General features: G+C 65.9%; 45 protein-coding genes and 1 pseudogene. 27 read left to right on the top strand and 19 right to left on the bottom strand.

Features of this window, described 5'->3' with window-relative positions:
• The first annotated feature begins 212 nt into the window (after positions 1-212).
• The 4 genes from LG661_RS15255 to LG661_RS15240 all read left to right on the top strand — a co-directional run bounded on the left by LG661_RS15255 (position 213) and on the right by LG661_RS15240 (position 2,851).
• Entirely contained in the window at positions 213-1,010 is a 798-nt protein-coding gene (locus LG661_RS15255; protein WP_230532753.1) for a calcium-binding protein, read from the top strand.
• Positions 971-1,189, top strand: a complete 219-nt coding sequence (locus LG661_RS15250) for a hypothetical protein (RefSeq protein WP_230532752.1) — start codon at positions 971-973, stop codon at positions 1,187-1,189. The genes LG661_RS15255 and LG661_RS15250 overlap by 40 nt, the downstream gene beginning before the upstream one ends.
• 211 nt (positions 1,190-1,400) lie before the next feature.
• Positions 1,401-1,838 (top strand): YsnF/AvaK domain-containing protein, encoded by a 438-nt coding sequence (locus LG661_RS15245; protein WP_230532751.1) that lies wholly within the window; start codon positions 1,401-1,403, stop codon positions 1,836-1,838.
• Between the two features lie 131 nt (positions 1,839-1,969).
• A complete protein-coding gene (locus LG661_RS15240; RefSeq protein ID WP_230532750.1) occupies positions 1,970-2,851 on the top strand; it encodes a YsnF/AvaK domain-containing protein in 882 nt (293 codons plus the stop codon).
• Between the two features lie 68 nt (positions 2,852-2,919).
• Here the strand turns inward: LG661_RS15240 and LG661_RS15235 are convergent, their stop codons facing one another.
• Positions 2,920-3,396 (bottom strand): nucleoside deaminase, encoded by a 477-nt coding sequence (locus LG661_RS15235; protein ID WP_230532749.1) that lies wholly within the window; start codon positions 3,394-3,396, stop codon positions 2,920-2,922.
• A gap of 40 nt (positions 3,397-3,436) precedes the next feature.
• Between LG661_RS15235 and LG661_RS15230 the strand changes: the two genes are divergently transcribed.
• From LG661_RS15230 to mgrA, 6 genes are all read left to right on the top strand, one after another.
• A complete protein-coding gene (locus LG661_RS15230; RefSeq protein WP_230532748.1) occupies positions 3,437-5,416 on the top strand; it encodes a pseudouridine synthase in 1,980 nt (659 codons plus the stop codon).
• 13 nt (positions 5,417-5,429) lie between these two features.
• Positions 5,430-5,987, top strand: coding sequence for a 16S rRNA (guanine(966)-N(2))-methyltransferase RsmD (gene rsmD, locus LG661_RS15225; protein ID WP_230532747.1), 558 nt, complete (start codon positions 5,430-5,432; stop codon positions 5,985-5,987).
• A 118-nt stretch (positions 5,988-6,105) separates the two neighbouring features.
• Positions 6,106-8,301: a calcium-binding protein gene (locus LG661_RS15220; protein WP_230532746.1), complete on the top strand. Its 2,196-nt coding sequence runs from the start codon at positions 6,106-6,108 to the stop codon at positions 8,299-8,301.
• 105 nt (positions 8,302-8,406) lie between these two features.
• The gene (locus tag LG661_RS15215; RefSeq protein ID WP_230532745.1) at positions 8,407-9,450 is read left to right on the top strand and encodes a zinc-dependent alcohol dehydrogenase family protein; all 1,044 of its coding nucleotides are present in this window, start codon (positions 8,407-8,409) and stop codon (positions 9,448-9,450) included.
• A 168-nt stretch (positions 9,451-9,618) separates the two neighbouring features.
• Entirely contained in the window at positions 9,619-9,891 is a 273-nt protein-coding gene (locus LG661_RS15210; protein ID WP_230532744.1) for a DUF6894 family protein, read from the top strand.
• Between the two features lie 173 nt (positions 9,892-10,064).
• Complete coding sequence (gene mgrA / locus LG661_RS15205; RefSeq protein WP_230532743.1) at positions 10,065-11,114, top strand: L-glyceraldehyde 3-phosphate reductase; 1,050 nt, start codon at positions 10,065-10,067, stop codon at positions 11,112-11,114.
• Between the two features lie 5 nt (positions 11,115-11,119).
• On the opposite strand, the gene LG661_RS15200 is transcribed toward mgrA, so the two are convergent.
• Together LG661_RS15200 and mutL are read right to left on the bottom strand one after the other, a co-directional pair.
• Complete coding sequence (locus tag LG661_RS15200) at positions 11,120-11,482, bottom strand: YidH family protein (RefSeq protein WP_230532742.1); 363 nt, start codon at positions 11,480-11,482, stop codon at positions 11,120-11,122.
• Positions 11,479-13,332, bottom strand: a complete 1,854-nt coding sequence (mutL, locus tag LG661_RS15195) for a DNA mismatch repair endonuclease MutL (RefSeq protein WP_230532741.1) — start codon at positions 13,330-13,332, stop codon at positions 11,479-11,481. The genes LG661_RS15200 and mutL overlap by 4 nt, the downstream gene beginning before the upstream one ends.
• A 477-nt stretch (positions 13,333-13,809) precedes the next feature.
• Here mutL and LG661_RS15190 point away from each other — a divergent pair, with 477 nt between their 5' ends.
• Positions 13,810-15,402 carry an isocitrate lyase gene (locus tag LG661_RS15190; protein ID WP_230532740.1) on the top strand — a complete coding sequence of 531 codons (1,593 nt, stop codon included), beginning with the start codon at positions 13,810-13,812 and terminating at the stop codon, positions 15,400-15,402.
• Between the two features lie 109 nt (positions 15,403-15,511).
• On the opposite strand, the gene LG661_RS15185 is transcribed toward LG661_RS15190, so the two are convergent.
• The 6 genes from LG661_RS15185 to ileS form a co-directional block, all read right to left on the bottom strand.
• Entirely contained in the window at positions 15,512-16,828 is a 1,317-nt protein-coding gene (locus LG661_RS15185; protein ID WP_230532739.1) for a glucose-6-phosphate isomerase, read from the bottom strand.
• 132 nt (positions 16,829-16,960) lie between these two features.
• On the bottom strand, positions 16,961-18,238 hold the full coding sequence (locus LG661_RS15180; protein WP_230532738.1) for a M16 family metallopeptidase: 1,278 nt from the start codon (positions 18,236-18,238) through the stop codon (positions 16,961-16,963).
• Positions 18,239-18,307: 69 nt separating this feature from the next.
• Entirely contained in the window at positions 18,308-19,639 is a 1,332-nt protein-coding gene (locus tag LG661_RS15175; protein WP_230532737.1) for a M16 family metallopeptidase, read from the bottom strand.
• A gap of 214 nt (positions 19,640-19,853) precedes the next feature.
• Positions 19,854-20,486 carry a hypothetical protein gene (locus LG661_RS15170; RefSeq protein WP_230532736.1) on the bottom strand — a complete coding sequence of 211 codons (633 nt, stop codon included), beginning with the start codon at positions 20,484-20,486 and terminating at the stop codon, positions 19,854-19,856.
• A 77-nt stretch (positions 20,487-20,563) separates the two neighbouring features.
• Positions 20,564-21,022, bottom strand: coding sequence for a signal peptidase II (lspA, locus tag LG661_RS15165; RefSeq protein WP_230532755.1), 459 nt, complete (start codon positions 21,020-21,022; stop codon positions 20,564-20,566).
• An 83-nt stretch (positions 21,023-21,105) separates the two neighbouring features.
• Positions 21,106-24,051 carry an isoleucine--tRNA ligase gene (gene ileS, locus LG661_RS15160; protein ID WP_230532735.1) on the bottom strand — a complete coding sequence of 982 codons (2,946 nt, stop codon included), beginning with the start codon at positions 24,049-24,051 and terminating at the stop codon, positions 21,106-21,108.
• A gap of 287 nt (positions 24,052-24,338) precedes the next feature.
• Here ileS and msrB point away from each other — a divergent pair, with 287 nt between their 5' ends.
• Positions 24,339-24,839 (top strand): peptide-methionine (R)-S-oxide reductase MsrB, encoded by a 501-nt coding sequence (gene msrB / locus LG661_RS15155; RefSeq protein ID WP_230532734.1) that lies wholly within the window; start codon positions 24,339-24,341, stop codon positions 24,837-24,839.
• Between the two features lie 14 nt (positions 24,840-24,853).
• A complete protein-coding gene (locus LG661_RS15150; RefSeq protein WP_230532733.1) occupies positions 24,854-26,029 on the top strand; it encodes a DUF3095 domain-containing protein in 1,176 nt (391 codons plus the stop codon).
• A gap of 6 nt (positions 26,030-26,035) precedes the next feature.
• Here the strand turns inward: LG661_RS15150 and LG661_RS15145 are convergent, their stop codons facing one another.
• Complete coding sequence (locus tag LG661_RS15145) at positions 26,036-27,007, bottom strand: bifunctional riboflavin kinase/FAD synthetase (RefSeq protein WP_407666722.1); 972 nt, start codon at positions 27,005-27,007, stop codon at positions 26,036-26,038.
• A 109-nt stretch (positions 27,008-27,116) separates the two neighbouring features.
• Between LG661_RS15145 and LG661_RS15140 the strand changes: the two genes are divergently transcribed.
• A complete protein-coding gene (locus tag LG661_RS15140; RefSeq protein ID WP_230532732.1) occupies positions 27,117-27,290 on the top strand; it encodes a hypothetical protein in 174 nt (57 codons plus the stop codon).
• Positions 27,291-27,294: 4 nt separating this feature from the next.
• Here LG661_RS15140 and LG661_RS15135 read toward each other — a convergent pair whose 3' ends face one another.
• Complete coding sequence (locus LG661_RS15135; protein WP_230532731.1) at positions 27,295-28,173, bottom strand: TIGR01459 family HAD-type hydrolase; 879 nt, start codon at positions 28,171-28,173, stop codon at positions 27,295-27,297.
• Between the two features lie 51 nt (positions 28,174-28,224).
• Positions 28,225-29,622, bottom strand: a complete 1,398-nt coding sequence (locus LG661_RS15130; protein WP_230532730.1) for an EAL domain-containing protein — start codon at positions 29,620-29,622, stop codon at positions 28,225-28,227.
• Between the two features lie 150 nt (positions 29,623-29,772).
• Between LG661_RS15130 and LG661_RS15125 the strand changes: the two genes are divergently transcribed.
• The 7 genes from LG661_RS15125 to LG661_RS15095 all read left to right on the top strand — a co-directional run bounded on the left by LG661_RS15125 (position 29,773) and on the right by LG661_RS15095 (position 37,724).
• Positions 29,773-29,994 (top strand): heavy-metal-associated domain-containing protein, encoded by a 222-nt coding sequence (locus LG661_RS15125; RefSeq protein ID WP_230532729.1) that lies wholly within the window; start codon positions 29,773-29,775, stop codon positions 29,992-29,994.
• 102 nt (positions 29,995-30,096) lie between these two features.
• On the top strand, positions 30,097-31,446 hold the full coding sequence (locus LG661_RS15120; RefSeq protein WP_230532728.1) for an aspartate aminotransferase family protein: 1,350 nt from the start codon (positions 30,097-30,099) through the stop codon (positions 31,444-31,446).
• A 294-nt stretch (positions 31,447-31,740) separates the two neighbouring features.
• Positions 31,741-33,225 (top strand): histidine--tRNA ligase, encoded by a 1,485-nt coding sequence (gene hisS, locus LG661_RS15115; RefSeq protein ID WP_230532727.1) that lies wholly within the window; start codon positions 31,741-31,743, stop codon positions 33,223-33,225.
• Positions 33,226-33,301: 76 nt separating this feature from the next.
• Positions 33,302-33,763, top strand: coding sequence for a hypothetical protein (locus LG661_RS15110; RefSeq protein ID WP_230532726.1), 462 nt, complete (start codon positions 33,302-33,304; stop codon positions 33,761-33,763).
• 1,272 nt (positions 33,764-35,035) lie between these two features.
• Complete coding sequence (locus LG661_RS15105; protein ID WP_230532725.1) at positions 35,036-36,130, top strand: ATP phosphoribosyltransferase regulatory subunit; 1,095 nt, start codon at positions 35,036-35,038, stop codon at positions 36,128-36,130.
• A complete protein-coding gene (gene hisG, locus LG661_RS15100) occupies positions 36,130-37,104 on the top strand; it encodes an ATP phosphoribosyltransferase (protein WP_230532724.1) in 975 nt (324 codons plus the stop codon). Before LG661_RS15105 ends, hisG begins: the two co-directional genes overlap by 1 nt.
• A 143-nt stretch (positions 37,105-37,247) precedes the next feature.
• Complete coding sequence (locus LG661_RS15095; protein ID WP_230532723.1) at positions 37,248-37,724, top strand: META domain-containing protein; 477 nt, start codon at positions 37,248-37,250, stop codon at positions 37,722-37,724.
• A 61-nt stretch (positions 37,725-37,785) separates the two neighbouring features.
• Here the strand turns inward: LG661_RS15095 and LG661_RS15090 are convergent, their stop codons facing one another.
• On the bottom strand, positions 37,786-39,882 hold the full coding sequence (locus LG661_RS15090) for an ABC transporter ATP-binding protein/permease (RefSeq protein WP_230532722.1): 2,097 nt from the start codon (positions 39,880-39,882) through the stop codon (positions 37,786-37,788).
• Between the two features lie 260 nt (positions 39,883-40,142).
• On the opposite strand from LG661_RS15090, the gene LG661_RS15085 reads away from it, so the two are divergent.
• From LG661_RS15085 to LG661_RS15075, 3 genes are read left to right on the top strand one after another with little or no spacing between them, the layout of a single operon-like run.
• Positions 40,143-41,237 carry a methionine ABC transporter ATP-binding protein gene (locus tag LG661_RS15085; protein ID WP_230532721.1) on the top strand — a complete coding sequence of 365 codons (1,095 nt, stop codon included), beginning with the start codon at positions 40,143-40,145 and terminating at the stop codon, positions 41,235-41,237.
• The gene (locus LG661_RS15080; RefSeq protein ID WP_230532720.1) at positions 41,227-41,892 is read left to right on the top strand and encodes a methionine ABC transporter permease; all 666 of its coding nucleotides are present in this window, start codon (positions 41,227-41,229) and stop codon (positions 41,890-41,892) included. The genes LG661_RS15085 and LG661_RS15080 overlap by 11 nt, the downstream gene beginning before the upstream one ends.
• 37 nt (positions 41,893-41,929) lie before the next feature.
• Positions 41,930-42,715, top strand: a complete 786-nt coding sequence (locus LG661_RS15075) for a MetQ/NlpA family ABC transporter substrate-binding protein (protein WP_230532719.1) — start codon at positions 41,930-41,932, stop codon at positions 42,713-42,715.
• 96 nt (positions 42,716-42,811) lie between these two features.
• On the opposite strand, the gene LG661_RS15070 is transcribed toward LG661_RS15075, so the two are convergent.
• Positions 42,812-43,864, bottom strand: coding sequence for a sensor histidine kinase (locus LG661_RS15070; protein WP_230532718.1), 1,053 nt, complete (start codon positions 43,862-43,864; stop codon positions 42,812-42,814).
• A 326-nt stretch (positions 43,865-44,190) separates the two neighbouring features.
• Between LG661_RS15070 and LG661_RS15065 the strand changes: the two genes are divergently transcribed.
• The gene (locus tag LG661_RS15065) at positions 44,191-45,018 is read left to right on the top strand and encodes an aldo/keto reductase (protein ID WP_230532717.1); all 828 of its coding nucleotides are present in this window, start codon (positions 44,191-44,193) and stop codon (positions 45,016-45,018) included.
• Between the two features lie 11 nt (positions 45,019-45,029).
• Here the strand turns inward: LG661_RS15065 and LG661_RS15060 are convergent, their stop codons facing one another.
• From LG661_RS15060 to LG661_RS15045, 4 genes and pseudogenes are all read right to left on the bottom strand, one after another.
• A complete protein-coding gene (locus LG661_RS15060) occupies positions 45,030-45,842 on the bottom strand; it encodes an anti-sigma factor family protein (RefSeq protein ID WP_230532716.1) in 813 nt (270 codons plus the stop codon).
• Positions 45,839-46,348 (bottom strand): annotated as a pseudogene (locus LG661_RS15055) (RNA polymerase sigma factor). The gene LG661_RS15060 and the pseudogene LG661_RS15055 overlap by 4 nt, the downstream one beginning before the upstream one ends.
• Before the next feature lie 60 nt (positions 46,349-46,408).
• Positions 46,409-46,795 (bottom strand): COG4315 family predicted lipoprotein, encoded by a 387-nt coding sequence (locus LG661_RS15050; protein WP_230532715.1) that lies wholly within the window; start codon positions 46,793-46,795, stop codon positions 46,409-46,411.
• A gap of 58 nt (positions 46,796-46,853) precedes the next feature.
• Entirely contained in the window at positions 46,854-47,354 is a 501-nt protein-coding gene (locus tag LG661_RS15045) for a MarR family winged helix-turn-helix transcriptional regulator (RefSeq protein ID WP_230532714.1), read from the bottom strand.
• A gap of 98 nt (positions 47,355-47,452) precedes the next feature.
• On the opposite strand from LG661_RS15045, the gene LG661_RS15040 reads away from it, so the two are divergent.
• Entirely contained in the window at positions 47,453-47,902 is a 450-nt protein-coding gene (locus LG661_RS15040; RefSeq protein ID WP_230532713.1) for a DoxX family protein, read from the top strand.
• 23 nt (positions 47,903-47,925) lie between these two features.
• The gene (gstA, locus tag LG661_RS15035; RefSeq protein WP_230532712.1) at positions 47,926-48,540 is read left to right on the top strand and encodes a glutathione transferase GstA; all 615 of its coding nucleotides are present in this window, start codon (positions 47,926-47,928) and stop codon (positions 48,538-48,540) included.
• 83 nt (positions 48,541-48,623) lie between these two features.
• On the opposite strand, the gene LG661_RS15030 is transcribed toward gstA, so the two are convergent.
• Positions 48,624-49,128: TCP-1/cpn60 chaperonin family protein (locus tag LG661_RS15030; protein WP_322098877.1), on the bottom strand; the 505-nt coding region annotated here is incomplete at its 5' end.

The raw sequence follows: 49,128 nt of genomic DNA, 5'->3' as shown, positions 1-49,128 counted from the left end.
AATCACACCTCAGCCCAAATTAATAGGTCCTGAGCCTAGCGAATGGCAGGGCACTTGTCGCAAGCGCTGTATCTGAAAGTGGCAATACGGTCCTGGGAGCTCACGTCCTTCAGGATGACGGGAATTGGCATTCCTTCGCAGTCGACACAATCCCCGGCGTCACCAGCGGCATCAATCCTGCCGTGAGTCCTCTTGGAGCCGATAGGTTCGTCATGGCTTGGGAGGATATCGAAGGGGCCGGACGCGTCATCCGCGCCCAAGTGTTCGACAGCAGTGGGCAAGCCGTCGGCAACGCTTTGAACTTCACCAAGCCGGACGGCACGCTCGAGGACACACCGGTTGTCAAGCAGCTTGCAGGCGGCGGGTTCGCCATTGCTTTCAAGGTTAGTGTCGGGGGCGACGACAACATCTATACTGCCGCCGTCGCGGCAGACGGTTCAGCCATAACGAACACCACCTATGTCGGCACCGGCACGGTCGGAGATCAATGGGACCCCTCGCTGATCACTCTTGCTGGGAACAACTATGCAGTGAGTTGGATGAGCGATACGAGCACTGACCCTCAGTTCATGGTTGAGGTTGTCGGCGTGTCCGGGACAGGAGGGTCGGGCGGTACTGGTGGTACCGGAGGAACCGGAGGCACGGGCGGCACCGGAGGCACGGGCGATCCAACCGTTGATACCGTCTGGATCGGGGCGGACAGCGGCGACACACGCACAGGAACCTCCGCCTCCGAAGTTTTCAAGGGCCTGGGCGGCAATGACCAGCTCGATGGCGGCTCAGGCGATGACAAGCTCTGGGGTGGCAAGGGCAAGGACACGCTGAAGGGCGGAGCGGGCAAGGACGTGTTCGTGTTCGACACGAAGGCGGCTCGCTCCAACAACGACAAGATCCTCGACTTCAAGGTGAAGGACGACACGATCTGGCTCGACAACAAGATCTTCACCAAGTTGGGCAAGAAAGGTTCAAGTTGGGCAAGAAAGGTTCGGAAGCGAAACCGTCCAAGCTGAACAAGAAGTTCTTCATCTCCGGCGAGAAGGCCAAGGACAAAAACGACTACTTGATCTACAACAAAAAGAAGGGTGCGCTCTATTGCGACGCCGACGGATCGGGTTCGAAGAAGGCCGTAGAGATCGCCTCCCTTTCCAAGAAGCTCGGCCTCAAGTACAACGATTTCAACGTGATTTAGCACGATCAATCGCCGCAAGCCGAGAGAGCACGCGCAACACGAAGTGCGCGCGCTCTCCTTTTTGGTCTTCCTACTCTCGCCGTAAGCTCCGACATCAAAAAATGGTTTCGGCTCACGGCCTGCTTCGTACGGCGGCAGAGGTCGATGCGTCGGGAACCGCGGAACATGTCCGGCAAACGGCACGTTCACAGATGCACGCGGGATCATGGTCATGGCGAAGCATCTTCAAGACTCTCGTTTCACTGGAAGTAATACATCTGCCGACGAGGAAGCGATCCCGCTGGCGGAAGAGGAGCTGCGGGTCGGCAAGCGGGAGGTCACCGACAAGGTTCGCGTCCGCACGGTCACCGACGTGGAGACCGAACTCGCTCACGCTTCGCTCATGTCGGAGAGCGTCGACGTATCCCGCGTTCCGATCAACCGCGTGGTGGAGCAAGCCCCCGAGGTCCGGACCGAGAACGACGTCACCATCGTTCCAGTGCTCGAAGAAGTCCTCGTGGTCGAGAAGCGGCTCGTCCTGAAGGAAGAATTGCACATCCGCCGGGGCGTCGAGACGGAAGACGTCGATGTTCCCGTGGAGCTTCGCAAGCAGCGCGCCGTCGTCGAAAGGATTCCTATCGACGGGGACGAGAGCGACAACACCGCGTGAACTCCGGCTATCAGCTTCGAATTCAGGGAACGAAGTGATCAGGCAGCCATTGGTTGTCAGTGCGCTCGTGACCGCGAGAGCGTTTGGAGCGCGGCATAAACCTTTCCGATTTGAGCATGGAGATTTCGACAATGGCCAAGACGGTAACCTGTCTCTATGGAAGCGAAGCCGAAGCTGCATCCATCGTTCGCCGGCTCGAGGATGCGGGCGTGTCGCAGGGCAAGATCAGCCTCTTCACCAATGCCGAGTCTCACCGCCTCTGGGAAGGCACGAGCGACATGTATGACGGCAGCTCGGCAATGCATGAGGGCGTTGCAAACTACCTTCGCGCGAACGGTGTCCCGGACAGCGACGCCCGGGCTTATGCCGAAGGCGTGCGCCGCGGCAACGCTCTCGTCGCCGTGCGCTGCGAGGACGCGGAAGTGGATCAGGTTGTCCGCATTCTCGACTCCGAAGGCGTCCTCGACATCGACGAGCAGCAGGAAGCCTGGCGCTCGGACGGCTGGATGGGATACGGCGCGGGCATGGCGGGCGTGGCCGATTCCGCGACGACGACCTCCGGCGTGCCGCAGATGCGGACCGAGACGGGCGACACGGATCGCGACGAGGTGATCCCCGTGGCCGAGGAAGAGCTGCATGTGGGCAAGCGCGAAATGGGCCACGGCCGCGTCCGCATCACCTCCCACGTGGTCGAGCGCCCCGTCGAGGAGCAGGTCACCTTGAGGCAGGAGCACGTGGATATCGAGCGCCGTCCGGTCGAAGGCTCGGCCCGCACCGGCGCCATGGGCAGCAATGACGATCTCTTCCGCGAGCGCAGCATCGAGATGGAGGAGCACTCCGAAGAGCCGGTCATCTCCAAGGATGCCCGCGTGACCGAGGAGGTCGTCGCCCGCAAGGACGTCGACCGGCGCACGGAGACCGTGTCCGACACCGTCCGCAAGACCGAGGTCGAGGTGGAGGACGAGCGCGGCAACCGCATCTCCCGGACCGGCACCCGGGACGACAACCGGTAACCAGCTCGGCGGAGCAGGAGACGACGCCCGGAGCATCCGCTCCGGGCGTTTCTCTTTTCAGACCCGGCTTACCGCCGCTCCCCGAAGAATTCCCGCAGCAGCGCAGCCGCCTCGCTCTCCCGGATGCCGCCATAGACCTCGGGCGCATGGTGGCAGGTCGGCTGCTGGAAGAAGCGGACGCCGTTGTCGACGGCTCCCCCTTTCGGGTCCTGAGCCGCGTAGTAGACCCGCCGGATGCGGGCGAAGGAGATGGCCGCCGCGCACATGGTGCAGGGCTCCAGCGTCACATAGAGATCGCAGCCGGAGAGCCGCTCGTCCTCCAGCGCCTCGCAGGCCCGGCGGATGGCAAGAAGCTCCGCATGGGCGGAGGGGTCGCGCAGGGCGCGGGGGGCATTCCCGGCCGAGGCGACGATGCGCCCGTCCTTCACGATGACGGCGCCCACCGGCACCTCGCCTCTCGCTGCGGCGGACTGCGCCTCGTCGAAGGCCACGCTCATGGGGTCGGCCTTTGCGGGATCGAACGACTTGGAACGGGCGTTATCCATTGTTCTCGCTTCTCTTCCTGTCCTCTGCTATCAGGCTCGCATGACCGACAGCAACGACGATAATCGAAGGGGCCGTCCACCCGGGCGCTCCGACCGCGGCCGTACCTCCGGTGACAGGCCCTTCCGCAAGCCCCGCGAGGATGGGGACCGCCCCTTCCGCGCCCGGGGTGGAGACGACCGCCCGCGCAAGCCCCGCGAAGGCGGCGATCGGCCTTTCCGCAGCCGCGACAATGACGAGCGGCCCCGCCGCCCGCGTCCCGAGGGCGGCGACCGGCCCTTCCGCAGCCGCGACAACGATGACCGCCCCCGCCGTCCCCGCCCTGAGGGCGGCGACAAGCCCTTCCGCGCCCGCCGCGACGACGGGGATCGCCCCTTCCGCGGCCGCAGCGGCGACGAGCGTCCCCGGCGTTTCGACCGCTCTGCCGAGGAGCGCCCGCGCCGCCGGCGCGAGGAGACCGTGGAGATCGCGGCAGGGCCTCAGGAGCCGGTCGAAGACCGGATCGCCAAGGTCATCGCCCGTGCCGGCATTGCCTCCCGCCGCGATGCGGAGGCGATGATCGCGGAGGGCCGCGTCACCCTGAACGGCAAGGTGCTGGACTCCCCTGCCGTCAACGTGACCGCCGCCGACAGGATTACCGTGGACGGGGAGCCCCTGCCCGCCAAGGAGCGCACGCGCCTGTGGCTTTACCACAAGCCCCGCGGCCTCGTGACCACGGCCCGCGACCCGGAAGGCCGCCCCACCGTGTTCGAGAGCCTGCCGGAGGATCTGCCCCGCGTGGTGGCGGTGGGCCGGCTCGACATCAATACCGAAGGGCTGCTGCTCCTCACCAATGACGGTGGCCTGGCCCGCGTGATCGCCCATCCGGATACCGGCTGGCTGCGCCGCTACAAGGTGCGCGCCCACGGCGAGGTCAATCAGGCCGATCTCGACCGGCTCCGCGACGGCATCACCATCGACGGCATCGATTACGGTCCCATCGAGGCGCGCCTCGACCGGGTGCAGGGCGACAACGCCTGGATCACGATGGGCCTGCGCGAGGGCAAGAACCGCGAGATCAAGCGCATTCTCGAGCATATGGGCCTGCAGGTGAACCGCCTGATCCGCATGTCCTTCGGCCCGTTCCAGCTCGGCGACCTCGAAGTCGGCCTCGTCGAAGAGGTACGGACCAAGGTTCTCAAGGATCAGCTTGGCGCGGCTCTGGCCGCGGAAGCCGGCGTCGATTTCGAGAGCCCCGTGCGCGAGCCCATCGCGCCCTTCGGCTCGACCGAGGAGGAGCGCGGCGATCGGGGCGAGCGCCCTGCCCGCGCCCGTCGCGACCGGGACGACGAGCGCCCGCGCCGCAGGCGCGGCGACGAGGCCAGGCCTTTCCGCTCTCGCGATGACGACCGTCGCGGACGCGAGGAGGAGGAGTCCAAGAAGCGCCCCTCCCGCCTCGAGGTGAAGAAGAGCGTCTGGCGCGCCGGGGAAACCGACGAGGACGCGCCGCGCAAGAAGATGCCGCGTCGCGGCGCGGATCCCAAGGCCGCCCGCGCGGTCACCGGAGAGCGCCAGCGCGAGCGCGTGGGCGCGATCACGTCCGGCGAAGGCCGCAAGGTCCGGGTGGAGCGCCTCGTGAGCGCGCCGAAGGATGAGGAGGCTCCCGCGCCGCGCAGGGGCCGTGGAGCCGCCGCATCCCGCAACGAGGAGCGCCCCCGCGGCGCGGGTCGCGGCGGGGCCGCGGCAGGACATGCGCGTGAGGGCGGCGAGCGCCCGCGCCGCCCGGGGGGCGACCGCCCGTTCGGGGCCCGCGAGGGCGGCGAGAAGCGCGCGCTCCAGCCGCGAGGCGATCGCCCGTTCCGCGCCCGTGGCGAGGACGATCGTCCCCGCCGCGGTCCTCCGCGAGGCGAAGGTCCCTCGCGCGGCGGGCCGAGAGGCGGCGCCGGCGGCGGGTTCAAGGGCGGCCCCCGTGGAGCCTCCAAGGGGGGCTTCAAGGGCGGCTCGAAGGGCGGATCCAAGGGTGGGCCGCGCGGCCGCCGCTGACAGGGGTTGAACCATGAGAATCGTGGGCGGGCGCTGGCGCGGCCGCTCGCTCAAGGGGCCGAGTTCGGACGCCATCCGCCCGACCTCGGACCGCCTGCGCGAGACGATCTTCAACATTCTCCAGCACGGCTACGACGATCCCCTCGAGGGCGCGCGCGTGCTCGACCTGTTTGCCGGCACCGGCGCGATGGGGCTGGAGGCGCTCTCGCGCGGAGCCGCCTTCGCGCTCCTCGTCGATGACGGCGCGCAGGCGCGCGGCATCATCCGCGAGAACGTGGAGACTTTGGGCGCGGGCGGCGCAACCCGCCTCTTCCGCCGCGACGCCACGCGCATGGGCGATGCTGCCCCCAATGCTCCCTTCTCCGTCGTCTTCTGCGATCCGCCCTACGGCAAGGACCTCGCGCCGAAAGCCCTGCGCGCCTGCGCCAATGGCGGCTGGCTCGTGCCGGATGCACTGGTGATCGTGGAAGAGGCGCAAGACGTCGAGGTCACGCTGCCGGGGCGCTTCGAGGAGATCGAGCGGCGGGATTACGGAGAGACCAAGGTGGTGTTCGGGCGGTTCAGGGAATGAACGCTTCGTCCGACCGCGTCATCATTTCATAAGAAGCTTGTCCTATTGGCGATTCTGCATAACATTGCGTCACCACGCCGAAGGGCGCCATTCTTTTCGACTGCAGTGAAAGATCGCCATGGCCGAACCGTCTCTCTGGGGATCCGCCTTCTCACTTCCGTCCGTGATCGGCCTCCCGCGCATGACGCCGCTCAGCAACGGCACCTTTCTGGTTCTGGGCAAGACCGGGACATATCCCGCTTTCACACTCACAGCCTGGATCTACAATGCGGATGGATCCCTGGAGGCCAGACAGGACCTCGACGTTCCGGATCACGAGGTGCCGGGCGTCTATGGAGACTTGGAGATCCCTGCCATCGATCCGATGGCGGTGGAGCTGCCTGACGGTCGGATTGCGATCACCTGGACCGTGAATACGCCCAGCTCCGGGAACACCTACGTGGCCCCTTGGATGTGCATCTACAGTGCCGATCTGACGCCGATCGGCCTCACGAAACCGGTTTTCGATCCGGTCTCTGGCGCTAGGGATTATGCGGAATCCATCGTCGCGCTTGACGACGGAACATTGGTCATCAGCGCCCGCAACGAAAAGGACAGCCACGCCTATTTGCGCGTCTTCAGCCCGGACGGTATGCGCTCGGCTGCATTGGACTTGGGCTCGGCCGGTGGCTCTATGCCGGGAATCGCTCTGACTGACGTTGCCGCGCTGGCCAATGGCAATGTCGCCGTGGTGGTGCGCGAAGACACGTCGTCTCTCAAGGGCTACGTGCTCACACCATCTGGTGTCGGCGGTCCAGCTCTGTCAACGCCCTTTTCCATTTCGACAAGCCCGTCCCCCATCAAGGAAGAGATCAAGGTCACCGGCCTCGAAGGCGGTGGCTTCGTCGTGACGTGGATGGAGCAAGGCCCGGACGGAAGCCCCGACTTCAATGCCTTCTTCAGAATCTACAAGCCGGACGGTACACCTTTATCCGATGGGAAGCCCGTTTCGACTCTCGGATTTCCAGACCTTCTCTCCGCCGGTCATTCCAATGTGCTGTCACTGCCGGGCGGCGGCTTTGCCGTGGCTTACGAGAAGGCAACAGGACATGTCGGCGGCGTGCCGGGATTTGAGGTCCATCTTGCGACCTTTGACGAGCACGGCGCACGTGTGAGCGACGACCTCCGTGTCAGCCAAGAGGCAACGACTGCATCCATCGATCTGCACGAACTCCACCTCCTGGCGGATGGACGAATCGTCGTCCGTCACTCGCAGGGGGTGCAGATCGTCGATCCGCGCGACAAAGCTGTTTCGCTGGCGGGTACACCAAGAGACGACCAGTATATCGGCACGTCGTTCAATGACGGGATGAATGGCGGCGATGGAGCCGACTCTCTCGTCGGCGCCGCAGGCAACGACATGCTGAACGGTGGAGGAGACAACGACACGCTCTTCGGCGATTCAGGTGCAGATCATCTGAACGGCGGCAGCGGCATCGACTTCATTTCCTTCGCCAACGCCAAAACCGGCGTGACGGCGGGCCTTTCGAGCGGTTCGGGGGGCGATGCGGCGGGTGACGTATATACCGGTATCGAGGGCCTGCTTGGATCGTCATTCCGTGACGCTCTCACCGGCAACGGCTCTGCCATCCTCATGGGGCGCCGCGGCAACGACAGCTACTATGTCAGGAGCAGGGACAGTGTACGGGAGAGCGCCGGCGAGGGCCAGGATACGGTAATTGCCCGCGGCAGCTACACGCTGCGTTCGGATGCCGACATCGAGGTGCTGAAGCTGTCCGGCGTATCCGCCAAGAAGTCGGCCAGTCTGACCGGATCGGATACTGCCAATGAGATCATCGGGCATGCCGGCACGAACAGGCTGAAGGGCCAGGGCGGCGACGACGCGCTCAAGGCTTCCTCGGGCAATGATCGGCTCTACGGTGGCTCGGGCGACGACACGATCTGGGGCGGGTCGGGCAACGACAAGCTCTACGGCCAGTCCGGCCGGGACGTGTTCGTCTTCGACAAGAAGCCGGCCAGCACCAAGAACGTGGGCCGGATCGTCGACTTCAGCTCAAAATACGACAGTATCTACTTGGCCGATAAGGTCTTCAGGAAGATCGGCTCCGGTTCGGAGAAGAAGCCCAAGAAGCTGAAGAAGGCGTTTTTCGAGGTGGGCTCCGAGGCCGACGACCGGAACGACCACATCATCTACGACAAGAAGAAGGGCGTGCTCTACTACGATGCGGACGGCACCGGATCGAAGGAGCAGGTGAAGATCGCCACCCTCTCCAACAAGGCCACCCTCAAGTACCACGACGTCTTCATCATCTGACGGGATGGCACGCACGAAAGTACGCCGGCGGCGCGCGCAATTTGCCCCTGCGTCACGCGAAGGCTATACCGCCCCTTCCCTCCGTTGGCGTAGGAAAGGCCCGTCATGAAAGCCGTCGTTTTCGAACAGTTCGGTCAGCCGCCCCGTCTGCAGAACGTACCGGATCCGACGCCTTCACCCGAGGGCGTCGTCATCAAGGTGGAAGCGACGGGACTGTGCCGGAGCGACTGGCATGGCTGGATGGGGCACGATCCCGACGTGGTGCTGCCGCATGTGCCGGGGCATGAGCTGGCGGGCACGGTTCTGGCGACCGGCAAGCAGGTCACGCGCTGGAAGAAGGGCGACCGGGTGACGGTGCCCTTCGTCGGCGGCTGCGGGCACTGCCACGAGTGCAATTCGGGCAACCACCAGGTCTGCGAACGACAGTTTCAGCCGGGCTTCACCGCCTGGGGCTCGTTTGCGGAATTTGTCGCTGTCGACTACGCCGACACGAATCTCGTCGCCCTGCCCGAGAGCCTGGACTTCGCCACCGCGGCGAGCCTCGGCTGCCGCTTCGTCACCTCCTTCCGCGCCATCGTCGACCAGGGCCGAGTCGGGCCGGGCGACTGGGTTGCGGTCCATGGCTGCGGCGGAGTCGGGTTGTCCGCAATCATGATCGCGAGCGCCATGGGCGCGAACGTGGTGGCCGTCGACCTGACGAACGAAAAGCTCGACTTTGCTCGCCAGATGGGCGCGGTCGCGACGATCAATGCGCGCGACGTGCCGGATGTGGTCGAGGCGGTGCGCGAGATCACGAAGGTCGGCGCGCATGTCTCTATCGATGCGCTGGGACACCCGACCACTTGCTTCAACTCGATTGCGAACCTGCGCCGCCGCGGGAAGCATGTGCAGGTGGGTCTCATGCTCGGCGACCATGCCCGCCCGGCGATCCCGATGGACCGGGTGATCGCCTGGGAACTCGAGATCCTCGGCAGTCACGGGATGCAGGCGTTCCGCTATGCCTCCATGATGGGCATGATCGAGGCGGGCAAGCTCACGCCGCATAAGCTCGTGGGCAAGAGGCTTGCGCTCGAAGAGGCGCCGGAGGCCCTGGTGCGGATGGACTCGTTCGAAGGCACGGGCATCAGCGTCATCACCCGTTTTGCCTGACCGGCCTTTGTCGGCCCGGCGGAACCGCAGCTTCCCTAGGTGTGGCCTGCCGGGAGATCCGGACGGCCACACGGAAGAGCCATGCCGAAAGCTCACCACCTGTTGGCAAATTTGAAAGCTACGCTTGCCATTGCGCAATGATGCCTTAGCTAACGTTAGAACATATAAATGCATTCGAGATTGAGTTGGGGCGGCGTTCAAAGGGTCCCCGACATGCGTTGCTTTTTTCATTTTGTGCACGCGCATGACCGTATTCCGGATGAAACGGGCATCGACGTCCCGGATCTGGAAGCTGCGCGTTACCAGGCACTTGAGGCCATCAGGGAAATGAGGAAGGAGACCTCCCCGACCGCTGACGAATGGAGCGGCTGGCACATGGAGGTCGCGGATGCTTCGGGGCAGGTCCTGCTCTCGATTCCGCTGGATGCGCTGCAGGACTGACGGACCTGTCGAATATAGTGCCCTCCCAAGGAAGGGAGCCATTCGAAGGACGGGGAAGCGGGGCCTGCGCCTCACAGAACCTGAGCCCTGACATCTGCAGGGTCAGGACACGCTTATCATCGGGCCGGCCCTGACCTATATCGCCTGAAGTCCCAGCCCGTCCGGAGAAACCGATGGCCTATCAGCCTGCCGAGAACCGCTATGAGACGATGACCTACAACCGGTGCGGCCGGAGCGGACTGCTGCTGCCGGCGATCTCGCTCGGGCTCTGGCACAATTTCGGCGAGGACCGGTCGGCCGCCAACGCCCGCGAGCTCTGCCGCACCGCATTCGATCTCGGCATCACGCATTTCGACCTCGCCAACAATTACGGCCCGCCTCCCGGATCGGCGGAAACCCTCTTCGGCGACATCCTGCGCAACGACTTCCATGGCTTGCGCGACGAACTGGTGATCTCGACCAAGGCGGGCTACCGCATGTGGCCCGGCCCATACGGGGAATGGGGCAGCCGCAAGTATCTTCTCTCCAGCCTCGACCAGAGCCTCAAGCGCATGGGGCTCGACTACGTGGACATCTTCTACTCGCACCGTTTCGATCCCGACACGCCGCTGGAGGAGACCATGATGGCCCTCGACACGGCCGTGCGGCAGGGCAAGGCGCTCTATGTCGGGCTTTCCTCCTACAACAGCCAGAGAACCCGGGAGGCGGTGGCGATCCTGCGCGAGCTGAAGACGCCCTGCATCATCCACCAGCCGAGCTATTCCATGCTCAACCGCTGGATCGAGGAGGATCGTCTGCTCGACACGCTCGAGGAGTGCGGCATGGGCACCATCGTGTTCTCGCCCCTGGCTCAAGGCATGCTCACCACGAAATACCTGGACGGCATTCCCGCCGACAGCCGCGCCGCCGCCGGAAAGTCCCTGCGCGAGAGCTTCATCAACGAAGACAACATCGCCCGCATCCGCGGCCTCAACAGCCTGGCGGAACGGCGCGGCCAGACGCTGGCCCAAATGGCTCTCGCCTGGGTGCTGCGCGACAGGCGCGTCACCACCGCGCTCATCGGCGCCAGCCGCAAGGAGCAGATCCTCGATTGCGTCGCGGCCCTCAAGAACCTGTCCTTCACGGCGGAGGAGCTGGCTGCGATCGACAGCCATGCGGTGGAAGGCGGCCTCAACATCTGGGCGGCCTCGTCGGAGCGGGAGGGGCCGTCGCGGGGGAAGTAGCTTGCCTAAAGCAGCCAGGTCACGGCGGCTGCCACCGCAGCAGCGATCACGAGCAGGCCCGTTCCGGCCGCGAGCGCCGGCAGGGAAAGCGAACGGACCTCCAGGTTGTTGATCTTCTTGGAGGTCTTTCGGTAGCGCCGGAAGGCGATGCCGACGATCAGAACCGCAAGGCCGATGAGAAGCGTCGCGCCGCCGCGGATAAGCCATTGCGGCTGGACATCGCCGAAGAGCCGCACGAAACCCACCGCGCCCGCCAATGCCGCCATGGCCGTGCGCCACCAGGCGGACAAGGTGCGCTCGGCCGCCAGCATGGTGCGGTCATTCGCCAGGTCGATGCGGCTGGCGGTTTCGGGATCGCCGTCGCTCATCGCCGTCCGAACAGCCGCTCGATATCGGAAAGCTTCAGCTCCACGTAAGTGGGCCGGCCGTGGTTGCACTGGCCTGAAAGGGGCGTCGCCTCCATCTCGCGCAGCAGTGCATTCATCTCCTCGGGCTGCATGCGGCGGCCGGCGCGGATCGAGCCGTGGCAGGATATGCGCGAGAGAACGGCGTCGAGGCGCTCCTCCAGCGGGTTCGCGGCCCCCTGCCCCCATTCGGCAAGCGCATCGGCCACATCCTGCACCAGCTCCCTGATGCGCCCGCCCGCCAGCGCGGAAGGCACCTCGCGCACGAGGAGCGCGCCATGGCCGAAGGGCTCGACGACAAGGCCGAGGCTCTCCAGAGCCTCCGCTTCCGCCAGAACCCGATCCGCATCGACGGGGTCGAGATCGACCACTTCCGGAATCAGCAGCATCTGGCGCGCGATGCCGGAGGAGGCGCGCTCCCGTTTCAGGCGCTCATAGACGAGGCGCTCATGGGCCGCATGCTGGTCGATGAGCACGATGCCGTCCTTTGTCTGCGCGACGATGTAAGTGCCGTGCACCTGCGCGCGGGCAGCTCCCAGCGGCGCTTCCTCCGCCTCGGGCTCGATCTCGGCAAGCGTTGCGCGGCTGTCGGCGGAAGGCGCGGAAAGATCCGGCAGGCTCGCCTGCATTTCCGCGAGTCCCGATGCGGGAGCATGGCCGCGCTCCGGCGGGTCAAGAGGAGCCTGCCAGCCGGCAAAGGCGTTCGCAGGCCGGATCGAGGGCCCGCGATAGGGCGACGAGGCCAGGCGCGGCGGCAGCGTCCCTTGCGGGCGCAGGCTCTCCAGGGTGCGCGCGCCGCCAGTCGAGGCCGAGCGGAAGCCGAAACGGGCGATCGCCTCCTTCAAGGCCGCCACCACGAAGCCGCGCATGAAAGCGGGATCGCGGAAGCGCACCTCGGTCTTTGCCGGATGCACGTTCACATCCACCGCGCGGGGATCGAGATCGATCATGATGGCGAGAACCGGATGCCGGTCGGAGGCCATCACGTCCGCATAGGCGCCGCGCACCGCGCCGAGCAGCAGCTTGTCTCGTACGGGACGTCCATTGACCACGAAATGGATCGAGGCGCCCGTGCCGCGATGAAAGGTCGGAAGGCTGGCGAAACCGGCAAGCCGCACGCCTTCGCGCTCGACGCCGATGGGCATGGAGTTCTCGTGGAACTCCGCGCCCAGCACCCGCGACAGGCGGCGCAGGAAGCCGTGCTCGCCGGGCTCCTCCGGCGGATAGGTGAAGGAGGTGATGTGCTCGCCCGAGAGCGTGAAGCGGATGGTCGGGTGCGCGATGGCGAGACGCTTGACGATCTCCGCCACGGCCTGCGCCTCCGAGCGGTCGCTCTTCAGGAATTTCAGGCGCGCGGGCGTCGCGGCGAAGAGGTCCGTGACCTCGATCCGCGTGCCCTTGGGCGCGGAGGCCGGCCGAACCGAGCCCTTCACGCCCGCCTCCACGACGATGGAGGAAGCCGCCTCGGCCTCAGCCGTGCGCGTGGTGATGGCCAGCCGCGCCACCGCCCCGATGGACGGCAGAGCCTCGCCGCGGAACCCCAGCGTGTTGATGGAAAAAAGATCGCCGTCCGGCAGCTTGGAGGTGGCGTGGCGCTCGACCGCCAGTTCCAGATCCTCCGGGCTCATGCCCTGCCCGTCGTCGACGATGCGGATCAGGCGGCGCCCGCCCGCCTCAACGGTGATGTCGATGGAGGAGGCCCCCGCATCGACCGCATTCTCGACCAGTTCCTTCACGGCCGCCGCCGGGCGCTCGACGACCTCGCCCGCCGCGATGCGGTCGACAAGGATGGGATCGAGGCGGCGGACGGGCATGAGGGCTTCTGGCTCGAAGGATTCGCTTCCGGAAACATAGGGATTGCAGCCCGAATAGGCCAGCAGGCGCGGCGTTATTCCCCTGCCCGTTCCAGCCTCCCCTGTAAGGCCAGACGATTGGAGAAATCCCACACAGGCAGGTCCTCTTGTAAAGGCGAACACACTCCCATGCGTGTGACAGGCGCGAACCCGGCCGCTTCGAGCCGCGCCACCGGCTTACCCTTTAGGCTAAGACAGAACCGAGATATGCCAAGGCATTAACGGACACGAGCCAGTCACAGGCAGCTGTTTTGCAGCGAGATCAAAGCCTTGGCCCGGCAAAGGATCGCCCCGGAACATGTCAGAAAATTTACAGATTTACTCGGCCATTCCTGCAAACCTTTACATCCGAACCTTAACTTGGCTTCACGGGGCCGCACCGCACCCTGTACTGCCGCGTTCAGTCTCTATCTCTCAATCTGATCGAGGAACATGGACATGGCTTATCAGGATCATATCGCACAGGCCCAGACGCTGATCGAAAGCTACCCGGACACCTGGAACGGCATCAATCCGGAATCCGTCGCCCGGATGCGCCTGCAGAACCGCTTCCAGACAGGGCTCGATATCGCGCGCTACACCGCGAAGATCATGCGGGAGGACATGGCCGCCTACGATTCCGATCCGGCGCTCTACACCCAGTCTCTCGGCTGCTGGCACGGCTTCATCGGCCAGCAGAAGATGATCTCCATCAAGAAGCATTTCGGCTCCACCAAGCGCCGCTACCTGTACCTGTCGGGCTGGATGGTCGCCGCGCTCCGCTCGGAGTTCGGTCCCCTCCCCGACCAGTCGATGCATGAGAAGACGAGCGTCCCCGCCCTGATCGAGGAGCTCTACACCTTCCTGCGCCAGGCCGATGCCCGCGAGCTCGGGCTTCTGTTCCGTGATCTCGATGCCGTGCGCAAAAGCGGCAACGTGATCAAGGAGCGTGAGATCCTCAACGCCATCGACAATTACCAGACCCATGTCGTTCCGATCATCGCCGACATCGATGCGGGCTTCGGCAATGCCGAGGCGACCTATCTGCTCGCCAAGAAGATGATCGAGGCAGGCGCCTGCTGCCTGCAGATCGAGAACCAGGTCTCGGACGAGAAGCAGTGCGGACACCAGGACGGCAAGGTCACCGTTCCGCACGAGGATTTCATCGCCAAGATCCGCGCCATTCGCTATGCCTTCCTGGAGCTGGGCGTCGACGACGGCCTGATCGTCGCCCGCACCGACTCGCTGGGCGCAGGCCTCACCAAGCAGATCGCCTTCAGCCGTCAGCCGGGCGATTTCGGCGACCTCTACAACAGCTTCCTCGACTGCGAAGAGATCACGCCGGACAACTGCGTCAACGGCGACGTGGTGATCAACCGCAACGGTAAGCTGATGCGTCCGAAGCGCCTCCCCAGCAACCTGTTCCAGTTCCGCCCCGGCACCGGCGCGGACCGCTGCGTGCTCGACTGCATCACCGCGCTCCAGAACGGCGCGGATCTGCTCTGGATCGAAACGGAAAAGCCGCATGTGGAGCAGATCGCCAGCATGATGGGCCGCGTCCGCGAGGTCTTCCCGAACGCGAAGCTCGTCTACAACAACTCGCCCTCCTTCAACTGGACCATCAACTTCCGTCAGCAGGTCTACGACGCGTGGGAGAAGGCCGGAAAGGACGTGTCGAAGTTTGACCGCGCCAAGCTGATGAGCGTGGAATACGACGACACGGATCTCGCCAGGGAAGCCGACGAGCGCATCCGCACCTTCCAGGCGGACGGCGCAAAGCGCGCGGGCATCTTCCACCACCTCATCACCTTGCCGACCTACCACACGGCGGCTCTGTCGACCGACAATCTGGCGAAGGAATATTTCGGCGAGCAGGGCATGCTGGGTTACGTCCGCAACGTCCAGCGCCAGGAGATCCGCCAGGGCATCGCCTGCGTGAAGCACCAGAACATGGCCGGCTCCGACATTGGCGACGACCACAAGGAGTACTTTGCGGGCGAGGCCGCGCTCAAGGCGGGCGGCGTCCACAACACGATGAACCAGTTCGGCTAAAAAAGCTTCAGGCGGAGCGAGCATCGCTCCGCCTGACAGCCGACAGAACCTCTCTCAAAGCGGATTGCGATTTCACCCCAATCGCAATCCGCTTTCGATTTGTCCGGGCTCACCCTTGCGCGAGATACTGCTTCGCCAGGATCTTGCCCTCCTCCACCGCCGGCTGGTCGAAGGGATCGACGCCGAGGGCGTAGCCGGTGAGGATGGTCTCCAGCATGAAATGCATGAGCAGCTCGCCCAGCGCCCGCTCGTCGAGCGTCTCCACATGGATGCGCCGGGTCGGGCGGCCGTTCTTGGCGAGCGTGTCGGCGGTGGCGCGGCCCTGGGCCGCCACGAGGTCGCCGATGCTCTTGCCCGCGAAGCCCGTCTCGCCGGCGCGCTGCGCCAGCTTCTCGTCCATGCGGGGCCCCTTCCCCGCCACGCCCGTGGTCATCACGGTGAAGAGCTTGTCGTTGGGGCCGGCGAGGTAGAGCTGGAGCTGACTGTGCTGATCCACCGGGCCGATGGCGGCCACCGGCTGGGTGCCATGGCCGTCCTTGCCGATGCTCTCGGCCCAGAGCTGCACCCACCAGCGGGTGAAGCGCTCCAGCCGATCCGCATAGGCCATGGCGACGGCAATGCCCTTGCCCTGGCCTGCCGCGGCAACATTGAGGGCTGCTCCAAGAGCCGCCGGGGCATCCTTGGCGCTCCGGCCGGAGCGGAAGGGCTCATAGGCCTCCGCCGCGCCCTCGCGGATCGCATCGATGTTCAGGCCCAGCACGGCGGCGGGGAGCAGACCCACATTGTTGAGCACCGAGTAACGCCCGCCGATGCCGGTGTGGTGCTCCAGGAAGCGCACCCCTTCCGGCTCGAGAAGGTCGCGAAGCGCATTCCTGCCGCCCTGCTTCCTCGGCTCGGAGAGGCCGAGCATCATGTCGCCGGGCTGCGCTCTCAGGCCCGCCTTGGAGAATTCGGAGAGCACGGCGATGGTTTGCATCAGGGTCTCGCCCGTGCCCCCCGATTTCGAGATCGCGACGAAGCGCGTCGAGGAATGGGGCAGCTTGTGCAGGATATGGTCGAAGGTGACGGGGTCGAGATTGTCGAGGAAATGGACCCGCGGGCTTTCCGTAAAGCGGCCCGCGCCCGGCACCGCATAGTCCCGCAGCTGCGCCAGGGTCTGGCCGCCGAGGCTCGATCCGCCGGTGCCGAGGAAGACCACATCCGTCGCATCCCGGCGCAGCCAGGCGGCTGCCTCGCAGATGCTGGCGAGGTCTTCGGTCGTGCCCGGCATGTGCAGGAGCGGCAGCCGGCCCGAAGAATCGTCCTCGGAGAGCCGCTTCATGGCCTCCCCGACCTTCTCCAGCGCGGCATCGAGCGCCGCCTGCGGCAGACCGCATCCCCCGATATGGGCTTCCAGGGCAAGATCGATCGATTGCTGCAGGGCCATGAGAGAATGCTCCAACGCGTGAATGGTGGAGCGAGACATTAGGGCAGAGTGGGAGCAGAGACCAGAGCGGCCCGGAATCCCTATGAATTCCGGGCCGCTCTGAAAGGTGAGTGCGCGAATTGCGGCCGGAGCTCACAGCCCGGTCGGTCGTCCTGCGATGACGGTCAGCATGCGGCCGTCGCCGATGATGCGGTCCGCGGCCGTGCGGATGTCGGCCTGCGTCACGGCGCCGACAAGACCATTGCGGCGGGCGATGTAGTCGATGCCGAGGCCCTCGAAGGCGATCTGCACCAGGGTATGGGCGATCTTGGTCGAGGTATCGAAGCCCAGCGCGTAGGAGCCGATGAGGTAATCCTTCGCCTTCTGAAGCTCCTCGTCGGAGGGCCCCTCGTCCCTCAGGCGCGCCATCTCGCCGGAAATGACGTCGAGCGCCTCGGTCACGCGCTCGTTCTTGGTGGCGGTGTAGCCCCAGGTCATGGAGGCGGCGCGGTAGCTCACGAGCGACGTGCCGACGCTGTAGGCGAGACCCCGCTTCTCGCGCACCTCCTGGAAGAGGCGCGAGGTGAAGGCGCCGCCGCCGAGGATGTGGTTGAGCACATAGGCCGGGATGAAGCCGGGATCGCGCCAGGCGATGCCGTGCATGCCGAAGCGGATCACGGATTGCGGCACGTCGAGGTCAACCACGATGCGCTCGCCGATCTTCTGGAGCACCGCAGGCTCGATGATGCCGAGAGGCTGGGCCTCCGGCAGGGAGCCGAACACCCTGTCGAGCAGTCCCGCGAGGCGGTCCGCATCGATGGCGCCGACGACCGCGACCTTGATGCGGCCGCGTGCGATCATCGCCCGGTGCATGTCGACGATGTCGCCCCGCGTGATCGCGGCCACGCTCTCGGGCGTGCCGGAGGTCGGGCGGCCGTAAGGATGGCCGGCAAAACCCTCCTCGAAGAAGCGGCGGGTCGCCATGACGCCCGGATCGTTCTGCTGATAGCGCAGGCCCGCGATGGTCTGCGCCCGCACCCGCTCGATGGCGTCCTGATCGAAGCGCGGCTCGGCGAGCGCCATGCGAAGCAGTTCGAAGGCTTCGTCCGCATGCTTGACCAGGGTCTTCAGCGAGCCGCCGATGGCGTCGTTGCCGGCATTGAAGGACAGCTCGATGGCGCGCGCGGCCAGCCGCTCCTGGAAGGCGTCGGAGTTGAGATCGCCCGCACCTTCGTCGAGCAGGCGGGCGAGCATCTGCGCCACGCCAGGCTTGTCCGCGGGATCGTGCGCCGAGCCGCCCTCGAAGATGAAGGAGACGGCGATCAGCGGCACCACGTCGGATTCGACGTGCCAGGCCTCCACGCCGCCGGGGGATGTGAGAGCCTTCACCGTGGTGGGGGAGGAAGACCGGGTTGCGACAGAAGCTGTCATTGTGACCTCAGTGCTTTTGAGCGGAGCGTCCGGCCGAAGGGCCGCGCTCCGTCGAATCGTTGCGGCGCGTCAGGCCTCGGATTTCTGCAGATAGCCCGTTACCGAACGGCGCTGGACGAGATAGCGCTCGGCAGTAGCCGCGAGATCGTCCTTGAGGACGGCCTCGATGCCGACCGGCCAATGGCGCACGTCCTCGATGGTCTCGCCGATGGCGAGCGCCGAACCGTAGATGCGGGCGAGCGAGGATTGGCTGTCCGTGGAATAGATCGTCTCGGCCACGAGGCGGGTCTTGGCGCGCTCGATGGAGTCGGAATCCAGCGCCTCCGACGGAATCGTCTTCAGCACCTGATCCACAGCCTCCTCAAGCTGAGGCAGGGAGACGCCCTCGGCCGGAACCGCATAGACGGAGAAGCGGGTGTCCTCCATGGCGGAGGACATGTACCAGGCGCCCGCATTCACGGCGATGCCGCGCTCGAGCACGAGCTTGCGGTAGAGGTAGGAGGTCGGGCCGCCGCCGATCACCTCGGCCAGCAGCTCGAGGGAATAGCAGTCCCGGTGCGAGGCCGTGCGGCAGGACGGCACGAGATAGAGCCGCTGCAGGGTCTCCTGCTCGACCTTGGGATCCGCCACGGCGATGCGGCGGGCGGCCACGGGCTCGGGCTCGCGGGGGCGGATGCGCATGGGGCGCTTGCCCTGCGGCGCGATGCGGCCATAGGTGCCCTCGGCCAGGCGGCGCACCTCGTCCTCGGTCACGTCGCCTGCAACGACCAGGATGCCGTTCTCGGGGGTGTAGAAGCGGCGGTAGTAGTCGAGGGCGTGCTCACGGTTGAGGGTCTCGATCTCGTGCATCCAGCCGATGATCGGGATGCCGTAGGGATGATGCACGAAGAGGGAGGCCGCCATGGCCTCGGAGAGCTGGGCGGAGGGATCGGTCTCGACCCGCATGCGCCGCTCCTCCAGCACCACGTCCCGCTCAGGCGCGATGACCGATTCCTCGAGCAGGAGGTTCGTCATGCGGTCGGACTCGAACTCCATCATGGTCTTGAGGTGCTCGCGGGCGACGCGCTGGAAATAAGCCGTGTAGTCGAAGGAGGTGAAGGCGTTCTCCTGACCGCCGAGACCCGAAATGACCTTCGAGAACTCGCCGGCCGGATGCTTCTGCGTACCCTTGAACATCAGGTGCTCGAGGAAGTGCGCGATGCCGGACTGACCCAGCGGATCGTCCGCCGAGCCGTTGCGGTACCACACCATATGCGTCACGACCGGCACCCGATGGTCCGGGATCACGACGACGTCGAGGCCGTTGTCGAGCGTAAAGGACGACAGGTTCGGACCGCTGCCCTCCGTCCGCCCGAAAGAGGATGTGTCGGCTCGATGTAAGGGCTTGGAGGCAGTCTGCATGACACTTCAACCTTAACGGAATCAAATCGTTTCGTAGGATTCGCCTACGGGAATAGTCCAAACGGGAAAGCACGCAAGCGGGGCAGGAATCCTTCAGGGTGCGACACGATTTGCGCCTGAAGACGAGCGAGGCTTGGCCTTTTGGACCCCTAGAAAGGTTTCAGGCGAACCGGGGGAGACCCGTTCGCCTGAAAAGGGGAGAAATGGGAGAGCCTTAGCGCCGCCGCTCTTGTTCGCGGATGAAGGCGTAGGGGCTGTCGGGATCGCCGACGCCCTGCGGATCCTGCGAGGCCTTGAGCGGGGCGCCCTTGGCCGCCTTGAGCAGGCCGGCCGGCGGGTCGCTGAGATAGCGGCGCTCCAGGCCGTCGCCCGAAAGCTGGACGGTCTCGTCCGTCGTCCGGAAGGAGCGAAGCTCGTCCGGAGTCATGATGCTCTTCTCGGCCTGCCCGCCCACCGGGCCGGGAACGCTGGACACGTAATTGTTCGGGTTACGGCCGGCGCGCATCTCCTCGATGGAGAGAGGCTTGGCATTGCTGTTCTTGTAGAGCTCGGTTTCCGTATAGGGCTTCCGGGCCTCCGCAGCCGCCTTGCGGCGGGCGGCCACGTCCGGATCCTTCGGCCAGTTGGCCGCTTCCGAGCTGCCAGGCGCCGGGGGACGCAGATCCATCTTCGGCGGCAGCACGAGCGGAGCGCGCTCGTTGTAGACGATGGGCGGCTTTTCCTTGGGAATGATGCCGATGCTGCCGAGAAGGCTCTTGATAGCCTCGCCTTCCTCAGCCTGCGCGCCAGTCGCGGCGATCAGCAGCCCGAGAGCGCCCGCGCAACCCAAAATCTTCATTCCCTTCATGGCACCCACCATCCGGTTGTCGTTGTGGCTGGAACGCCTGATCGGACATTCCGGCGAACATAAGGCGGCCCGACGCTTCAGGCGTCTGATCGGCGCACCCGCCTCCCCTCCAGCACGAAGGAGTCATAAAGCAATCCGACCACCCCCGCAACGATGGCGGCATCCGCCACGTTGAAGACGTACCAGGACCAGGTCCCCATATGGAGCTGGATGAAATCGAACACGGCCCCATAGGCGAGCCGGTCGATGACGTTGCCGACGGCCCCGCCGACGATGAGCCCCAGGGACAGGGACAGGGCCCGCCCCGTCGTGCGACTGATCCACACGGACAGGCCGATGGAGGCCAGGATCGAGATGACGATCAGGATCCAGCGGCCCAGATCGCTGTTCTGCTGGAAAAGCCCATAGGAAATGCCCCGGTTCCAGACCACGATCAGGTTGATGAACGGCGTCAGCTCGACCGGCTCCTTCACGGGCAGGTCATAGATGAACAGCGTGTAGAGCTTCGTCGCCTGATCGAGCACGAGGGTGATCAGGGCGGCGGCGAAGCCGTAAGCGGAAGCCGTCTCGCGCCTCCGGGAAGCCTCGGGGCGCGCCTGTCTGGAAGAGGAGCTCCCCGTCACGCGGCCGCCCTCGCCTGATCCCACTCCCGCAGCGCCATGGCGTCGCGGGGCGTCACGTCCGGGTAATCCGGATCGGAACCGACATCGGGCGTGACCTTCCACGAGCGGGCGCATTTGCGTCCCTCGGCCAGGGTCGGCACCACGGCCACGCCCTTGACCTCCTCGAGGCGGAAGGCATCCGCGGGCCCCTCGCCCTGCACCACCCGGATGTCGGACGTGATGCAGATCTCGGCCATGTCGAGACCCTGCACGGCCTGGAAGAGTCCCTCGTCGGCGATGTGGACCACCGGAGCGGCCTCCAGGCTCGCGCCGATGCGCTTCTGCGCGCGCTCGATCTCCAGCGCGCCCGTCACCACGCGGCGGACGCGGCGGACCTTCGCCCAGCGCTCGGCCAGCGCATCGTTGCGCCATTCCGCAGGCACTTCCGGGAAGGTCTCGATATGCACCGACTCGGCGTCGGGATAGCGCGCGAGCCACGCCTCCTCCGCCGTGAAGGCGAGGATCGGCGCGATCCACGTCGCCACGCAGCGGAAGGTCTGGTCGATCACCGTGAGCGCGCTCTTGCGGATGCCGCTCGAGATCGGATCGCAGTAGAGCGTGTCCTTGCGGACGTCGAAGTAGAAGGCCGACAGGTCCGTGGTCATGAAGGAGTTGAGGAGCGCCACCACTCGCTTGTAGTCGTAGCTGCCATAGGCCTCGCGCATCTCGCCGTCGAGTTCGACGAGGCGATGCAGCACGAAGCGCTCCAGCTCCGGCATGTCGGAAAAGGCCACCTTGTCCGCCTCGCGGAAATGGGCGAGCGAGCCCAGCATCCAGCGGATCGTGTTGCGCAGCTTGCGGTAGGTCTCCGCCGTCGTCTTGATGATCTCGGGGCCGATGCGCTGATCGTCCCAATAATCCACCGACGCCGTCCAGAGACGCAGGATGTCCGCGCCGTAATCCTTGATGATCGTCTGCGGCGCGACGGTGTTGCCGAGCGACTTCGACATCTTGCGGCCCTGCTCGTCGAGCGTGAAGCCGTGCGTCACGACGATGTCGTAGGGCGCGCGGCCGCGGGTGCCGCAGCTTTCCAGAAGCGAGGAGTGGAACCAGCCGCGATGCTGGTCCGATCCTTCGAGATACATCACCTGGTCGGAGCCGCCATCGACCTTGCGCCGGACGTGCAGGTCCGGGCGCTTCTCGAGCGCGAAGGCATGGGTGCAGCCGGAATCGAACCACACGTCGAGGATGTCGTTGACCTTCTCGTAGTCGCTCAGGTCGTATCCGCCTGCTTTCAGGAAGCGGGATCCGTCATCGGCATACCACGCATCGGCGCCCTCCTTCTCGAAGGCTTCCGCGATGGCGGCATTGACCTTCTCGTCCTTGAGGATCTCGTTCGTGCCCTTCCTGACGAAGACGGCGATCGGCACGCCCCAGGCGCGCTGGCGCGAGACGACCCAGTCGGGACGGTTCGCGATCATGCCGGTGATGCGGTTCTCGCCGGATTCCGGCACCCACTGCACGTTCTCGATACCCTGGAGCGCGCGCTGGCGGAGCGTGTCGCCTTTGTCGTCCAGCGGCTTGTCCATGGCGATGAACCATTGCGGAGTGTTGCGGAAGATGAGCGGCCCCTTGGAGCGCCAGGAATGCGGATACTGGTGCTTGAGACGGCCGCGCGCGATCAGCGCTCCGACCTCGACGAGCTTCCTGATGACGGCCTCGTTCGCGCCCGCATCCTTGCCCTTGTCGTCGTAGATGCGCTCGCCCGCGAAGAACGGCACGTCGGGGAAGTAGGACGAATCCGGGGAAACCGTGTGCGGCACTTCTTTCGTGCCGCATGCCGCGAACACGTCGCGGTGCTTCACATAAGTGTTGTAGTCGTCCGCGCCGTGACCCGGAGCGGTATGCACGAAGCCCGTGCCCGCATCGTCGGTGACGTAGTCTGCCGGAAGCATCGGCACGGCGAAGTCCCAGTAGCCGTTCGCGCCGTCGAGCCCGCGGAACGGATGGGCGCAACGCTCGACCGTCGCCGGCAGCACGTCCTTCACGCGCTCGTAAGCGGCGACGCGCGCCGCTGCGAATACGTCGGCGGCGAGCTTGTCGGCGATGACGAGGCGGTCGCCCACCTTCGCCCAGTTGTCCTCGGCCGCATCCGTGACCGTGTAGAGGCCGTAAGCGATGGTCTCACCATAGGCGATGGAGCGGTTGGCGGGGATCGTCCAGGGTGTGGTGGTCCAGATGACGACGGAGGCGTCCGTCAGATCATTGTCGACGGTGTTTGTAATCGCGAACTTCACCCAGATCGTGGTAGAGGTCTTCTCGTGGTACTCGACCTCGGCCTCGGCGAGCGCGGTCTTCTCGACGGATGACCACATGACGGGCTTGGAGCCGCGATAGAGCTGATCGCTCACCGCGAACTTCATGATCTCGCGGGCGATCTGCGCTTCCGCGTCGTAGGACATGGTCTGGTAGGGATGCGTCCAGTCGCCCTCGACGCCGAGACGCTTGAACTCCTCGCGCTGCACGTCGATCCATTTCTCGGCGAAGGCCCGGCACTCGCGGCGGAACTCGACGATGTCGACATCGTCCTTGTTCTTGCCCTTGGCGCGGTACTCCTCCTCGATCTTCCACTCGATGGGAAGGCCGTGGCAGTCCCAGCCGGGCACGTAGTTGGAATCGAAGCCGAGCATGCCTTGCGAGCGCACCACCAGATCCTTCAGGATCTTGTTGAGGGCGTGGCCGATATGGATGTTGCCGTTGGCATAGGGAGGCCCGTCATGCAGCACGAAGCGGTGACGACCCTTCTGGACCTCGCGCAGGCGCTCGTAGAGCCTGATCTCGTTCCAGCGCCGGAGGATATCCGGCTCGCGCTGAGGCAGGCCGGCCCGCATGGGGAACTCGGTCTGCGGCAGGAACAGGGTTTCGGAATAGTCGCGCGCGGCGGCTTCGGTTTTCTCGGACATGACGGTCAATCGGTCTGGGATGGCCTGCGGAAGGCAGGTCGCATCGGGGCATTATTCAGGGCGAACGGCTCAGATCCCGGACCCTCGCGGGTCACGCGAAGGCCGGGCCGATAATTCGCGCCGCGCGGATGCGGGCCGCTATCAAAGCCTGAAAAGCCATGGACATGGGAGCCTTTTAGCAGCGCCGGGCCGGATAATAAAGCGTGGTGATTTCGCCGAAGGCCTCCTATTTAAGGCGGAAAGCACCTCCAGAGCCCTTTGTCCGGAGAGGCAGAAAGGACCGAACGATGGCTGATACGACCACCACGGCAGGACAGCGCTCCGAGGCCGGTTTCGACCTGACGCCGCCGAGCCCTAAGGATTACCGCAGGCTCGTGGACGATCTCGACGACGAGGAGCGCCGGGTCCTGCTGGAGCACGGCACCGAGCGCCCCTTCTGCGGGATCTTCAACGATGCCAAGGAGAAAGGCACCTATTGCTGCCGGCTCTGCGGCCTCCCCCTCTTCCACGCCGGCACCAAGTTCGAATCCGGCACGGGCTGGCCGAGCTTCTTCGATCCCATCGACCGCTCCCACATCGCCTTCGTGCGGGACACCAGCTACGGCATGGTCCGCACGGAGATCCGCTGCGCCCGCTGCCAGGGCCATCTGGGCCACGTCTTCGACGACGGCCCTCCCCCCACAGGCGAGCGCTACTGCATGAACTCGGTCTCCATGCGCTTCGTGGCGGAAGGCGATCCCCTGCCGGACGATCTGGGCCGGGGCGCGCCGGAGGGCACGCCGGCCTGAATGGAGCCAGCCTCATGGCAGGTGGCGTGACGAAGAGAGACGAGGCCGCGGGCGAGGCGTTCTACACAGGCCTGCCCGTCATCGACCGTTTCTCGCAGCTGACGGATGCGGACCTCTACAGACCCCTGCCGGAAGGCTGGGTGCTGGGCCTTGCCGATATCGTCCGCTCCACCGCCGCCATCGAGGCCGGACGCTACAAGGAGGTCAACACGGGCGCCGCCTCCGTGATCGCGGCGGTCGCCAACAGGCTGGGGCACAGCGACTTTCCTTTCGTCTTCAGCGGCGATGGCGCAAGCTTCGCCCTTCCCGGCACGCAGGAGCCCCTGGCCAGGGAGGCGCTTGCGGCCGTCGCTGCCTGGGTGCGGGACGCCTTCGGGTTCGAGCTGCGGATCGGGCTCGTGCCGGTCTCCGCCGTCCGGGCGCAGGGTTACGATGTCCGCCTCGCCAGGTTCGCCGCCTCGCCGGATGTGACCTACGCCATGTTCTCCGGCGGCGGCCTGGCCTATGCCGAGCGGCAACTGAAGGAAGGCGCCTTCGCCATTCCTCCGGCTGCGCCCGGGACGCTGCCGGATCTCGCCGGCCTGTCGTGCCGCTTCGACGAGATCAGGCCGGAGCGCGGCATCATTCTCTCCCTCATCCTGCTTCCCGGCCCCAAGGGGGACATGCCAACCTTCAATGCCCTCGTAGCGAAGGTCCTCGCGCTCGCCGAGGACAGGACGGAGGCCCGGAGGCCCGTGCCGGAAGGCGGCCCGAAGCTCGGCAGCCCCTTCCAAGGGTTCCGGGAAGAAGCCATGGCGACGTCCAGGGCATCGGGATTGTCCCTTCTGGACTATGCCCGCTTGGCGGCGCGCCGGCTCACCTCCTACATGGTGCTCCGGTTCGGCCTGCCCATGGGCGGTTTCGACCCGGCGCGCTACAAGCGCCAGCTCGTCGAGAACACGGATTTCCGCAAGTTCGACGACGGCCTGCGGATGACCCTGGACTGCACGCCGGCCCTGGCCGACCGCATGGAGGCCCTGCTCGCATCGGCGGAGGAGGACGGCATCGCCCGCTATGGCCTGCACCGGCAGGACGCAGCCCTCATGACCTGCTTCGTGCCCTCGCCCAGCCGCAGCGACCATGTTCATTTCGTGGACGGAGCCATGGGCGGCTACGCCATGGCGGCGCGGGCTTTGAAGCCTGCGGTGTGACCGATCTCACCCGATGATCGAGGCGGTTTGGTCCTCGACCAGCATTCTTTTCGCCTCCACCGAGTCCCGGTTCATCTGGGCAATCAGCGCCTCGATCCCGTCGAAGCGCTCCTCGCCCCTGATCCAGCCGACGAACTCCACATCGAGAACCTGGCCGTACAGATCGCCCGCAAAGTCGAAGAGGTGCGTTTCCAGAAGCGGCGCGCCGTTGTCGAAGGTCGGGCGGCGGCCGAAGCTCGCCACACCGTCGACCAGCCTGCCGCCGACCGAGGCGCGCACCGCATAGATGCCGTGCCGGAGGCGGCAATCGTCGGGAAGGCGCATATTGGCGGTGGGATAGCCCAGCACACGCCCGCGCTTCTCGCCGTGACGGACTTCCGCGCGGACGAACCAGCGATAGCCGAGGAGCCGGTTGGCGAGCGCAAGGTCGCCCGCCTCGAGCGCCGCGCGGATGGCGCTCGAGGAGACAGGCTCCGTGCCCTCGACCACGGCCGGGGCGACGAGACATTCGAGCCCACGCTCGCGGCAGAACTCGCGCATCCGCTCGGGATTGCCCTCCCGCCCGCGGCCGAAATGGAAGTCGTGGCCGATCACCACGCCCGAGAGCAGCAGATCCCGTGCCAGCAGATCCACGAACTGCTCCGCCGTGAGGGAGGCAAGCGCCCTGTCGAAGCGGCGCACGAAGGCTCCGGCAAGGCCGAGACGCTCCAGGATCCGAAGCTTCACCGGCTCCGGCGTCAGGCGAAAGAGGGGCTTGTCCGGCTGGAAGAAGCTGCGCGGATGCGGCTCGAAGGTCACGACCGCGGCGGGCCTGCCCGACCCCATGGCCATGTCCAGCAAGTGCCGATGTCCCCGATGCACGCCGTCGAAATTGCCGATGGCCGCCATGGCGGCCTCGAGGCTCTCAGGCACGGGCTCGCCGTCCCGGCAGACGACGAAAGAGGCGGATCGGTGGGAGAAAGCGTCGGAGCTCATCATGATGGCGTTCGGTGTGGGCGCGACCCTGTCGAAAAGCACCCCCTGGGTCAAGCCTCGACTCCTCCGATGCGCCGGTCTAACGGCTACGCCGCATCACGGAAGCGGGATCATGCTGAAAGCCTTTGTCGCCGTCATCGCAACCTTCGCTGCGCTCTGGGTGGCTCTCTTTATCTGGGACCAGACCGAATCCGGAAAGGTCGACTACTGTCTCGATGCCGGCGGAGCATGGGATTACGAGCAGGGACGGTGCGAAGGCGCCCGTCCGGGATACGACGGCCCCTGAGTGATCACGTCCAGGACAGGAGATCGGTGATCGCCGTCGGCATGACCGGCTGCCGGTCGACCCAGTCCTGCACATGGTCGGAGACGAGGTCGCCCCGGTGGAGGCCGAGTTCCTCCGCATGGATGCCCTTGGCGACGAGAAGGGAGTCGATCCCGAAGGCCGCGGCTCCGGCGATGTCGGTGCGGATCGCGTCGCCGATGGCGAGCACGCGCTCCTTCGCGACGGGGCGGCCGTTCAGCTCGGCGGCGAGCGACAGAGCCCTGCCATAGACCGGCCCGTGCGGCTTGCCCGCATAGAAGGCCGTTCCGCCCATCTCCTCGTAGGCGAGCGCGATCGCCCCGGCGCAGGGGAGCATCAGGTGTCCGCGCTCGACCACGAGGTCCGGATTGGCGCAGACCATCAGGAGCTTCCGGTCCAGCATCGCCTGAAGACGCGCGCGATAATCCTCCACCGTCTCCGTCTCGTCGTTGTCGAAGCCGGAGCAGACGACGTAGTCGGCCTCCTGGATGGAGCCGAAGCGGACGTCGAGACCGTCGTAGATCGGCATGTCGCGGGGCGGCCCGATATGATGCACGACCTTGTCGATGCGCTCCTGAATGGCGAGCCGCGTCAGGTCGCCGGAGGTGACGATGGCGTCATAGGCCGTGCGGGGCACGCCGAAGCCGTCGAGCTGGGCGGCGACCGCCGATCCCGGGCGCGGCGCATTGGAGACGAGGATCACCCGCCCTCCCCCGTTGCAGAAGCGGGTGAGCGCATCGCTTGCGGCCTCGTAGGCCTTCACGCCGTTATGCAGCACGCCCCAGACGTCGCAGAGGACGAGATCGTAGCCAGCGGCCAGGGATTGCAGGCCATCGACGAGAGCGGGACGGGACAGGGCGGTCATGGGATCTCACAGGTTGCGAGCCCGGGCGGGTAGGCCCTCGCGCCCTGGAAGTCAACCGGCGCGGCGCAGGAGGGAGCGCCCGTCCCCGGCGGAGGCAGGGTGCGCCTCCCCCTTTTCGCCGAACACCTCGCCCCGCACCGCACGGGGCGCGGCGAAGATGAAGCCCTGTGCCAGGGGAACGCCCAGCTCGGCGAGCACCGGCACCATCTCCTCATGCTCCACATGCTCCGCGATGAGCCTGATGCCTTCGCGGCGCAGGGCCGAGGCGACGTCGCGAATGCTGCGCTCCGCGCCCGGATCGCGCTGCTCCTGCTCGGCGGCGGCGATCATCAGTTCGGCGGGCGCCTTCAGGAACCGGATGCCGCCATCGGCCAGGAGCCGGGCATCGAAGGCGAGGTCGGCGGCCCGGTCCAGCGACAGGGGCACGCCCCTCTCGGAGAGCGCCGCAAGCGCCGCCCTCCGGTCCGCATCGAGGCGCTGAAAATCGCCCGCGGGCAGTTCCAGCACGATCTTGCCGAGAATCTCGGGCGCCGCATCGACGAGCCCGGTCAGGGACCAGAGAAAATCCGGCGCCTTGATGGAGTGGGAGGACAGGTTCACGCCCACGATGGCCTCGCTCCCGCGGGAGATGAGGTGGCGGGCCACGGTCATGGCGCGGTTGAGGATCCGGCGGTCGAATTCCGGGGCGCGGCCCAGCCGCTCAAGGAACATCAGGAATTCGGAGGGGCCCAGCAGCGTCCCGTCCGCGAGGCGCAGGCGGGCCAGCGCCTCGTAGAAGCGGATCTTGCGCTGTGGCAGGGCGACGATGGGCTGGAGGTGCAGCTCGATCCGGTCGGCCTCGAAGGCCTGCATGACGAGCCGCATGCGGCGAAGCTCGTCCTCCGTCGATTTCCAGGCGGTCGGCAGCAGGGACGGCTCGGGCTCGGCCCCGGATGCCTCGCGGGACGGCTCGTGAACCGGGTGCGGCTCCGGCGCGACCTTGAGGGCCGGCGCGTCCTTCTCAGTTTCGCTGCGCCCCTTCGGCCCGACCTTCAGGGTGTCCTTGATCTTGGCAACGTCGCGGTTCTGCGCGGCGACGTTCTTGGCCAGCTCCCGCACGACGCCGCCGAGGAGCCCCACCGTGCCGGTGACCTCCGCCATGGTCGTGCGCAGGACCGGGCTTGCGGTCGGAGCCTGCGATTGCTGCTCGAGGCGCGCCAGCCGGTTCGCCAGCCGCTCGCAATCGGCGGCGGCCTGCCGGGCAGCCTTCGAGGCCTCCATGGCGCTCAGGCCTGCGAAGGCGAGACCAGACAGGGATGCGACGCTCAGGAAAACCAGAACCGGAACGGCGACGCCGGCCTCCAGAGGCGCGAGCGCCGAAACGGCCGCCGCCACGGATGCCAGGGCGAAGGCGAACCATTTCGCCTCCGCTCCTTTTAGGAATTGTACTCTGTCTATCATAGTCACCATGGGTGCCCCCGCTCCCCTGGCTCGGCGAAACAAGCGAATCGGAAACGTAATGATGTTGTATCATTGGGACTTGAAGGACAAGCACCCCTTTCCGCAAGGCCCTTTTTTCCGAAAAGACCATCATCATCGGCCCGACTGAAGGAGAGAGCCATGGAAGAAACTCGAAAAGATCTGCTGATGCAGGTCGATGGCATGACCTGCCAGGGCTGCGTCAACTCTGTCACCAAGGCCATCCAGCGGCTCGATCCCAGCGCAAAAGTCGACGTGGACCTGGAGCACGGACGCGTGCATGTCAGCACCTGCGCCCAGAGCCTGGAGATCGCCCAGGCACTCAACGCTGCGGGCTACGAGGCGCGCGCCATGACCCTCTGAAGCGAGGGTTGCGCCTTGGGCATGGCTCCCGGCGAAGTTCCTTTTGCGGGGCTTAAGAACGGCTGATAGGCTGAACCGGAAATCCACCACCGGGGACTGCCCATGACCGCTCAGACATCCAGAGCCGCCAACGACCTTTCATCGCCCAACGATCTGGATGCCTGGTGGCTTCCGTTCACGGCGAACCGCTCCTTCAAGCAGCGGCCCCGCATGGTCGCCCGCGCCAAGGGCATGTACTACTACACCCCCGAGGGCCGCGAAGTGATCGACGGCGCGGCGGGCCTGTGGTGCTGCAACGCGGGCCATAACCGGGACGAGATCACCCAGGCCATCCAGGCCCAAGCCGCCGAGCTCGACTACTCCCCCGCCTTTCAGTTCGGCCATGCAGGCGGCTTCGCCATCGCCTCGCGTCTCGCCCAGCTCGCCCCCGGCGACCTAAACCACGTCTTCTTCTGCAACTCGGGCTCCGAGGCGGTGGACACGGCCCTGAAGGTGGCGCTGGCCTATTGGAACGTGAAGGGCCAGGGCAGCAAGACGCGCCTGATCGGCCGCGAGCGCGGCTATCACGGCGTCGGCTTCGGCGGCATCTCGGTGGGCGGCATCGTCAAGAACCGCCAGTTCTTCGGCTCGCTCCTGGCCGGCGTCGACCACCTGCCCCACACCTATAACCGCGAGCAGCAGGCCTTCTCGAAGGGCGAGCCTGAATGGGGCGCGCATCTGGCCGACGAGCTCGAGCGCATCGTCACGCTCCACGACGCCTCGACCATCGCCACCGTGATCGTGGAGCCGATGGCGGGCTCCACCGGCGTGATCGCCGCGCCCAAGGGCTATCTCCAGCGCCTGCGCCAGCTCTGCGACAAGCACGGCATCCTGCTGATCTTCGACGAGGTCATCACCGGCTTCGGCCGCCTCGGCACGGCCTTCGCCGCCGAGCGCTACGACGTCGTTCCCGACATGATCACCTTCGCCAAGGGCGTGAACTCCGGCACCGTGCCCATGGGCGGCGTGATGGTCCGCCAGGAGCTCTACGACACCTTCATGAAGGGTCCGGAGCACATGATCGAGCTGTTCCACGGCTACACCTATTCCGGCCATCCGCTGGCCTGCGCGGCGGCGCTCGCGGCCCAGGACATCTACCGGGACGAGAAGCTCTTCGAGCGGACCAAGGCCCTGGAGCCGGTCTGGGCCGATGCGATCCATTCGCTGAAGGGCCTGCCGAACGTGCTCGACATCCGCACCATCGGCCTCGTGGGCGCCATCGACCTCGCCTCGCGTCCCGATGCGGTGGGCGCACGCGCCTTCGAGGCCATGGACCGCGCCTTCCAGGAATTCGGCCTGATGATGCGCATCACCGGCGACACCATCGCCCTGTCTCCGCCCCTCATCGTCACCGAGGAGCAGATCGGCGAGATCGTCGAGAAGCTCACCAAAGTGATCAAGGCTGTGGCGTAGGAAAGAGCAAACCTCACCACCGTCATGGCCGGGCTCGTCCCGGCCATCCACGTTTTAAAGGCTTGAGGACGTGGATCCTCGGAACAGGTCCGGGGATGGCGAGGAGGGTGTCATTCCCGGCCGGAGCGCAGCGAAGGGGAAGGGAATCCACCCGCACGCTCGGCGCTATGGATCCCCTTCCCTCGCTTGCGGCTCGCCGGGGATGACACGAAAGGGCAAAGCCCTTGCCCCTCCCCTTTGCACGGGTTAGGACCGCAGCACGTTTTTCCTTCACGACAACGGCTGCACAAAACCATGTCCAAGGCCGACACGATCAAGGCCCGCGCGCCGCGCGGCTTCGCCGACCGGGGTCCCGCCGATCTCGCCGCGACCGAGCGCATGCTCGCGGCGATCCGCGAGACGTATGAGCTTTACGGCTTCGAGGCGGTGGAGACGCCTTTCGTCGAGTATACCGACGCGCTGGGCAAGTTCCTGCCCGACCAGGACCGTCCGAACGAGGGCGTGTTCTCCTTCCAGGACGACGACGAGCAGTGGCTGTCGCTGCGCTATGATCTCACCGCGCCGCTCGCCCGCTACGTGGCCGAGAACTTCGACGCTCTGCCGAAGCCCTACCGCAGCTATCGCGCGGGCTGGGTCTTTCGCAATGAGAAGCCCGGCCCCGGACGCTTCCGCCAGTTCATGCAGTTCGACGCCGACACGGTGGGCGCAGCCTCGGTCGCGGCGGATGCGGAGATCTGCATGATGGCCGCCGACACGCTGGAGCGGCTTGGGCTGAAGCGCAGCGACTATCTCGTCAAGGTCAACAACCGCAAGGTTCTCGACGGCGTGCTGGAAGCCATCGGCCTCGGCGGCGAGGACAAGGCAGGCCAGCGCCTCACAGTGCTGCGCGCCATCGACAAACTGGACCGTCTCGGTCCCGAGGGCGTGCGCCAGCTCCTCGGCGCGGGCCGCAAGGACGAGAGCGGCGATTTCACCAAGGGCGCCGAGCTCAATCCCGAGGCCATCGAGCGGGTGCTCGCCTTCACCGCCGCCAAGGGTGCGGACAACGCCGCGACCGTCGAGAACCTGCGCAAGGTCGTCGGCACATCGGAACGTGGCCTCGAGGGCGCGAACGAGCTGGCGGAAATCGCGTCCCTCGTCGCGGGTTCGGGATACGAGGATCGCGTGACCATCGATCCCTCCGTGGTGCGCGGGCTCGAATACTATACCGGCCCCGTCTATGAGGCCGAGCTCACCTTCCAGGTGCAGGACGAGGACGGGCGTCCCGTCCGCTTCGGCTCGGTGGGCGGCGGCGGGCGCTATGACGGTCTCGTGGGCCGCTTCCGGTCCGAGCCCGTTCCGGCCACCGGCTTCTCCATCGGCGTGTCGCGCCTCCTCTCGGCGCTCCAGATGGTCAAGAGCCCCATCGTTTCGGGGGCCGAGAAGCCCGGCCCCGTGGTGGTGCTGGTGATGGACCGCGACCAGATCGCCACCTATCAGCGCATGGTCTCCACGCTGCGCCAGGCCGGCATCCGCGCCGAGCTCTATCTCGGCTCGTCGGGCATGAAGGCCCAGATGAAATATGCCGACCGGCGGCAGAGCCCCTGCGCGATCATCCAGGGCTCCAACGAGCGCGAGCGCGGCGAGGTCGAGATCAAGGACCTGATCGAGGGGGCGAAGGCGGCCTCGGCCATCGCCTCGAATGCCGAGTGGAAGGCGGCGCGTCCCGCCCAGTTCTCGGTGACGGAGGACAAGCTCGTCGAGGCCGTGCGCGAAGTTCTGGGGCGGCATTTCGGCTGATCCGCCGCCCTGTCATACTGGAACCCGGACCCTAGGTCCGGGTTGTCCTCCGAAGCTTGACCACCAGGAGAGAGTCATGGCGAAGGCCAAAGGGAAGAAGAGTTCCGGCAAGAAGACGAGTCTGACCAAGAGCCTGTCGAAATCCGCACGAAAGTCCGGGCTCATGGACCTGCTGGATTCGCCCCTCGGACGCCAGATCCTCGCCGACGCCCTGGTGGCCGCCGCTGCCGCAGCCGCAGCCGCGCTCACCAAGACGCGGACGGTCAGAAAGGCCGGCGCCGCCGTGGCCGAGAAGGGTGCGGAAGCCGCCGAAGTCACGAAGGACAAGACCCTGGATGCCGCCGACGCGGTGGCCGGGATCGTGACGGAAGCCGCCCGCCACTTCCTCCCCACCTCCCTCGTCGGCGACGGGGACGAACAGGACAAGTCCTCGGGCAAGAAGGTCAAGTATCTCCACCGCACCAGCGACCACAGCAAGCGCAAGGTCGCGAAGGTGAAGAACAAGGACGAGAAGGGCGCAAAGGCGGAAAAGCGCTGAGGCCACGCCTCCCGTTGCCTCACCCTGAGGCCCGGAAGCGAACCGGGATCATGGACGGCGCCGGTCTTTCCTTAGAGTCTGGCTTGCCCCCCTCCCCCACAGATCCCGGGCAAGCCCGGGACCTGCTTGCTCTTGCGCAAGTCGCGAACCTTCCTCCCCCTTGTGGGGAGGAGTTGGAGGTGGGGGTGTGAGCGCCAGTCTCTCAGAATGTGGAGCAGGCACCCCCACCCCTGCCCCCTCCCCGCAAGGGGGAGGGAAANGCCCGGGACCTGCTTGCTCTTGCGCAAGTCGCGAACCTTCCTCCCCCTTGTGGGGAGGAGTTGGAGGTGGGGGTGTGAGCGCCAGTCTCTCAGAATGTGGAGCAGGCACCCCCACCCCTGCCCCCTCCCCGCAAGGGGGAGGGAAACGCGCGTGTCATCCCCGGCGGCTCGAAGAGCCGGGAAGGGGATCCATAGCGGCGCGTGAGAGTGGATTCCCTTCCCCTCCGCTGCGCTTCGGCCGGGAATAACACTGCAGGATCCGACACCCTTCACATCAGCCCCGGTCGTGTGCCGGGGATCCGTCTGGCCTGTTTCAATCCCCATAGTTCTCACTGAACCCCCACAGCCCTCATCCTGAGGACGGAGGGATGGGGCAGGAGGGGAGATGACGAGGGAGGCTGGACCTTATGTTCTCAATTTGTTCTTTACTGTGGGGACAAGCTTTGCTATAAGCGGATCAGATCTGCTCCACGAGGGACGCGCTCGCCAGGCGTCGCAAGATGTGGGAGAAGGCACGGTCCTGCGGGAGGGCTACACGCACGCGCTCCCGACTGGAGGCCAGTCGCATCCGGCAACGGGTGATGGACAGCCTAAAAAGCCGTGCTCGAGGGGCCACCCGGCTCTTTTCCTCTCCCCCATTTCTGAGCCGGACGCCTCTCGCGCCCCCTCTTCACCCCTTCAGGCTCGGAGCCAACAGGCTCCGGGCCCGAAGGTGCTGCTCTTTGACAGACCATGCGCGTGTCATCCCCGGCGCGCGAAGCGCGGGAAGGGAATCCCCTCACAGGCCCGTCGTCGTCATAAGGCCCGCGCGCCGTTCACCCTTCCCGCCGAAAACGGTCGCCTTCCCGGTGAAGCATTGCTAAAGCATCGGACCCAAAGGTGGATTTGCACTTTTGGGATCCCATCCGATGCTTTCTCTTGGGATGTGAGCATCGTTCGGGCGCAAAACCGGGTCCACTTTTCCGCACGATGCTCTAGGGAGCAGGCGGATACAAGGATTTAGGCAGGGCTAGTGACGGAGACGGATGCCATTGTTGCGCTGATCGCGCTCTTCGAGCGCGAGGGCTATGCGCGTGTCGAGCCGCCGGTGCTCCAGCCTGCGGACGTGTTCATCGACCTGTCGGGCGAGGACATCCGGCGACGCATGTTCGTGACGCAGGACGCCTCGGGCGCGGAGCTGTGCCTCAGGCCCGAATACACCATCCCCGTCTGTCTCCAGCATCTGAGCACCCATGGCGGCCGTCCCTCCGGCTATTCCTATGGCGGCCCGGTCTTCCGCATGCGTCCGAACGAGAGCGGCGAGTTCCTCCAGGCCGGTCTCGAATCCATCGGCCGGACGGACCTGTCCGCGGCGGATGCGGAGATCTTAGGACTCGCCCTCGAAGGGCTCGAGCGGATCGGCGCGCCCTCCCCGCGTGTCAAGCTCGGCGACATGGGCCTGCTCAACGCCCTAGTCGATGCCCTCGGCATCGCGCCCGCCGCCAAACGGCGCGTGATCCGGGCCATCGTGTCGGGCGAGGGACTGGCCAGCCTCACCGAGGCCGAGGGTCCGGCAGCCCAGGAGCATGCGGGCCTTCTCGCCGCCATCGAGGGGCAGGCTCCCCAGGCCGCCAAGGCTTTCGTTCAGGACATCCTCTCGATTGCGGGCATCGCCAGCGTCGGCGGGCGCAGCGCCGGCGAGATCGCCGAGCGCTTCCTGGCCCGCGCCGCGAACCGGACCGGTCTGCCGGACGAGGCGCGACTAGTGCTGGAGCGCTACCTCTCCATCGCGGGCGACCCGGACCAGGCCGCCGCCGCCGTCAGGGCGCTGGCGCGGGACGCGGGCCTCGACATCGAGGCCGCCCTCCGGGCCTTCGAGGATCGCACCGGCTTCATGGCGGCGCGCGGGCTCGACGTGTCCGCCTTCTCGTTCTCCGCCGCCTTCGCCCGCAATCTCGACTACTACACGGGCTTCATCTTCGAGGTGCAGGACCCGCGCCGCGGCGACGGCAAGCCCATCGTGGGCGGCGGGCGCTACGACCGGCTGCTGGAGCATCTGGGAGCCGAGAGCCCGGTCCCGGCCGTCGGCTGCTCCTTCTGGCTCGACCGCATCCTGGGGAGGCCCTGATGACCGAATCCCCTCTCATCCTGGCCGTGCCCTCCAAGGGCCGCCTGCAGGAGAACGCCGCCGCATTCTTCGCCCGGGCCGGCCTCGTCTTCACCCAGTCCCGCGGCGCGCGGGATTATCGCGGCACGCTCAAGGGCGTGCCGGGCGTGGAGGTGGCGTTCCTGTCGGCCTCCGAGATCGTGAACCAGCTCGCCACCGGCGCGGCCCATCTCGGCATCACCGGCGAGGACCTGATCCGCGAGCAGATCGCCGACGCGGACGCGGCGGTGGAAATGCTCACGCCGCTCGGCTTCGGCCACGCCAACGTGGTCGTCGCCGTGCCGCAGGCCTGGATCGACGTGCGCACCATGGCGGATCTCGACGAGGTCGCGGCGGATCTTCGCGCCCGTTACGGCCGCAAGATGCGCGTGGCTACGAAATACGTGAACCTCACGCGCCGCTTCTTCGCGGAAAAGGGCGTGGCGGATTACCGGATCGTGGAGAGCCTGGGCGCGACGGAGGGTGCGCCGGGAGCGGGCTCGGCGGAGCTCATCGTGGACATCACCACGACGGGCGCGACGCTTGCGGCCAACGCGCTCAAGATCCTGGACGACGGCGTGATGCTGCGCTCCGAGGCCAATCTCGTCGCCTCCGTGCGCGCCCCCTGGAGCGCGACGGCCCGCGCGGCTGCGACCGCTGTCCTGACCCGCATCGCAGCGGAGGAGGAAGCGCGGGAGAGCCGCGAGGTGCGGGCGTGTCTCGACCCTGCCCGCGCGCAGGCCCTGGCCTCGCTTGCGCGGGAGTTCGGCGCGTCCCTCCCTTACGGACATACGCTCGGCCGCGAGGTCGTGCTCCATTGCCGGACGGCGACGGTGTTCGAGATCGTGGCGGCCCTGCAGGGGATCGGAGCCCAGGACATCACCGTCCGGACCTTCGATTACCTCTTCCGCCCCACCAATCCCCTCACCGAGCGGCTTCTCGGGCGGATCGGCTGAGCCCTTCAGCCGGGCGCCTCTCCCCCTTGCACCGAAAGTCCCGTGCGCTGCGTCACGCAGGACGGGACGAAAGTCACAAGAGGCGTTGCCTCAACGGCCAAGGCCCCTTATGGTCCGGGCGTTTTTTCGATGAAGAGGTTCCGATGAAAGCGCTTCGACTTGCAGCATTTCTGGCGGCGCTCACCGCCGTCTCGGGAGCTCATGCCCAGTCGGCCGCGTCGCTCGGCCGTCCCGCCGGTCCGACCCGTCAGGTCGACCCCAAGGTCCCGCAGCCCAACCAGGGCGGCAGGGTTTTCCCGCTCGGCTCCTCCTGGACCGCAGTGAGCCTGAACGGCAAGCCCTTCACCGGCGACCGCCCGAGCTTCCGCCTGGACGACCAGCTCCGCGCCCACGGCTTCAGCGGCTGTAACACCTATTCGGCGACGGCCTATCCCCTGCGCGAGCAGGGACTCGCCGTCGGCCCCTTCGCCCTGACGAAGAAGACCTGCGACAAGGCCGTCATGGCCGCCGAACAGGCCTTCCTCGTGGCGCTGCGCACCTCGGCCAAGTGGGACATCCAGGGTCCGATCCTGATCATCCGCACCCAGAACGGCGAGTTGCGTTTCCAGCGCACGCTCTGAGCGGTCACGACCCTTTCCAGCAAAAAGGCCGGCGAAACGCCGGCCTTTTCTTTCGCCCGGATCACTGCGCCGGCGCAGGCTGGCGTCTTTCCACGGGAGTATAGAGGCCATCCTCCGTACGCTGCATGTCGACCAGACGGTCGTGGAAGGCCGCAAGGGTCGAACGGTGGCCGATGGAGACGATGGTCGAGTCCGACAGCTTCTCTTTCAGCATGCCGTAGATCTCGGCCTCCGTCGGCTCGTCGAGGGCGGCGGTGGCCTCGTCGAGGAACAGCCAGTCGGGCTTTGCGAGGAGAGCGCGGGCGATGGCCAGGCGCTGCTGCTCGCCGAGCGAGAGGGTCTGCGCCCAGGCGCGCTCCTCGTCGAGCCGGTCGGCGAGCTGCGGCAGCCTGGCTGCGCGCAGGGCTTCCTTGATGGCCGCATCGCTGTAGCTGCCGCGATGGCCCGGATAGGTCACGGCGAAGCGCAGCGGGCCCATGGGGATGTAGGGCCGCTGCGGCAGCAGCATCATGCTCTGCCCCTCCGGCGCGAGGATCTTGCCCTTGCCGAAGGGCCAGATGCCGGAGATCGCCCGGAACAGGGTGGACTTGCCGGACCCCGACGGACCGGCGAGCAGCGTCATCCCGCCATGCCGGAAGGCCACATCGTCCGCCCGCATGAGCACCCGCCCGTCCGGCAAGGCGACCTTGAGGCCGGCGACCTGGAGATCGCGGCCAGGCGAGGAGCCGAGAGTGATGTGCTCCTTCGCGGTCTCGTCCCGCTGCACGTCGGCGATGGCGCCCTCGAAGCTCACGAGGCGGTCGACGACGGCCTTGTAGTTGGCGATGCTGGAATAGGACGTGATGAAGAAGGTCAGCGCGCTCTGGACGCTCGAGAAGGCGCCGACGGTCTGCTGCATCTGGCCGAGGGTGATCCTGTCGACGAAGTAGTAGGGCGCGGTCAGGATATAGGGCACCACCACGTTCGCCTGGAAATAGGCCGACTGGAAAACCGTGAGCCGCATGACGCGACTGACGATCCGCATGAAGTTATCCACGATCCAGCTGAAGCGCCGATGGAGGTTCTCCTTCTCGGCCCCCTCGCCGCTCAGGAGAGCGACCTGCTCGGTGTATTCGCGCAGGCGCGCCAGGGAGAAGCGGTAGTCGGCCTCCACCCTCTCCTGCTCGAAATAGAGGCCGATGAGGGGACGGCCGATCAGGTGGGTGAGCCAGGTGCCGACGAGCGCATAGAGAATGGCGACCCAGACCAGCAGGCCCGGCACGGGATACTCGGTTCCCGGAAGGGTGAAGTCCCGCGACAGGGCCCAGAGAATGGCGATGAAGGAGACCAGGGTCGCCGACTGGTTCATGAGGCCGAGGGTCAGCGAATAGGTCTGATCGACATAGCTGCGCAGGTCCTCGGCGATGCGCTGGTCGGGGTTATCCGCCTCACGGCCCACGATCTGCATCCGGTAATGGGTGCCCTCGTTCAGCCACTCGTTCACGTAGAGGCCGTTCAGGAAGGCGCGCCAGCGGATCCGCAGCACGTACTGAGACACGATCTCGATGAGCGCGGCCGTGATGTAGATCGCCGCCAGCGGCACGAAGACCCAGAAGAGCTGATACCAGAAGGCCGACGCGTCCTTCGCCTGGAGGGCGTTGAACATGTCGCGGCTAAAGAAGTTGAACCGCACGCTCAAGGCGACCTGGAACAGGTTCATGCCGACGAGGAACGCCAGCAGCGCCGTTCCGATGATCCCCTCCCGTGCACGGACGCGGCCGATGAACGGCAGGTGGATCTCGCTCGCGGCCCGGGAGTCGAAATACCGGTCGGCGATCGCCATGATGGTCTGGATCACCGGAATGCGGGAGACCGCATAGATCACGAAGGCGAAGACCGTCGCCCCGATGGGCATGGAGGCCGGCGGCACGTAGCCGATGAAGGCCGGAGACAGCACGTCGTAGGCGTCGGCAATCGCAAGGATCACCATCAGCGCTTCGGTCGCGGCCAGGACGGCGGTGAAGACCTTGAGGAACTTCGGAATGTGCCGCGACATGATAAGCGCCGCCGCAAGGCCCAGAAGCGCGGTCGGCAGCATGGACGAGAAGGGCGCCCCGCCGAACCAGATGGCGAAAAGAACGAGGCTGGCGAGCCCCGCTGCGATGCCGGCCTTCAACATGAAAATGGTCCTCAAAAATCACGAATGGCCTGTTTAGTCGGAGGCCTCGGGGGCGATCAACCGCGCACATGGCGAAAACGCGGAGAAAGTTCCGCCGGATCAAGGCGATGCCCAGCACAGGATGTCGCGGTTGTGAACTCCCGGACGATTCAGCGCGTTCTTCATACAAACTTTATCCTGTTTAAAGAACGGATAGGTTGACATAGAGAACGAAAGGCCCCATGTCTCGCGGGCCCTAACGAGACGGATTTCCAAACCCCATGAACGCGCCCCTCGGACATATCAGCGATCAGACGCTGCAGCGCCTCGTTCCGGCGCAGCCGATCGTTCGCCTGGAAAAGATCTCGAAGGTGTTCCCCGGCCGCGACGGACAGCCGGTCACGGCCCTGGGCGAGATCGACCTGACGGTGAACCAGGGCTCCATTCTGGGCGTGATCGGCCGCTCGGGCGCCGGCAAGTCGACCCTGATCCGTCTCGTGAACGGCTTGGAGAAGCCCACCACTGGGCGGGTGATCGTCGACGGCGCGGACATCTCGGCCCTGCCCGGAAACGCCCTGCGCCATGCCCGCCGCTCCATCGGCATGATCTTCCAGCACTTCAACCTGCTTTCCTCGCGCACGGCGGCCCAAAACGTTGCCCTGCCGCTTGAGGTGGCCGGCTATGACAAGGCTTCCATCAAGGCGCGGGTCGAGGAGCTGCTGGCCCTCGTCGGCCTCTCCGACAAGCGCAACCGCTACCCGTCCGAGCTCTCCGGCGGTCAGAAGCAGCGCGTCGGCATTGCCCGCGCCCTCGCCACCAAGCCCAAGGTGCTGCTCTCGGACGAGGCGACCTCGGCGCTCGACCCTGAGACCACCCGCTCGATCCTCGACCTTCTCGCCCGGATCAATGCGGAGCTGGGCCTCACCATCCTCCTCATCACCCACGAGATGGCCGTGATCCGGACCATAGCCCGCGAGGTCGCGGTGATCGAGGGCGGCCGCATCGTCGAGCAGGGCGATGTGTTCGAGGTATTCACCCGTCCGCAGCACGAGGTCACCCGCTCCTTCCTGGCGGACGAGTCGGGCCGCGCCCTGCCCCCCTATGTGGCGAGCCGCCTGCGGTCGGAGGCCACGCCCGGCTCCCAGGCCGTCATCCGCATCGGCTTCCGCGGACCACACGCCACCGACCCCGTCCTGGCGCGCCTCGCCCGCGAGCACGGCATCGAGGCCAACATCCTCGCTGGCTCCGTGGACGAGATCGCAGGCCGCCCCTGGGGCACCCTCGTCGTCGGCGTGCCGGTGGCCTCCGTGCAGCAGACCGTCGCCTTCCTGAGCCAACTCGATCTCGATACGGAGGTCCTCGGCCATGTCGCCTGAGATGATCCGCCTGATTGCCGCCTCCACCGGCGAAACCCTCTACATGGTCGGCGTCTCGGCGCTGATCGCCACGCTTCTCGGCCTGCCCCTCGGCGTGTTTCTCGCCACCAGCGGCAAGGGCGAGCTCTTCGCGGCTCCCTGGGTCAACCGCGTGCTTGGCGTCGTGGTCAACGCCACGCGCTCGACGCCCTTCATCATCCTCGTCGTCGCGATCATTCCCTTCACCCGGCTCATCGCCGGCACCTCCATCGGCACCAATGCGGCCATCGTGCCGCTGACGATTGCCGCCATTCCCTTCATCGCGCGTCTCATCGAGGGCGCGATCCGGGAGGTGGACCAGGGACTGATCGAGGCGGCGCGCGCCTTCGGCGCCAGCCCGCTCCAGATCGTGCTGAAAGTCCTGATCCCCGAGGCGCTGCCCGGCATTGTGCTGGGCCTGACGCTCGCCATCGTGTCGCTGCTCGGCTTCTCGGCCATGGTCGGCGCGGTGGGCGGCGGCGGCCTCGGCGACCTCGGCATCCGCTATGGCTACCAGCGCTTCATGCCCGAGATGATGCTTGCCGTCGTGGTGGTGCTCATCGTCCTCGTGCAGGCCGTGCAGAGCATCGGCGACCGCCTCGCGCGCCGTCTCAACAAGCGCGTCCGCCACGCCTGATCCTTTACTCCAAGACGTCGATACAAGGAGAAAACCGATGTCCCTGAAGAAACTGGGCCTTGCCGCCCTGCTGACGCTCGCCGCCCTCCCCGCCGCGGCGCAGAACCAGACGATCCGCATCGGCGCGACACCGGGTCCTCATGCGCAGATCCTCGAAGCTGTGAAGCCGATTGCGGCCAAGAAGGGCCTCGACCTGAAGATCGTCGAGTTCTCGGACTACGTGGTTCCGAACGAGGCCCTGTCCTCCGGCGAACTGGAAGCCAACTCCTTCCAACACCAGCCCTATCTCGACAACCAGAAGGAAAACCGCGGCTACAAGATCGAGAGCGTGGCCCAGACGGTGAACTTCCCGATCGGCATCTACTCGAAGAAGCACAAGGCCTTCGACGCCATTCCGAGCGGCGCGACCGTCGCCTTCCCGAACGATCCGACCAATGGCGGCCGCGCCCTGCTGCTCCTGCAGGACAAGGGCCTGATCAAGCTGAAGGACGGCGTGGGCTTCAAGCCGACGATCCTCGACATCACGGAGAACACCAAGAACCTGAAGTTCGTCGAGATCGACGCGGCCCAGGCTCCCCGAGTGCTAGACGACGTGGACGCCGCCGTCATCAACACCAACTACGCGACCCAGGCCGGCCTCGACCCGGTGAAGGATGCGCTAACCCGCGAGAACCCGAAGGGCCCCTACGTGAACATCATCGCCGTGCGCTCGGAAGACAAGGACAAGCCCTGGGTGAAAACCCTCGTCGAGGCTTACCGCACGCCGGAAGTGAAGAAGTTCGTGGAAGAGCAGTTCAAGGGCGCGGTTCTCACCAGCTGGTAATCAGTTCGACCCGACCGATTTCCTCCCAAACTCGAAGCCGGGCCTCGCGCCCGGCTTTTTTAATTTCGAGACATTGCGAGCAGCGAAGATCCACCGTCACGACAATGGAATCGTTGCCGCGATGAGGCTCGGAGGCGCATTGGGCCGCGTCTTGCCCGCGCCGATCGCAAGCTTGCCGCCGCGGGCGCGGACGAGCGACGCGATCATGCGCATGCCGAGACCACGACCGTCCTTCTCGACATCGAAGCCGCCCGGGAAGCCAGGTCCCTCGTCATGGACGAGAAGCTCGAGGCGAGCGCCGTCACAGGCCAGCCGCACGCGGATATGGCCCGCCCCGTGCTTGATCGAATTCGTCACGGCCTCGGCGGCGATGAGACCCAGGGCGACGAGCATGTCCGCCTCCAGCACCACCTCTCCCGCCTCGCTCGCATCCAGCACGATCTGCCTCTCGGGCGTCTCGCCCAGGGCCACGCGCAGATCGGCGATGACGCCTTCCATATAGGCCTGAGCGCCGCCATCGACGGCGGAGCTCTCCTTGTGCAGGCGTGAATGGAGCGTGCCGATGGTTCCGATCCGGGCCGAAGCCTCGCGCAGATGGGCGCGGACGGCTTCGCTGACGGAGCCGCGGGCCTGGAGATTGAGGAGCCCTTGAGCGAGCTGCAGGCTGTTGGCGACCCGATGATGGACCTCCCGCACCAGCAGCTCCTTTTCCGCAAGCAGCGTCTCGCGCTCGGCCTCCAGGCGGCGGCGCTCGGTCACGTCGCGGACGATCACCATGGCCGCGTGAGGACCGACCCAGGGCATGGGCGCGGCCGCCACCTCGACCTGAACCTCGGTGCCGTCGGCGCGACGCCAGGTCTCGTCCACCACGGGCGCGGGATCCGTTTCGCTCATATGGGCGATGCGCTCCTCCACGAGTGCCCGGGACGATGGCGCAACGAAGTCGAGGAGAGGATGGCCGACGATGCTGTCGATGGACTCCGCCCCCACGAGGCGGGCCATGGCCGGGTTGGCCAGAATCACCGAATGTCCGTCATGGACAATCAGGGCGTCGGGGCAAAGCTCGATGAGTGTGCGGTAATTCTGATCGCCCGGCCCGGAGAAAACGCCGGCAGCGGTCTGTCGTTCACAGCCACGAGCATCCCGCATGCGCATACGGTCCCCCAGTATCACGGCGTCATTTGACGTTCCGTAAAGCTCAGAGCGTGCATTTCGATATGATTTGCCGAGTAACCTTCACGAGTATTCCACCACTGCCAAGGTCTGGCAATAGATATATCGGGCCAAGTACTGACCCTATTGGCGAAGGTTGGCTCCGGCGCGTCCTGAGCCGCATTGCTTCGTGCGAAGGCAGGCCTTGGGATGGAAAGCCTTGCAACGATTCGTCGGCTTTCACTGCCTGAAGCAGTCAGACCGTTTGCCTGCGCCCTCCCCGGCCCTACTTCCCCCGCCACCGGAACACCAAGGAGCGAACAGTGCCGACGACTCCCTCTCTCGACCTGAACGATGGCCGCCGCATTCCCCAGCTCGGATTCGGTGTCTGGCAGGTGCCCAACCACGAAGCCCGCTCCATCGTGACCGAGGCGATCGAGGCGGGCTACCGCTCCATCGACACGGCCGCCATCTACGGCAACGAGGAAGGCGTCGGCGAGGCCATCCGCGCCTCGTCCATCCCGCGCGACGAACTCTTTATCACCACCAAACTCTGGAACACCCATCACCGCCGGGACGACGCCCTGCGCGCTTTCGACGAGAGCATGGCGCGGCTGAGGATCGATTTCGTCGATCTCTACCTGATCCATTGGCCGGTCGCGCGCAGCGAAACCTATCGCGAAGCCTGGCGCACGCTGATTGCGCTGAAGGAGAGCGGACGCGTGAAGTCCATCGGCGTCTCCAACTTCACCATCCCGCACCTGAAGCAGATCATCGACGAGACCGGCGTCACGCCTGTGCTCAACCAGATCGAGCTGCATCCCCGCTTCCAGCAGCGGGAATTGCGGGTCTTCCACGAGCGGAACGGCATCGCGACGGAGGCCTGGAGTCCCCTCGGCCAGGGCACGCTCATCCGGGACGAAGGGCTGGCCGAGATCGGACGCAAATACGGCAAGACGCCCGCTCAGGTCATTCTGCGCTGGCACATGGAGAAGGGGCTGCTCGCGATTCCGAAATCGTCAACCCCGTCGCGCATCCGGGAGAACATCGACATCTTCGATTTCACCCTCGATGCCGAGGATATGAGCGCCATCGAAACCTTCGATAACAAGGGCGGCCGCATCGGGCCGGATCCCGACGTCTTCGCCTGAGCGGGGCGTCCTTACAGGCGGCCGCCGACTGCGCCCGGCTGGTTGTCGAACTGGCGGTAGATGGTCTCCGCCACCGGCAGAAGCCGGTCGCGGTCCGTGCGGGCCGTGACCACGTAGGACAGGCCGTTATCGATCCATGAAAAGGCGGAAACGCCGTCCTGGGTCTCGAAGCGGAAGGAGGTTTCATCCTCTCTGCCGCCTGTTCTGGCATAAAGTGTCAGTCGGCTGCCGCTTGCATCCTCATACATGAAGAGCGCCGCCGGCTCAGCGCCGGCAGGGAGCAGCCTGCCCCCCATCAAGCGATAGCCCCGAGCCGTGAGATCCGGAGCGGCGAGCGGTTTGCCGACGCGGCGCGACAGCCACTGCACGAGATGCGCCTCCTGATCGGCGGCGACTTCGACCGGGTGCAGTTTCTCGCCCACATAGATGCGGTGCGCAGCGATGGCGTCGCCCGCAACGCTGGCGACTTGAGCGGAGGGAACGCCCGAGCCGTCCGCCCACCAAGCTCCTCCCACAGCCCCGACCGCAATGCCGAGGGCAAGCCACGCCAAGGACGCCGCCACCATTGCGGGGCGGAGAAATTGCCGCCGCCGGTGAGTCGCAGTGAGATTGGCTATGCGAAGGCGTGCGGGAATCGGCTCCTGCGCCTTGAAGGCGAGTCTTGCCCTCAGGGCTTCCCGCTGCTCGATCTCGCGCTGGGCGCGGGCGGCGGCCTCCGGATTGCCGACGAGGTAAGCCTTGACCTTCTCCAGCCGCCCGAGCGCGAGCCTGCCGTCGATGAAGGCCTGCAGATCGTCCTCTCCGATGGGTCGCTCGCCCGTCACCTCACTCTCCTCAAGACGGCGCTGCGGCCGTTCTCCATGAATTCTCTCAACTTGCCCCGCGCCCGGCTGGGGCGCGACATAACGGTGCCGACGGGCAGGTCCAGGACCCGCGCGGCCTCGTCGTAGGAGAGATCCTCGACGCCGACCAGAAGCAGGACCGAGCGCTGTTCCTCCGGCAGGGCATCGAGCCCCGCCAGGATGTCGCGCATTCCTGCAGGCCCGTCCGGCCCTGCATCCTTTGCCGGCACCTCCCCCAGCACCTCCGAGCCCACCCGCACGCCGCGGGCCTTCTGCTGGCGCAGATTGTTGAGGATGAGGTTGCGCTGGATGGCGAAGAGCTAGGCCTTCAGGTCGCCGTCCCGACGACGCTGATTCCAGCGGCTGATGGCGCGCTCCAAGGTGTCCTGGACGAGATCGTCGGCCGCCTCGTCATCCCGCAGCAGCGCCCAGGCGTAGCGCCTGAGGCCGGGTATCTGCGGTTCGAGAAGGGCGGCGATCTCGTCCAAGGTCAAACTTTCAAACGTTCGGGCGTCGACCGATCATGGATCGACCCGCCGAGGCTGATGTCAAGGCGCGGCGACGCGCCAGACATTGTTGACGCCGTCGCCCGTCGCGTCGCCGGCCTTCATGTCCTTCACCCAGGTGTAGAGCGGCTTGCCCTTGTAGGCCCACTGCTTCGAGCCGTCGTCCCGGGTGATTACGCTCCAGTCGCTGGAAGCGCTGGCATTTGCAGAAGCCATCAGCGGCGGCCAGTTCTGGGCGCACGGGCCGTTGCAGTTCGACTTGCCGGCGGCATCGCGATCAAAGGTGTAGAGCGTCATGCCCTTGGCATCGACCAGCGCCTTGCCCTTGCTCGTATCGGCGACCTTCGCCGGAGCGGCGGATTGCGCAAATGCGCCGGTCGCGAGAACGAGAGCGCCGGCCAGGATAGTGGTGCGGGAAAGCAGTTTCATGAGGGTCCTCCTGCGGTCTATCGTGACCACGACACAGAAGACACGTCTTCCGCGCGCATTACTCCACACGGCTGAAAATTTTGTCCGGGCGAGCGGCCTGTTCCTGCAGCAGCTTCAGCAGGAGCGCCGAGAGCTGTCCCGCCTCCTTGTCGGTCAGCTTCGCCCCGATAAACTGGTTGATGGCGTTGCCATAGACGGCCCACATCCGCCATTGCAGCGCCCTTCCCTCATCCGTGATCTCGATCAGCTGACGCCGCCTGTCGCCGGGATAGGGAATGCGGCGCACCAGGCCCTCGCCCTCCATGCGATCCAGAAGCCGGGACAGGTTGTATTGCTCGAAGAGGACCGCCTCCTCGATTTCCTTTGGCGTGAGGCGTCCCTCCGGCCCGCGCTTCAGTTCGAGCAGCAGGTCGTACCAGTAGAGGGAGGGAAAGCCGGCCTTCTTCAGCTCAGCCTCGATGCGCGCCACCAGTTCCCGCTGTGTCCGGATCAGACGGCCCCAGGCCTTGATGACGGCGGGAGACGGCTCCTGCGGTGCTTTGTTGGATGCGCTTTGCATTGGGGCAATGCCTCCTCCGTTTTCTATGCAATTGCATCATGTTTGACATTTATATGCAAGTGCATAAGCATGTATATGCATCTGCATGGAGTCGTCCAATGAAGCACACTGGTCCATCGAGCACTGCCTACGGAGCCCTCCTCCTCCGCGTCTCCCTCGGCGTCATGTACGTCGCCCACAGCGTGGTCCTGAAGTGGATGACGTTTGGGCTTGCCGGCACGGCGCTATATTTCGAATCCCTTGGATTGCCTGCTTTCCTGGCCTATGCCACGTTCTTCGCCGAGTTCGGCGGCGGCGTTCTGTTGATCCTCGGCGTCCAGAGTCGGCGGGTGGCGCTGGCCCTCCTGCCGGTTCTCGTCGGCGCCACGTGGGTCCATGCGGGCAACGGCTGGGTCTTCTCCGCTCAAGGCGGCGGCTGGGAGTATCCGCTGTATCTCATCGTCCTGTCGGTCGCACAGGCCTTGCTGGGGGATGGAGCCTACGCCTTGAGTCCTTCCCGCTCCCTCGCCCCTGCCTCCGCATCCGCTTCGCTCAAGACTGCGGCCTGATTCCCCCCCTCTGGAGAAATCTCATGAAACTCTTCTACTATCCGGGCGCGTGCTCGCTCGCACCCCATATCGTTGCGCGTGAAGCCGACCTTTCCCTTACGCTCGAGAGGGTCGATCTCGCCAATCGTACCACCGAGACCGGCGCAAACTTCGCTGCCATCAACCCGAAGGGCTATGTTCCGGCGCTTGGCCTTCCGGACGGCTCCGTGCTGACGGAGGTCAGCGCTCTTCTCCAGTATCTGGCGGACAGCCAGCAGAGGACAGACCTTGCTCCGGCCCACGGCACTATGGAGCGCTATCGGCTGCTGGAGTGGCTCGGCTTCATCAGCACCGAGATCCACAAAGGCTTTGGCCCATTCTGGAATCCCGCAACGCCGGACGCCGTGAAGACGGCGGCGAAGGAACGCCTCGTCAGCCGCTTCGCCTATCTGGACGGAACACTCGGCAAGCAATCCTTCCTGATGGGTGAGACTTTCACGGTTGCGGACGCCTATCTGTTCACGGTCATGAATTGGGCGAATTTCCACCAGATCGACATCTCGCCCTTCAAGCATCTCAGTGCCTTCCAGAACCGCATCGCCTCGAGGCCCAAGGTGCAAGCAGCGCTTGAGGCCGAGGGATTGACCAAGGCCGCGTAAGACATCTCATAGCGGCGAAGCAAACAAAAAGCCCCGGATCGCTCCGGGGCTTCTTTATTCTGAGGCTGTGACGCCAGGACTTCTTAGAAGTCCATGCCGCCCATGCCACCCATGCCGCCGCCCGGCATGGCCGGAGCGGATTCGCGCTTGGGGGTCTCGGCGACCATGGCCTCGGTGGTGACCAGGAGGCCGGCGACCGAAGCAGCATCCTGCAGAGCCGTGCGGACGACCTTCGCCGGGTCGACGATGCCGGCCTTGAGCAGGTCCACGAACTCTTCCGTCTGGGCGTTGAAGCCAAAGGTGTCGGACTTCGTGTTGTCGTTGATCTTGCCGACAACGATCGAGCCTTCCACGCCGGCATTCTCGGCGATCTGGCGGATCGGAGCCTCAAGGGCGCGCAGCACGATGTTGATGCCGGCCTTCACGTCCGGGTTGTCAGTGGTGAGCTTCGCAACCGCAGCCTTGGCGCGGAGCAGAGCCGTACCGCCGCCGGGAACGATGCCCTCCTCGACCGCCGCGCGGGTGGCGTTGAGCGCATCGTCCACGCGGTCCTTCTTCTCCTTCACCTCGACCTCGGTCGCGCCGCCG

Source organism: Microvirga roseola, from assembly GCF_020866965.1.
In the GTDB taxonomy this organism is placed as follows: Bacteria; Pseudomonadota; Alphaproteobacteria; order Rhizobiales; family Beijerinckiaceae; genus Microvirga; species Microvirga roseola.
This window is presented reverse-complemented; position numbering and strand designations above follow the sequence as displayed.

Excerpts from the sequence above, each read along its gene's own strand:
- LG661_RS15180 (WP_230532738.1), bottom strand. The coding sequence starts at position 18,238 with ATGACAGCTTCTGTCGCAACCCGGTCTTCCTCCCCCACCACGGTGAAG.
- LG661_RS15145 (WP_407666722.1), bottom strand. The coding sequence starts at position 27,007 with ATGATGAGCTCCGACGCTTTCTCCCACCGATCCGCCTCTTTCGTCGTC.
- msrB (WP_230532734.1), top strand. The coding sequence starts at position 24,339 with ATGGCTGATACGACCACCACGGCAGGACAGCGCTCCGAGGCCGGTTTC.
- LG661_RS15095 (WP_230532723.1), top strand. The coding sequence starts at position 37,248 with ATGAAAGCGCTTCGACTTGCAGCATTTCTGGCGGCGCTCACCGCCGTC.
- LG661_RS15050 (WP_230532715.1), bottom strand. The coding sequence starts at position 46,795 with ATGAAACTGCTTTCCCGCACCACTATCCTGGCCGGCGCTCTCGTTCTC.
- LG661_RS15185 (WP_230532739.1), bottom strand. The coding sequence starts at position 16,828 with ATGGCCCTGCAGCAATCGATCGATCTTGCCCTGGAAGCCCATATCGGG.
- LG661_RS15080 (WP_230532720.1), top strand. The coding sequence starts at position 41,227 with ATGTCGCCTGAGATGATCCGCCTGATTGCCGCCTCCACCGGCGAAACC.
- LG661_RS15135 (WP_230532731.1), bottom strand. The coding sequence starts at position 28,173 with ATGACCGCCCTGTCCCGTCCCGCTCTCGTCGATGGCCTGCAATCCCTG.
- LG661_RS15200 (WP_230532742.1), bottom strand. The coding sequence starts at position 11,482 with ATGAGCGACGGCGATCCCGAAACCGCCAGCCGCATCGACCTGGCGAAT.
- LG661_RS15215 (WP_230532745.1), top strand. The coding sequence starts at position 8,407 with ATGAAAGCCGTCGTTTTCGAACAGTTCGGTCAGCCGCCCCGTCTGCAG.
- LG661_RS15040 (WP_230532713.1), top strand. The coding sequence starts at position 47,453 with ATGAAGCACACTGGTCCATCGAGCACTGCCTACGGAGCCCTCCTCCTC.
- LG661_RS15085 (WP_230532721.1), top strand. The coding sequence starts at position 40,143 with ATGAACGCGCCCCTCGGACATATCAGCGATCAGACGCTGCAGCGCCTC.
- LG661_RS15240 (WP_230532750.1), top strand. The coding sequence starts at position 1,970 with ATGGCCAAGACGGTAACCTGTCTCTATGGAAGCGAAGCCGAAGCTGCA.
- LG661_RS15130 (WP_230532730.1), bottom strand. The coding sequence starts at position 29,622 with ATGGTGACTATGATAGACAGAGTACAATTCCTAAAAGGAGCGGAGGCG.
- LG661_RS15190 (WP_230532740.1), top strand. The coding sequence starts at position 13,810 with ATGGCTTATCAGGATCATATCGCACAGGCCCAGACGCTGATCGAAAGC.
- LG661_RS15125 (WP_230532729.1), top strand. The coding sequence starts at position 29,773 with ATGGAAGAAACTCGAAAAGATCTGCTGATGCAGGTCGATGGCATGACC.
- LG661_RS15090 (WP_230532722.1), bottom strand. The coding sequence starts at position 39,882 with ATGTTGAAGGCCGGCATCGCAGCGGGGCTCGCCAGCCTCGTTCTTTTC.
- LG661_RS15170 (WP_230532736.1), bottom strand. The coding sequence starts at position 20,486 with ATGAAGGGAATGAAGATTTTGGGTTGCGCGGGCGCTCTCGGGCTGCTG.
- LG661_RS15245 (WP_230532751.1), top strand. The coding sequence starts at position 1,401 with ATGGCGAAGCATCTTCAAGACTCTCGTTTCACTGGAAGTAATACATCT.
- LG661_RS15150 (WP_230532733.1), top strand. The coding sequence starts at position 24,854 with ATGGCAGGTGGCGTGACGAAGAGAGACGAGGCCGCGGGCGAGGCGTTC.
- mgrA (WP_230532743.1), top strand. The coding sequence starts at position 10,065 with ATGGCCTATCAGCCTGCCGAGAACCGCTATGAGACGATGACCTACAAC.
- LG661_RS15045 (WP_230532714.1), bottom strand. The coding sequence starts at position 47,354 with ATGCAAAGCGCATCCAACAAAGCACCGCAGGAGCCGTCTCCCGCCGTC.
- LG661_RS15210 (WP_230532744.1), top strand. The coding sequence starts at position 9,619 with ATGCATTCGAGATTGAGTTGGGGCGGCGTTCAAAGGGTCCCCGACATG.
- LG661_RS15220 (WP_230532746.1), top strand. The coding sequence starts at position 6,106 with ATGGCCGAACCGTCTCTCTGGGGATCCGCCTTCTCACTTCCGTCCGTG.
- LG661_RS15140 (WP_230532732.1), top strand. The coding sequence starts at position 27,117 with ATGCTGAAAGCCTTTGTCGCCGTCATCGCAACCTTCGCTGCGCTCTGG.
- LG661_RS15075 (WP_230532719.1), top strand. The coding sequence starts at position 41,930 with ATGTCCCTGAAGAAACTGGGCCTTGCCGCCCTGCTGACGCTCGCCGCC.
- ileS (WP_230532735.1), bottom strand. The coding sequence starts at position 24,051 with ATGTCCGAGAAAACCGAAGCCGCCGCGCGCGACTATTCCGAAACCCTG.
- LG661_RS15070 (WP_230532718.1), bottom strand. The coding sequence starts at position 43,864 with ATGCGGGATGCTCGTGGCTGTGAACGACAGACCGCTGCCGGCGTTTTC.
- gstA (WP_230532712.1), top strand. The coding sequence starts at position 47,926 with ATGAAACTCTTCTACTATCCGGGCGCGTGCTCGCTCGCACCCCATATC.
- LG661_RS15255 (WP_230532753.1), top strand. The coding sequence starts at position 213 with ATGGCTTGGGAGGATATCGAAGGGGCCGGACGCGTCATCCGCGCCCAA.
- LG661_RS15110 (WP_230532726.1), top strand. The coding sequence starts at position 33,302 with ATGGCGAAGGCCAAAGGGAAGAAGAGTTCCGGCAAGAAGACGAGTCTG.
- LG661_RS15230 (WP_230532748.1), top strand. The coding sequence starts at position 3,437 with ATGACCGACAGCAACGACGATAATCGAAGGGGCCGTCCACCCGGGCGC.
- LG661_RS15120 (WP_230532728.1), top strand. The coding sequence starts at position 30,097 with ATGACCGCTCAGACATCCAGAGCCGCCAACGACCTTTCATCGCCCAAC.
- hisG (WP_230532724.1), top strand. The coding sequence starts at position 36,130 with ATGACCGAATCCCCTCTCATCCTGGCCGTGCCCTCCAAGGGCCGCCTG.
- rsmD (WP_230532747.1), top strand. The coding sequence starts at position 5,430 with ATGAGAATCGTGGGCGGGCGCTGGCGCGGCCGCTCGCTCAAGGGGCCG.
- LG661_RS15235 (WP_230532749.1), bottom strand. The coding sequence starts at position 3,396 with ATGGATAACGCCCGTTCCAAGTCGTTCGATCCCGCAAAGGCCGACCCC.
- mutL (WP_230532741.1), bottom strand. The coding sequence starts at position 13,332 with ATGCCCGTCCGCCGCCTCGATCCCATCCTTGTCGACCGCATCGCGGCG.
- LG661_RS15175 (WP_230532737.1), bottom strand. The coding sequence starts at position 19,639 with ATGCAGACTGCCTCCAAGCCCTTACATCGAGCCGACACATCCTCTTTC.
- hisS (WP_230532727.1), top strand. The coding sequence starts at position 31,741 with ATGTCCAAGGCCGACACGATCAAGGCCCGCGCGCCGCGCGGCTTCGCC.